Source organism: Sphingomonas sp. PAMC 26605 (assembly GCF_000241485.1).
Classification (GTDB): domain Bacteria; phylum Pseudomonadota; class Alphaproteobacteria; order Sphingomonadales; family Sphingomonadaceae; genus Sphingomonas.
Map to the genome: position 1 here is coordinate 1,151,151 of NZ_JH584241.1, position 54,869 is coordinate 1,206,019.

General features: G+C 66.1%; 58 protein-coding genes and 1 riboswitch (2 of these 59 cut by a window edge). Of the genes, 29 read left to right on the forward strand and 29 right to left on the reverse strand.

Annotated elements, in window-relative coordinates:
• From RH90_RS05245 to RH90_RS05285, 9 genes are all read right to left on the reverse strand, one after another.
• On the reverse strand, positions 1–125 hold the start of the coding sequence (locus RH90_RS05245; protein ID WP_010184319.1) for a DUF1491 family protein. The gene continues 217 nt to the left of window position 1, outside the view; only the first 125 of its 342 coding nucleotides appear in the window; it begins with the start codon at positions 123–125; its stop codon lies off the left edge, out of view.
• Entirely contained in the window at positions 122–592 is a 471-nt protein-coding gene (locus tag RH90_RS05250) for a PaaI family thioesterase (RefSeq protein WP_010184320.1), read from the reverse strand. The genes RH90_RS05245 and RH90_RS05250 overlap by 4 nt, the downstream gene beginning before the upstream one ends.
• On the reverse strand, positions 582–1,049 hold the full coding sequence (locus RH90_RS05255) for a PTS sugar transporter subunit IIA (protein WP_010184321.1): 468 nt from the start codon (positions 1,047–1,049) through the stop codon (positions 582–584). Before RH90_RS05255 ends, RH90_RS05250 begins: the two co-directional genes overlap by 11 nt.
• Positions 1,050–1,164: 115 nt before the next feature.
• On the reverse strand, positions 1,165–1,752 hold the full coding sequence (hpf, locus tag RH90_RS05260; RefSeq protein ID WP_010184322.1) for a ribosome hibernation-promoting factor, HPF/YfiA family: 588 nt from the start codon (positions 1,750–1,752) through the stop codon (positions 1,165–1,167).
• 89 nt (positions 1,753–1,841) lie between these two features.
• Entirely contained in the window at positions 1,842–2,534 is a 693-nt protein-coding gene (gene dnaQ, locus RH90_RS05265) for a DNA polymerase III subunit epsilon (RefSeq protein WP_010184324.1), read from the reverse strand.
• Positions 2,535–2,538: 4 nt separating this feature from the next.
• The gene (gene coaE / locus RH90_RS05270) at positions 2,539–3,153 is read right to left on the reverse strand and encodes a dephospho-CoA kinase (RefSeq protein ID WP_010184326.1); all 615 of its coding nucleotides are present in this window, start codon (positions 3,151–3,153) and stop codon (positions 2,539–2,541) included.
• Positions 3,150–3,962 carry a shikimate dehydrogenase family protein gene (locus tag RH90_RS05275; protein WP_010184327.1) on the reverse strand — a complete coding sequence of 271 codons (813 nt, stop codon included), beginning with the start codon at positions 3,960–3,962 and terminating at the stop codon, positions 3,150–3,152. The genes coaE and RH90_RS05275 overlap by 4 nt, the downstream gene beginning before the upstream one ends.
• Positions 3,959–4,555, reverse strand: a complete 597-nt coding sequence (locus RH90_RS05280; RefSeq protein ID WP_010184328.1) for a Maf family protein — start codon at positions 4,553–4,555, stop codon at positions 3,959–3,961. Before RH90_RS05280 ends, RH90_RS05275 begins: the two co-directional genes overlap by 4 nt.
• On the reverse strand, positions 4,552–5,376 hold the full coding sequence (locus RH90_RS05285) for a pyruvate, water dikinase regulatory protein (RefSeq protein ID WP_442852462.1): 825 nt from the start codon (positions 5,374–5,376) through the stop codon (positions 4,552–4,554). The genes RH90_RS05280 and RH90_RS05285 overlap by 4 nt, the downstream gene beginning before the upstream one ends.
• 318 nt (positions 5,377–5,694) lie before the next feature.
• Between RH90_RS05285 and hemE the strand changes: the two genes are divergently transcribed.
• The 3 genes from hemE (at position 5,695) to rho (ending at position 8,615) form a co-directional block, all read left to right on the forward strand.
• Positions 5,695–6,726: a uroporphyrinogen decarboxylase gene (gene hemE / locus RH90_RS05290; RefSeq protein ID WP_010184331.1), complete on the forward strand. Its 1,032-nt coding sequence runs from the start codon at positions 5,695–5,697 to the stop codon at positions 6,724–6,726.
• Positions 6,723–7,178 carry a CopD family protein gene (locus tag RH90_RS05295; RefSeq protein WP_010184332.1) on the forward strand — a complete coding sequence of 152 codons (456 nt, stop codon included), beginning with the start codon at positions 6,723–6,725 and terminating at the stop codon, positions 7,176–7,178. The genes hemE and RH90_RS05295 overlap by 4 nt, the downstream gene beginning before the upstream one ends.
• 180 nt (positions 7,179–7,358) lie before the next feature.
• The gene (rho, locus tag RH90_RS05300) at positions 7,359–8,615 is read left to right on the forward strand and encodes a transcription termination factor Rho (protein WP_010184333.1); all 1,257 of its coding nucleotides are present in this window, start codon (positions 7,359–7,361) and stop codon (positions 8,613–8,615) included.
• Positions 8,616–8,724: 109 nt separating this feature from the next.
• Here the strand turns inward: rho and RH90_RS05305 are convergent, their stop codons facing one another.
• A complete protein-coding gene (locus tag RH90_RS05305; protein WP_010184334.1) occupies positions 8,725–9,204 on the reverse strand; it encodes a methylated-DNA--[protein]-cysteine S-methyltransferase in 480 nt (159 codons plus the stop codon).
• Positions 9,205–9,253: 49 nt separating this feature from the next.
• Here RH90_RS05305 and RH90_RS05310 point away from each other — a divergent pair, with 49 nt between their 5' ends.
• The 6 genes from RH90_RS05310 (at position 9,254) to RH90_RS05335 (ending at position 14,972) form a co-directional block, all read left to right on the forward strand.
• Positions 9,254–9,478 (forward strand): DUF6489 family protein, encoded by a 225-nt coding sequence (locus tag RH90_RS05310; protein ID WP_010184335.1) that lies wholly within the window; start codon positions 9,254–9,256, stop codon positions 9,476–9,478.
• Between the two features lie 3 nt (positions 9,479–9,481).
• Complete coding sequence (gene mnmE / locus RH90_RS05315; RefSeq protein WP_010184337.1) at positions 9,482–10,768, forward strand: tRNA uridine-5-carboxymethylaminomethyl(34) synthesis GTPase MnmE; 1,287 nt, start codon at positions 9,482–9,484, stop codon at positions 10,766–10,768.
• Positions 10,769–10,829: 61 nt separating this feature from the next.
• Positions 10,830–12,674, forward strand: a complete 1,845-nt coding sequence (gene mnmG, locus RH90_RS05320; protein WP_010184338.1) for a tRNA uridine-5-carboxymethylaminomethyl(34) synthesis enzyme MnmG — start codon at positions 10,830–10,832, stop codon at positions 12,672–12,674.
• Positions 12,671–13,285, forward strand: a complete 615-nt coding sequence (gene rsmG, locus RH90_RS05325) for a 16S rRNA (guanine(527)-N(7))-methyltransferase RsmG (protein WP_010184340.1) — start codon at positions 12,671–12,673, stop codon at positions 13,283–13,285. Before mnmG ends, rsmG begins: the two co-directional genes overlap by 4 nt.
• The gene (locus tag RH90_RS05330; protein WP_010184341.1) at positions 13,282–14,076 is read left to right on the forward strand and encodes a ParA family protein; all 795 of its coding nucleotides are present in this window, start codon (positions 13,282–13,284) and stop codon (positions 14,074–14,076) included. Before rsmG ends, RH90_RS05330 begins: the two co-directional genes overlap by 4 nt.
• Positions 14,073–14,972: a ParB/RepB/Spo0J family partition protein gene (locus RH90_RS05335; protein WP_029625058.1), complete on the forward strand. Its 900-nt coding sequence runs from the start codon at positions 14,073–14,075 to the stop codon at positions 14,970–14,972. Before RH90_RS05330 ends, RH90_RS05335 begins: the two co-directional genes overlap by 4 nt.
• A 53-nt stretch (positions 14,973–15,025) precedes the next feature.
• On the opposite strand, the gene thiC is transcribed toward RH90_RS05335, so the two are convergent.
• The 6 genes from thiC to RH90_RS05365 all read right to left on the reverse strand — a co-directional run bounded on the left by thiC (position 15,026) and on the right by RH90_RS05365 (position 21,511).
• Positions 15,026–16,933, reverse strand: coding sequence for a phosphomethylpyrimidine synthase ThiC (gene thiC, locus RH90_RS05340; RefSeq protein ID WP_010184344.1), 1,908 nt, complete (start codon positions 16,931–16,933; stop codon positions 15,026–15,028).
• A gap of 40 nt (positions 16,934–16,973) precedes the next feature.
• Positions 16,974–17,082, reverse strand: a riboswitch (TPP riboswitch).
• Between the two features lie 30 nt (positions 17,083–17,112).
• On the reverse strand, positions 17,113–18,150 hold the full coding sequence (locus tag RH90_RS05345; RefSeq protein ID WP_010184346.1) for a ferritin-like domain-containing protein: 1,038 nt from the start codon (positions 18,148–18,150) through the stop codon (positions 17,113–17,115).
• Positions 18,151–18,192: 42 nt separating this feature from the next.
• Positions 18,193–19,218 (reverse strand): ferritin-like domain-containing protein, encoded by a 1,026-nt coding sequence (locus tag RH90_RS05350; protein WP_010184348.1) that lies wholly within the window; start codon positions 19,216–19,218, stop codon positions 18,193–18,195.
• A 189-nt stretch (positions 19,219–19,407) separates the two neighbouring features.
• Entirely contained in the window at positions 19,408–20,283 is an 876-nt protein-coding gene (locus RH90_RS05355; RefSeq protein WP_010184349.1) for a MipA/OmpV family protein, read from the reverse strand.
• 69 nt (positions 20,284–20,352) lie between these two features.
• Positions 20,353–20,790, reverse strand: a complete 438-nt coding sequence (locus tag RH90_RS05360) for a DUF2141 domain-containing protein (RefSeq protein WP_010184350.1) — start codon at positions 20,788–20,790, stop codon at positions 20,353–20,355.
• Positions 20,714–21,511 (reverse strand): sterol desaturase family protein, encoded by a 798-nt coding sequence (locus RH90_RS05365; RefSeq protein WP_029625059.1) that lies wholly within the window; start codon positions 21,509–21,511, stop codon positions 20,714–20,716. The genes RH90_RS05360 and RH90_RS05365 overlap by 77 nt, the downstream gene beginning before the upstream one ends.
• A gap of 123 nt (positions 21,512–21,634) precedes the next feature.
• On the opposite strand from RH90_RS05365, the gene crtY reads away from it, so the two are divergent.
• The 4 genes from crtY to RH90_RS05385 all read left to right on the forward strand — a co-directional run bounded on the left by crtY (position 21,635) and on the right by RH90_RS05385 (position 26,010).
• Positions 21,635–22,837 carry a lycopene beta-cyclase CrtY gene (crtY, locus tag RH90_RS05370; RefSeq protein WP_010184352.1) on the forward strand — a complete coding sequence of 401 codons (1,203 nt, stop codon included), beginning with the start codon at positions 21,635–21,637 and terminating at the stop codon, positions 22,835–22,837.
• Positions 22,834–24,339, forward strand: a complete 1,506-nt coding sequence (locus tag RH90_RS05375) for a phytoene desaturase (protein ID WP_010184354.1) — start codon at positions 22,834–22,836, stop codon at positions 24,337–24,339. Before crtY ends, RH90_RS05375 begins: the two co-directional genes overlap by 4 nt.
• 124 nt (positions 24,340–24,463) lie before the next feature.
• A complete protein-coding gene (locus RH90_RS05380) occupies positions 24,464–25,045 on the forward strand; it encodes a TIGR00730 family Rossman fold protein (RefSeq protein ID WP_010184355.1) in 582 nt (193 codons plus the stop codon).
• The gene (locus RH90_RS05385; RefSeq protein ID WP_010184358.1) at positions 25,042–26,010 is read left to right on the forward strand and encodes a phytoene/squalene synthase family protein; all 969 of its coding nucleotides are present in this window, start codon (positions 25,042–25,044) and stop codon (positions 26,008–26,010) included. Before RH90_RS05380 ends, RH90_RS05385 begins: the two co-directional genes overlap by 4 nt.
• 336 nt (positions 26,011–26,346) lie before the next feature.
• On the opposite strand, the gene RH90_RS05390 is transcribed toward RH90_RS05385, so the two are convergent.
• Entirely contained in the window at positions 26,347–26,577 is a 231-nt protein-coding gene (locus RH90_RS05390; protein ID WP_010184359.1) for a hypothetical protein, read from the reverse strand.
• Positions 26,578–26,670: 93 nt separating this feature from the next.
• Here RH90_RS05390 and RH90_RS05395 point away from each other — a divergent pair, with 93 nt between their 5' ends.
• Positions 26,671–28,494, forward strand: a complete 1,824-nt coding sequence (locus RH90_RS05395) for an ABCB family ABC transporter ATP-binding protein/permease (protein WP_010184360.1) — start codon at positions 26,671–26,673, stop codon at positions 28,492–28,494.
• A 3-nt stretch (positions 28,495–28,497) separates the two neighbouring features.
• On the opposite strand, the gene RH90_RS05400 is transcribed toward RH90_RS05395, so the two are convergent.
• The gene (locus tag RH90_RS05400; RefSeq protein WP_010184361.1) at positions 28,498–28,767 is read right to left on the reverse strand and encodes a GNAT family N-acetyltransferase; all 270 of its coding nucleotides are present in this window, start codon (positions 28,765–28,767) and stop codon (positions 28,498–28,500) included.
• 128 nt (positions 28,768–28,895) lie between these two features.
• Here RH90_RS05400 and RH90_RS05405 point away from each other — a divergent pair, with 128 nt between their 5' ends.
• The 8 genes from RH90_RS05405 (at position 28,896) to RH90_RS23340 (ending at position 35,214) form a co-directional block, all read left to right on the forward strand.
• Positions 28,896–29,129: an antitoxin MazE-like protein gene (locus RH90_RS05405; protein WP_232280306.1), complete on the forward strand. Its 234-nt coding sequence runs from the start codon at positions 28,896–28,898 to the stop codon at positions 29,127–29,129.
• Positions 29,126–29,452, forward strand: a complete 327-nt coding sequence (locus RH90_RS05410; protein ID WP_029625060.1) for a type II toxin-antitoxin system PemK/MazF family toxin — start codon at positions 29,126–29,128, stop codon at positions 29,450–29,452. Before RH90_RS05405 ends, RH90_RS05410 begins: the two co-directional genes overlap by 4 nt.
• A complete protein-coding gene (gene recQ, locus RH90_RS05415) occupies positions 29,453–31,219 on the forward strand; it encodes a DNA helicase RecQ (protein ID WP_010184364.1) in 1,767 nt (588 codons plus the stop codon). It abuts the gene before it with no gap.
• A gap of 391 nt (positions 31,220–31,610) precedes the next feature.
• Positions 31,611–32,045 (forward strand): TIGR01244 family sulfur transferase, encoded by a 435-nt coding sequence (locus RH90_RS05420; protein WP_010184365.1) that lies wholly within the window; start codon positions 31,611–31,613, stop codon positions 32,043–32,045.
• A 6-nt stretch (positions 32,046–32,051) separates the two neighbouring features.
• Complete coding sequence (locus RH90_RS05425; RefSeq protein WP_010184366.1) at positions 32,052–32,453, forward strand: hypothetical protein; 402 nt, start codon at positions 32,052–32,054, stop codon at positions 32,451–32,453.
• 70 nt (positions 32,454–32,523) lie between these two features.
• A complete protein-coding gene (locus RH90_RS05430; protein WP_010184367.1) occupies positions 32,524–33,417 on the forward strand; it encodes a sterol desaturase family protein in 894 nt (297 codons plus the stop codon).
• A gap of 24 nt (positions 33,418–33,441) precedes the next feature.
• On the forward strand, positions 33,442–35,028 hold the full coding sequence (locus RH90_RS05435) for a GMC family oxidoreductase (RefSeq protein WP_010184368.1): 1,587 nt from the start codon (positions 33,442–33,444) through the stop codon (positions 35,026–35,028).
• 18 nt (positions 35,029–35,046) lie between these two features.
• Positions 35,047–35,214 (forward strand): hypothetical protein, encoded by a 168-nt coding sequence (locus RH90_RS23340; protein ID WP_157134520.1) that lies wholly within the window; start codon positions 35,047–35,049, stop codon positions 35,212–35,214.
• Positions 35,215–35,308: 94 nt separating this feature from the next.
• On the opposite strand, the gene RH90_RS05440 is transcribed toward RH90_RS23340, so the two are convergent.
• From RH90_RS05440 to RH90_RS05460, 5 genes are all read right to left on the reverse strand, one after another.
• Entirely contained in the window at positions 35,309–36,727 is a 1,419-nt protein-coding gene (locus tag RH90_RS05440) for an ammonium transporter (RefSeq protein WP_010184369.1), read from the reverse strand.
• Between the two features lie 74 nt (positions 36,728–36,801).
• Positions 36,802–37,140, reverse strand: coding sequence for a P-II family nitrogen regulator (locus RH90_RS05445; RefSeq protein ID WP_010184370.1), 339 nt, complete (start codon positions 37,138–37,140; stop codon positions 36,802–36,804).
• Between the two features lie 145 nt (positions 37,141–37,285).
• Positions 37,286–37,489 (reverse strand): putative signal transducing protein, encoded by a 204-nt coding sequence (locus RH90_RS05450; RefSeq protein ID WP_010184371.1) that lies wholly within the window; start codon positions 37,487–37,489, stop codon positions 37,286–37,288.
• Positions 37,486–38,064 carry a pyridoxamine 5'-phosphate oxidase family protein gene (locus RH90_RS05455; protein WP_010184372.1) on the reverse strand — a complete coding sequence of 193 codons (579 nt, stop codon included), beginning with the start codon at positions 38,062–38,064 and terminating at the stop codon, positions 37,486–37,488. Before RH90_RS05455 ends, RH90_RS05450 begins: the two co-directional genes overlap by 4 nt.
• A gap of 18 nt (positions 38,065–38,082) precedes the next feature.
• Positions 38,083–39,015, reverse strand: coding sequence for a DUF5996 family protein (locus tag RH90_RS05460; RefSeq protein WP_010184373.1), 933 nt, complete (start codon positions 39,013–39,015; stop codon positions 38,083–38,085).
• Between the two features lie 90 nt (positions 39,016–39,105).
• Between RH90_RS05460 and RH90_RS05465 the strand changes: the two genes are divergently transcribed.
• Positions 39,106–39,396 (forward strand): hypothetical protein, encoded by a 291-nt coding sequence (locus RH90_RS05465; RefSeq protein WP_010184374.1) that lies wholly within the window; start codon positions 39,106–39,108, stop codon positions 39,394–39,396.
• Positions 39,397–39,413: 17 nt separating this feature from the next.
• Complete coding sequence (locus tag RH90_RS05470; RefSeq protein ID WP_157134521.1) at positions 39,414–40,052, forward strand: hypothetical protein; 639 nt, start codon at positions 39,414–39,416, stop codon at positions 40,050–40,052.
• 10 nt (positions 40,053–40,062) lie between these two features.
• On the opposite strand, the gene tldD is transcribed toward RH90_RS05470, so the two are convergent.
• Positions 40,063–41,493, reverse strand: a complete 1,431-nt coding sequence (gene tldD, locus RH90_RS05475; protein WP_010184376.1) for a metalloprotease TldD — start codon at positions 41,491–41,493, stop codon at positions 40,063–40,065.
• A gap of 18 nt (positions 41,494–41,511) precedes the next feature.
• Entirely contained in the window at positions 41,512–41,745 is a 234-nt protein-coding gene (locus RH90_RS05480; protein WP_010184377.1) for a zinc-finger domain-containing protein, read from the reverse strand.
• 80 nt (positions 41,746–41,825) lie between these two features.
• Between RH90_RS05480 and RH90_RS05485 the strand changes: the two genes are divergently transcribed.
• The 5 genes from RH90_RS05485 to RH90_RS05505 all read left to right on the forward strand — a co-directional run bounded on the left by RH90_RS05485 (position 41,826) and on the right by RH90_RS05505 (position 50,089).
• On the forward strand, positions 41,826–42,752 hold the full coding sequence (locus RH90_RS05485; RefSeq protein ID WP_010184378.1) for an ABC transporter ATP-binding protein: 927 nt from the start codon (positions 41,826–41,828) through the stop codon (positions 42,750–42,752).
• A 97-nt stretch (positions 42,753–42,849) separates the two neighbouring features.
• Positions 42,850–44,451: an L-aspartate oxidase gene (gene nadB / locus RH90_RS05490; RefSeq protein ID WP_037492654.1), complete on the forward strand. Its 1,602-nt coding sequence runs from the start codon at positions 42,850–42,852 to the stop codon at positions 44,449–44,451.
• A 145-nt stretch (positions 44,452–44,596) separates the two neighbouring features.
• On the forward strand, positions 44,597–45,703 hold the full coding sequence (locus RH90_RS05495) for a serine hydrolase (RefSeq protein ID WP_010184380.1): 1,107 nt from the start codon (positions 44,597–44,599) through the stop codon (positions 45,701–45,703).
• Positions 45,704–45,773: 70 nt separating this feature from the next.
• Positions 45,774–48,530, forward strand: coding sequence for a DNA polymerase I (gene polA, locus RH90_RS05500; protein WP_010184381.1), 2,757 nt, complete (start codon positions 45,774–45,776; stop codon positions 48,528–48,530).
• Positions 48,531–48,538: 8 nt separating this feature from the next.
• Positions 48,539–50,089: a lipopolysaccharide biosynthesis protein gene (locus RH90_RS05505; RefSeq protein WP_010184382.1), complete on the forward strand. Its 1,551-nt coding sequence runs from the start codon at positions 48,539–48,541 to the stop codon at positions 50,087–50,089.
• On the opposite strand, the gene purH is transcribed toward RH90_RS05505, so the two are convergent.
• The 4 genes from purH to RH90_RS05525 all read right to left on the reverse strand — a co-directional run.
• A complete protein-coding gene (purH, locus tag RH90_RS05510) occupies positions 50,061–51,626 on the reverse strand; it encodes a bifunctional phosphoribosylaminoimidazolecarboxamide formyltransferase/IMP cyclohydrolase (RefSeq protein WP_010184383.1) in 1,566 nt (521 codons plus the stop codon). The genes RH90_RS05505 and purH overlap by 29 nt on opposite strands.
• Before the next feature lie 69 nt (positions 51,627–51,695).
• Positions 51,696–53,489 (reverse strand): heparinase II/III domain-containing protein, encoded by a 1,794-nt coding sequence (locus RH90_RS05515; protein ID WP_029625061.1) that lies wholly within the window; start codon positions 53,487–53,489, stop codon positions 51,696–51,698.
• Entirely contained in the window at positions 53,458–54,120 is a 663-nt protein-coding gene (gene rpe, locus RH90_RS05520) for a ribulose-phosphate 3-epimerase (protein WP_010184386.1), read from the reverse strand. The genes RH90_RS05515 and rpe overlap by 32 nt, the downstream gene beginning before the upstream one ends.
• A gap of 45 nt (positions 54,121–54,165) precedes the next feature.
• Positions 54,166–54,869 carry the 3' portion of an RsmB/NOP family class I SAM-dependent RNA methyltransferase gene (locus RH90_RS05525; RefSeq protein ID WP_029625062.1) on the reverse strand. Its footprint extends 571 nt past the window's final position, so only the last 704 of its 1,275 coding nucleotides appear in the window; its start codon lies beyond the right edge, outside the window; the stop codon is at positions 54,166–54,168.

The following is a 54,869-nucleotide window of genomic DNA, read 5'->3' on the forward strand; positions in this document are numbered from 1 at the left end:
AAAATCAACAGGATAGCCCCGGAATGGACATCGCCCTTGGCGCGTACCATGCCCATTCCGCCAGCATCGTTGACGCGCTTGAGCAGAGCGGAGACGAGCAATCCCGACGGCAAGCTGCCGTTCATACCGGGCGATACCCCGGCAATCCGGCAAGTGCGATCTGGGAGCGCATGAAGGTTCCCGTGCCACGCGCGGCCTCGTCGCCATTGGCGTCGATCAGCCGCGCTTCGGCGACGAACACCCGCCGACGCCCCGAAATCCAGCGCCCTTCGGCTGTCACGGGTCCGGCACGGAGCGGTTTGGTGAGCAGCAGATTGAACGCGGTGGTGAGCAGGAAGCGATCGGTCACTAAGCTGTTCGCGGCATAGAAGGCGGCATCGTCGAGCATCTTGAAATAGCTCGTACCGTGCGCGGCCCCGCCGGCATGGAAGACGCGTTCGTCGATCGTGAACTGGATCCGGGCGACCCCGGCCGCGGGAATCGTTAGCGTCGAGACGAACATCCGGTTGATCGGCGCTGCAGCGTAAAGCGATTCGAGCGCACGGAAATGGGCTTGCTCGCCTGACGGCGCGGGGCCGGCGCTAGGCGGCATCACGCGCCTGATCAGCGGTCAGCAACGCAACAAGCGCGTCGCGCGACCCCGCCCCGCGCAATTTTGCGACGAACGCCTGGTCGCGCAGCGCGCGCGAGACCCGCGCCAGCGCCTTCAAATGCGTCGCGCCGGCATCGGGGGGCGATAACAGCATGAACACGATGTCGACGGGCATGTCATCGACTGAGTCGAAATCGATCGGCTGCGCCAATCGCGCGAACACCCCGCAGACTCGGTCGAGCCCGGCAAGTTTGCCGTGCGGCGTCGCGACACCGCCGCCGAAACCGGTAGATCCCAGCTTTTCGCGCGCGCTGACAACCTCGGCGACCGCGCTCGCTTCGACTCCATACGCATTCGTCGCTGCCGTCGCGAGCTGCTGGAACAGCGCCTTGCGGTTGCCGGCGGTGACGCGTTCAAGCACGGCGTCGGGCGCGAGAATATCGTGCAGATCGGTCATCTTAGTCCTCGGGCTCGCGCAAAGCGGAAGCTTTGTGCGAGCCCATAGCGCCGATCGATCCTCGGCGAAAGCACGAGCCGAATGCTAGGACATCCGCGTCATGCGGAGACAGCCCTTACGCCTGCCGCTGCGGCTCGACCCAGCCGATCGTCCCGTCTCCGCGGCGATAGACCATGTTGTAGGTGCCGGACCCGCTGTTGCGAAACAGCAGCGCCGCGGTGTTGCGCAGATCGAGCATCATCACCGCGTCGGAAACCGTCGCATCGGGGACGTCGACGCGGGTCTCGGCGACGATCAGCGGGAAATCCTCGGCTTCCTCCTCGGCGGTGTTCTCCTGAAACAGCGTATATCCGGCATTGTCGGCGTCGGCCGCCTGCGCCGCGGCGGCGCTCGCTTCGCCAGCGTTGCGATCCTTGAGACGGCGCATGTAGCGGCGGAGCTGCTTTTCGATCTTGGCGGCGGCGGCGTCGAAGGCGAGATGCGCGTCGGCGGCATCGCCGTGCGCCTTGAGGATCAGCCCCTGCATCACGTGCGCGACGATGTCGGCGGTGAAGCGATTGTCGTGCGGCCCCTTGCCGAAGGTGACTTGAGCCGAGATGGCGCGCGCGAAATATTTGGTGGCGATGCCCTGGAGCCGCTCGTCGACATGGGTCCTGAGCGCCTCGCCCGTTTCGACCTGATGGCCGGAAACCCGAATATCCATGAGCATTCTCCTTACAAAGGCCAGCGTCGCTGTGACGATCGCCGGCGGTAGATGACGCCTGCCGGGCGCCTCGACCCCCCAAACTGGAATCACGCCATGGCCGGATCGCTCCCCCATAACGGGTTGACCACGGTCTTGAGAAAAGCCGCATGGCGCGCTCGCTCGTCCTCGGCGACCGCGAAGATACGGGGCGGGCGGACGACGGTCGCGGCGATCTGGATGCTGGGCGCGGTGTCTTCGACGACTTCGCGCACCAGGCCAAGCCCGATCTGGCGGCCACCGGTGAGTTCGACATAGACTTGCGACAGCAATTGCGCGTCGAGCAACGCGCCGTGAACGGTGCGATGGCTGCGGTCGATCCCGTAGCGGTTGCACAGCGCATCGAGGCTATGCTTGGCACCCGGGTGCCGCATCCGCGCCATCGCGACGGTATCGACCATGCGGTGCATCGCTACGGTTGCGCGGCCGCAGCGCTGCAGCTCGCCATTGAGGAAGCCGAAGTCGAAGCTCGCATTGTGCGCGACGAGCGGGCTGTCGCCGATGAAATCGAGCAGATCCTCGACTCGCTGCACGAACAGCGGCTTGTCGGCGAGGAACGCGTCGCTCAGGCCGTGGACGCGCTGCGCCTCGGCCGGCATCGACCGTTCGGGGTGGAAATAAGCGTGGAAGGTGCGCCCGGTCTCGACCTTGTTGACCATCTCGAGACAGCCGATCTCGACCATGCGGTCGCCGTCGGAAAAGCTGAAGCCGGTGGTCTCGGTGTCGAAGACGATTTCGCGCATAGGCCTAGGATAGTGGGGTCTCGCGCGCGTCGAGGCAAGCGATGATGGCGGCGACCGCGCGGCGCGTCGCATCCAGCGACCCGCCTGTCGGCACGACGAAGTCGGCGCGCGCGACTTTCTCCTGATCGGGCAATTGCCTGGCGAGAATCGCATCGAGCTTGGCAGGGGTCATTCCGCTGCGTTTCAGCACGCGCGCGCGCTGGATTTCGGGGGGCGCCGATACGACGACGACCCGATCGACGCGCGACTCGCCGCCGGTCTCGAACAGCAATGGGACGTCGAACAGCACGATCGGCGCATCTGCGTGTCGCGCGAGGAAGGCGGCCCGCTCCTCACCCACTGCGGGATGGACGATCGCCTCGAGTCGCGCCAGCTCGGCGGGATCGCCGAGTACGATCGCGCCGAGCGCGCCGCGATCGACGCCATTTGGCCCGGTCGTGCCGGGAAAGGCGGCTTCGATCGCCGCGACGATCCGGCCGTCCGCCCCTTGCAAGGCGTGGACCGCGGCGTCGGCGTCGAACACCGGCACGCCAGCCTCCGCGAACATCGCGGCGACGGTCGATTTGCCCATCCCGATCGAGCCCGTAAGGCCGAGCGTGATCGGCCGCCTGACGGTCATGCGGTCAACAGGGCGCGGAGCTCGTCGTCGCTGGCCTCGTCGCGCGGCGGGGCGACGCCGAAGAACAGTTCGAACGCGAGCGCGGCCTGACCGATCAGCATGTCGAGTCCGTCGACCGTATCGAGTTCGCGCTCGCGCGCCGCCGCCAGCAGCGGCGTCTCGAGCGGCGCATAGACGACATCATAGATCACCGCATCCTCGGGGAGTGGCGTTAGGTCGAGCGACAGCGGCGGTTGCCCGACCATGCCGAGCGCGCTCGCGTTGACCAGCAGTGCCGCCGGCGGGAGCGTCGCATCGAGCGGCAGCGCCTTGCCCTTCAATCCGAACGACGCGAGCAACCCGGCGGCCTTGAGCACGTTGCGGTTGAGGATCGTCACCGGCCCCACCCCGAGCCGCGCCAGCGCGAACAGCACCGCGCGCGCCGCCCCCCCTGCCCCGATCACCACGACCGGCGCGCCGGTGAGGTCGAGCTGGTTGATCGGCGCATAGAAGCCCGCGGCATCGGTGTTGGTCAGAATCAGCTTCGCGTCCTCGCCGCGAAACACGGTATTGGCCGCACCGATCGTATCGCGCACCCCGCCGGGATCGACGACATGGTTGAAGATTGCGAGCTTGTGCGGGATCGTGACGTTGCACCCGCGCCACGCGGGATCCGCACTGCGCTCGGCAATATAGGCGCCAAGCCCGTCGGGCGTGACCTGGCAGAGCCGGTATTCCGCGTCGAGTTTGAGTCGATCTATCCAGAAACCGTGGATCAGCGGCGATTTGGAATGCGCGATCGGATCGCCGATCACCTCGGCCAGCATCATGACGGCATCACCCCTCTAACGCGCAGATAGTCGAGCACCGGGAGCAATGGCAGGCCGAGCACGGTGAACTGGCTTCCCTCGATCCGGCTGAACAATTGCGCGCCCGGCCCCTCGATCCGATAGCAGCCGACGCAACCGGAGATCTCGGGCCATTCGAGATCGAGATAGCGCTCGATAAAATCGTCCGACAGCGAGCGGACGTGCATCCGCGCGCGATCGACCACGCGCCACACCGGGCGGCCGCCTTCGGCCATCACCGCGGCGCTGACGAGTTCGTGGCGTTTCCCCGACAAGCGCCGCAGATGCGCGCGCGCCTCGTCGCGGTCGCGCGGCTTGTCGAGCATCGACCCGTCCTCGAGCGCGACGATCGAGTCGCTTCCGAGGACGAGCGCCTGGCCCTCGCCCGAGGATATCTTGATCGCCTTCAGTTCGGCGAGTGCGTCCGCCATGTCGCGCGCGGCAAGCCCTTCGCCGAGCAACGCCGCCTTCGCCGACTCCTCGTCGACGCCGGCCGACACAGCGGCGAACGGAACCCCCGCTGCGGTCAGCATCGCGCGCCGCGACGCGCTTTGCGAAGCCAGGATAAGGTTCATGGTTCCCCACTCGTATCGCCGCGACGTTCGCCGACGAGCGCAATGATCGCCGCCGCGGTTTCCTCGATCGAACGCCGGGTCACATCGATCACCGGCCAGCCATTGTCGGCGAACATGCGCCGCGCATAGGCCACTTCGCGCGTCACCGCCTCCTGATCGACATAAGCGGTGGTCGTCAGCTCGTTGAGCGACAGCAATCGGTTGCGACGGACCTGGATAAGCCGGTCGGCGCTCGTGGTGAGCCCAACGACGATCGGATTCTTGAGCGTGAAGAGATTTTCCGGCGGCGGGCTCTCGACCACGATCGGGATGTTGGCGGTCTTGAAGCCGCGATTGGCGAGATAGATCGAGGTCGGCGTCTTCGACGAACGCGACACGCCGGCAAGCAGGATGTCCGCCTCTTCCCAGTCTTCGGACAAGATACCGTCATCATGCGCGATAGTGAACTGAATCGCATCGACCCGCGCGAAATAGGCCGCATCGAGCACGTGTTGCCGCCCCGGGCGCGCCTTCGCCGCCTGGCCGAGCAACCCCGACAGCGCGCCCGTCACGGCGTCGAGCGGCGCGACCGCCGCCAGCCCGAGCGTACGACAGCGCGACTCCAAGGTCCGCCGCGTCTCGCTATTGACCAGCGTGAACAACACCAGCCCCGGATTTTGCGAGATCTCCTGGAGGATCCGTTCGAGATGCGCTTCGGTCCGCACCATCGGCCAGAAGTGGCGGATCGTCTCGACATCGTCATATTGCGCGAGCGCGGCCTTGGCGATGTTCTCGAGCGTTTCCCCCGTCGAATCCGACAAAAGGTGGAGATGCAGGCGCATCAGAAAGCGGTGCGGGGCGAAGCTGTGGACAACATGGGCGTAAGCGCTAGCGCAACTTTGCCCGTCCGCAAAGTCGAGCGACCGCGGTGCATAACCCATCGGCTATCCACAATCGCGCAAACAGCGCTGGGTTCCTCCCACAGCCTGTGGATAATGGGGGCGGATCCGCCGACTCAAGGCGTGCGCGTCGATCGCGCCACGTCAATCTGTTGGCATTTTCGGGATGGCGGCATAAGCCCCGCTATCAACGTGCCAACAACCGCTTCAACCTTTTAAGATTCTAGATTCTTATGGAAGTAGGGCGAGGAAAGACCGATCGTGCTCACACAGAACAAGCCGTTGCTCGCCACGCTCAAGGGTGAGCGTGCGCCCACCCCGCCGATCTGGCTGATGCGTCAGGCCGGGCGGTATCTCCCCGAATATCGCGCGCTTCGGGCCGAGAAAGGCGGCTTCCTCGCTTTGGTCAATGACAGCGAAGCGGCGGCCGAGGTGACGATCCAGCCGATCCGCCGCTTCGGCTTCGACGGAGCGATTCTGTTCTCGGATATCCTGATGGTCCCGTCGGCGCTGGGACAGGGACTGAGCTTCGGTGTTGGCGAAGGACCGGCGCTGACCCCTCCACTGGTCGATCATGCGCTGTCCGGCCTCCACGGGGCGCCTGAGCGGCTCGATCCGGTGTATGCGACCGTGCGCCTGGTCGCAGCGCAGCTTCCACCGCAGACCACCTTTCTCGGCTTTGCCGGGAGCCCGTGGACCGTCGCCACCTATATGGTCGCGGGACATGGCAGCAAGGACCAGGGCGAGACGCGGCGTTTCGCGTACGGCGACCCTGCGGCGTTCGGTGAGATCATCACCGCGATCGCCGATTGCACCGTCGAGTATCTCTCGCGGCAGATCGAGGCCGGGGTCGAGGCGGTGCAATTGTTCGACAGCTGGTCGGGCAGCCTCAGCCCCGCGCAATTCGAACGCTGGGTGATCGCCCCCAATGCGGCGATCGTAGCGGCGCTGCGGGCGCGCCATCCCGGCGTGCCGATCATCGGCTTTCCCAAGGGTGCCGGCGAAAAGCTTCCGGCCTATGCGCGGGAAACCGGCGTCGATGCGCTCGGGCTCGACGAGACGATCGATCCCGAATGGGCCGCCGCGACCTTGCCGGCGGATTTGCCCGTGCAAGGCAATCTCGACCCGCTCGTGTTGATCGCCGGCGGCGCGGCGATGGAACAGGCCGCCACGCGGATCCTGCGCGCGTTTGCCGATCGTCCGCATATCTTCAATCTCGGTCATGGCATCCTGCAGGACACCCCCATCCCCCATGTCGAGCAGCTGCTCGATTTCGTCCGGAGCGCGCGATGATCGGAATGCTCGGGAACGCCTACCCTTGGGTCAAGGCAGCGCATCTGATCTTCGTGATCTTTTGGATGGCGGGGCTGTTCATGCTGCCGCGTTACTTGGTTTATCACCAGGAGGCCGCGATCGGGTCGCCCGAGGCCGCGCAATGGGTCGAGCGCGAGAGCAAGATCCGCAACATCATCCTGACGCCCGCAATGGTCATGGTGTGGGTGCTTGGCCTGACGCTCGGTGCCAATCTCGGGCTCTTCTCGGGTGCGAGCGGGCTCGGTTGGCTGCATCTCAAGCTGCTGCTGGTGGTGATCCTCAGCGGCTATCACGGCTGGGCGGTGGGCTATGCCAAGAAGCTCGCGGCGGGCCGACCGACGCTGACCGGGCGACATTTGCGGCTGATCAACGAAGTGCCTGCGGTGCTGGTGACGTTCATCGTCATCCTCGCGATCGTCCAGCCCTTCTGATCGCGCCTTTCCGGTAAAACCCCAGCCTTGACGCGGCCGCTGGCGGACCGTATCTCGAAACCCGTGTCGCGATGCGGCGGGTCCACCCGTTCGGTTGCGGCATCTTTCCTCCAGCATCGTCGCGTAGCTGTTCGCCGACCGAAGCTCCCCCCTCGCATTCCTATGCCCCGGACGCCCTCCATGCATCTCAAAGACCTTAAGAACAAAAAGCCGGCCGACCTGGTCGCGATGGCCGAGGGGCTCGGCATCGAGAGCGCCTCGACGCTGCGCAAGCAGGATCTGATGTTCGCGATTCTCAAGGTCCAGGCCGAAGAGGGTGAGGAGATCATGGGGCTCGGCACGATCGAAGTGCTGCCCGACGGCTTCGGCTTCCTGCGCAGCCCGGAGGCCAATTATCTTGCCGGCCCCGACGATATCTACATCTCGCCCAACCAGGTCCGTAAGTTCGGCCTGCGCACCGGTGACACGGTCGAGGGCGAAATCCGCGGGCCGAAGGATGGCGAACGCTATTTCGCACTGACCAAGCTGACCGCGGTCAATTTCGACAATCCCGACGCCGTCCGTCATCGCGTCAATTTCGACAATCTCACCCCGCTTTACCCCGAGCAGAAGCTGACGCTCGATCCCGCCGACCCGACGGTCAAGGACAAGAGCGCGCGCGTGATCGACATCATCTCGCCGCAGGGCAAGGGTCAGCGCACGCTGATCGTCGCGCCGCCGCGCGTCGGCAAGACGGTGATGCTGCAGAACATCGCCAAGGCGATCACCGACAACCACCCCGAAGTGTTCCTGATCGTCCTGCTAATCGACGAGCGCCCCGAGGAAGTCACCGACATGCAGCGCTCGGTCAAGGGCGAGGTGGTCAGCTCGACCTTCGACGAACCCGCGACGCGCCACGTCCAGGTCGCCGAAATGGTGATCGAAAAGGCCAAACGCCTGGTGGAGCATAAGAAGGACGTCGTGATCCTGCTCGACTCGATCACGCGTCTCGGTCGTGCCTACAACACCGTCGTACCGTCGTCGGGCAAGGTGCTGACCGGCGGTGTCGATGCCAATGCGCTGCAGCGCCCGAAGCGATTCTTCGGTGCGGCGCGCAACATCGAGGAAGGCGGTTCTCTATCGATCATCGCGACCGCGCTGATCGATACCGGCAGCCGCATGGACGAAGTGATCTTCGAGGAATTCAAGGGCACGGGTAACTCGGAAATCGTGCTCGATCGCAAGGTTGCCGACAAGCGCATCTTCCCCGCGCTCGACGTCGGCAAGTCCGGCACGCGCAAGGAAGAGCTGCTGGTCGATCAGAGCAAGCTGTCGAAGATGTGGGTGCTGCGCCGCATCCTCATGCAGATGGGCACGATCGACTCGATGGAGTTCCTGCTCGACAAGATGAAGAATTCGAAGACCAATGAGGATTTCTTCGACAGCATGAATCAATAGCTGGATGCGGCCGGCGGCAGACTGCCGCCGGACTCGCACCGGCTCGGCCGGCGGGCGGCTGCGTCCGACCGACGGCATGGGCTTCGCCCATGCCCGCCCGCACGAATCGCTACAGCAGCAGATCGCGCCGCCCGCGTCGCTCGAACGCCAGCAGCCAGTCCTTGGTAACCGGCCCGTCGCCCGCAGAATAGGCGCCAAGGCTTCCCGAGGCGTTGAGCACGCGGTGACAGGGCACCACGATTGGGAACGGGTTGCGCGCGCACGCCTGTCCGATCGCGCGCGCGCTCGACCCGGCGCGCTTCGCGAGCGCGCCATAACTGAGCGTTTCGGCATAGGGGATCGCGATCATCGCATCGCGCAACACCTGGCCCCGCTCGGACACGGCCGGTGATAGCGGCAGGTCGAAGGTCTTCAGCGTCCCCGCGAACCATGCACGCAACTGTTCCTCCGCGGCGCGCACCGATCGGGCGTGTCCGGCAAGAGCGTCGTCTTGCCCGCCGATCGTAATCGAATAGAGCGCGTCGTCATCACCCGTGAGGGTGATCACGCCCACGGGCGTTGCGATCCGGGTCGTATCGCGCGCATACATGTTGCGACTATGCAGCCCGGTCGGTGCCGGCTCAAGGGGAGACGCCATCATGAAGATCAATGTCGAGATCGATTGTACGCCGCAAGAAGCGCGCGCTTTCATGGGACTTCCCGATCTGACCCCGCTTCACCAAAAGTATCTGACGATGATGACCGATTCGATGGACGGCATGGTGTCGCCCGATCTGATCGAGAACATGATGCGCAGTTGGGCACCGGTGAGCGATGCCAGTATGGGCCTGTGGCGAACGATGTTCGAACGCGCGGCGAAATAGCCCGTGGCCGACGATACGATCTTCGCCTGTTCGAGCGGGCCACCTCCCGCTGCGATCGCGCTTATGCGGATCAGCGGCCCCGCGGCGCTCGACGTAGCGGGAAAGCTTGCTGGTGCTTTGCCCGCTGCGCGGCGCGCGGCCGTGCGCGCCTTGCGCGATCCAGCAGACGGGCATTTGCTCGATCGGGCGCTCGTTCTGGTTTTTCCCGCGCCCCATACCGCAACGGGCGAGGATCTGGTCGAACTCCATCTGCACGGCGGTCGTGCCGTCGTCGCGGCGGTTAGCGCGACGCTGGCGGCTTTCGCGGGCGTTCGCCAAGCCGAGCCAGGAGAGTTTACCCGACGTGCGCTGAGCAATGGCGTCATCGATCTTACGGCCGCAGAAGGACTGGGTGATCTGCTTAACGCCGAAACCGAGACACAGCGTCGCGCGGCTTTGCGGATCGCCGAGGGGGGCTTGCGCACCATTATCGAAGCCTGGACCGATCGCCTGGTCGATGTCGCCGCGCGCATCGAAGCACAGCTGGACTTTTCCGATGAGGACGAAGTACCCGCGGCCGCTGTCGCGGACATTGTCGATGAGATCGGCGAAGTCCGCGGTGCAATGGCGGAATTGCTTGCCGCTCCCCCGGTTGAGCGCTTGCATGACGGTGTCCGTGTCGTGATCGCCGGGCCCCCCAACAGCGGTAAGTCGACGTTGCTCAATGCCCTTACCGGTCGGGATTTGGCGATCGTCTCGCCGCTGTCGGGTACGACGCGCGACCGAATCGACGCATCGGTGACGCGGGGTGGGATCGCCTTTGTCCTTACCGACACTGCCGGGCTGACCGATGCGCCTAACGATATGGTCGAGCAGATCGGAGTGGCGCGCGCCGAGGCCGCGATCAGCGCGGCTGACGTCGTCTTGTGGCTCGGGGATACAGCGCCGTCCGATCCAGGCCATATCGCTATTCACGCCCGAGCCGATCTCCCCGAGCGCGCGATGCTTCCGCCCTTCTGTGACCTCTCGGTATCTGCCGAAACCGGCGCAGGAATCACGGATCTCTGGAATATGATCGCTGATCGCGCAGCAAATCTTTTGCCGATCGCCGATGCGATTGCGACGAACGAGCGGCAGCGAGCTTTGCTTCGCGCTAGCTTTCAGCATCTCGCGCCTGATGCCCCCGATGACTTGATCGTCATCGCCGAGCACGTGCGCGGCGCAATTCGCTCGCTCAACGCGGTCACGGGTCGGGTCGGCACGGAAGATGTGCTCGACGCGATTTTCTCGCGGTTCTGCATCGGCAAGTGATGTTCCACGTGGAACACGATCGGCTTTGACAGATTCGCCCGCGGCATCTAGCGCCACGCTTATGAAAACGTTCGACGTCATCGTCGTCGGTGGCGGCCATGCCGGCACCGAGGCCGCGGCCGCAGCGGCGCGTCGCGGCGCCTCGACCGCGCTGATCACCTTCGACGCCCGAACCCTGGGAGCGATGTCGTGCAATCCCGCCATCGGGGGGTTGGGCAAAGGGCATCTCGTCCGGGAAGTCGACGCGTTCGACGGCTTGATGGCGCGCGCTACCGACGCAGCTGGTATTCACTACCGCATGCTCAACCGCAGCAAGGGCGCGGCGGTGCAAGGCCCGCGTGTCCAGGCGGATCGCCGCCGGTACGCCGCAGCGATCCAATCGATGCTCGCAGCCCAGCCCGGTTTGACCATCGTCGCGAGCGAAGTCGTCGCCCTGATTATCGGTACCGATGGATCCGTCGCGGGGGTGAGGCTTAGCGACGCCACGGCATTGCAAGCGCGCGCGGTGATCCTCGCGACAGGTACGTTCCTTGGCGGCCGGATGTTCTGTGGTGAAGAGCGGTCGGACGGTGGCCGCGTCGGGGAAGCGGGCGCCTCTTTGCTTGCGGCACAGTTGCGCGCAGCCGAGCTACCAATGGCGCGGCTTAAGACCGGAACGCCGCCACGGCTCGATGGGCGGAGCATCGACTGGGCGAGCCTCGAGCCGCAGGGTAGCGATACCGACCCTTGGACGATGTCGCCGCTTTCGCGGCATCGCCCCCTCCCCCAGCTGCATTGCGCGGTCACCCGTACGACGCCCCGCACGCATGATATCATCCGCGCGGGACTCGATCGGTCGCCGTTGTTCGGCGGCGCTATCGCAGGGGTCGGTCCACGCTATTGCCCTTCGATCGAGGACAAGATTCATCGCTTCGGTGATCGTGACGGCCACCAGATTTTTCTCGAACCCGAGGGGCTCGACGACGCGACGATCTATCCCAATGGCATCTCGACCTCGCTTCCGGTCGATATACAGGCGGCGATGCTTCGGACGATCCCCGGTCTCGAGGCGGTCAAAATGCTGACCCCGGGATACGCCGTCGAATATGACCATATCGACCCTCGCGCGCTGCTGCCGACGCTTGAGGTGCGCGCGCTACGCGGTCTTTTCTTTTGCGGCCAGATCAATGGAACGACCGGTTACGAAGAAGCGGCCGGCCAGGGGCTTGTCGCGGGGCTCAACGCCGCAGCGCGGGCGCTCGATCGTGCTCCGCTCGTGCTCGATCGAGCATCCTCGTATCTCGGCGTGATGATCGACGATCTTGTGTTGCAGGGCATCACCGAACCCTATCGGATGCTGACCGCGCGAGCCGAGTATCGGTTGCGACTACGCGCCGATAATGCCGAGACCCGTTTGAGCCCGACCGCGGCAGCGCTCGGCTGCCTGTCCCAGTCGCGCATCGCGCGGCTTGAGCAGCGCGGTAATCACCGCGCGGAAATTGAACACCGGCTCCAGCGTCCGGTCGCGAGCGATGAGATCGCGGCGAGCGGCGCCATGGTCGGCGCAGCCCCCGAGCAACGCTCAGCTGCGGCATGGCTGCGCGTTTCGGGGGTTACGCTTGCGATGGTCGCGCCCGACCTCATCGACCGGTTCGACAGTGATCTGCTCGCGGAAACGGTCGAGGATGCTCGGTATGCGCCGTATCTGGCGCGACAGGAATCGGAAATTGCCGAGATGCGCGCACAAGACACGATGGTCATACCAGCGACGCTGGACCTGGCGAGCATTCCCGGCCTGTCGACGGAAATGATCGAGCGGCTTACGACAGCCCGTCCGACGACGCTTGCAGCCGCTGGCAGGATCCGCGGCATCACCCCGGCAGCCCTTACCGCGATCCTCTTGCAAATCCGGAGGAAAGCGGCGTGAGCGAAGACGAGGCGCAAGACTGGATCGCACGCCATTTTGGCACCGAGGCGAAAGTCGGATTACAGCAACTGATCGACATCGTTGTTACCGAGAGCGCTCGACAAAATTTGATCGCCCCATCGACGCTGTCGGCGATGTGGGTCAGGCACGTTGTTGATTCCGCGCAATTGGTCACGCTGGCGGCAGAGTCGGATGGGGTATGGCTCGATATCGGGAGTGGTGCCGGCTTTCCCGGTCTGGTCGTCGCGACGCTGACCGATCGGCCGGTGATTCTGCTCGAGCCGCGTCGCCGCCGTGCCGAGTTCCTTTTGGTTGCAGCCGATGCGTTGGGCGTTAGCGATCGTGTGACGGTGCACTGCGCTCGCATCGAGGACGTCAAGATCACCGCCAATGTGATTTCGGCGCGGGCCGTCGCATCGCTGGACAGTCTTTTCACCTGGGGGTTGCAATGCGCATCTTCCGCAACGCGCTGGGTTCTGCCAAAAGGTCGAACGGCGCTTGCGGATATAGCCGCGGCGCAGGAGCATTGGGACGGAGTGTTTCACGTGGAACACAGCATCACCGACCCCGATTCGCTGATCGTAGTTGCATCAGGGGTGACACGCCGATGAACGTCATTGCCGTCGCGAATCAGAAGGGCGGGGTCGGCAAGACGACGACCGCGATCAACCTCGGTACGGCGCTTGCTGCAACGGGGCTGCGGGTGTTGTTGCTTGACCTCGATCCGCAAGGAAATTGTTCGACCGGGCTGGGCATTGCGCGCGCCGATCGCCACCATTCGACCTACGACATCCTGTTGGGCGAGACTTCGATCGAGACGGCCGCGATCGGCACCTGCGTCCCCAAGCTCGATATCGTTCCGGCGACCGTTGACCTTTCGGGCGCCGAAATCGAACTCGTCGAATATGAGGAGCGCACGCATCGCCTGTCGCGGGCCTTGGCGCGATCGGATCACCGCTGGGACGTCGTGCTGATCGATTGCCCGCCCTCGCTCGGTTTGCTGACGCTCAATGCGATGGTCGCGTCGAACTCGCTGCTCGTGCCGCTGCAGTGCGAATTCTTCGCGCTCGAGGGCCTCAGCCAACTATTGAGCACGGTCGAGCGGATCCGCGAGCGCTTCAACCCGGCCCTTTCGATCATGGGCGTTGCGCTGACGATGCACGATCGCCGCAATCGGCTAACCGATCAAGTATCGAACGATGTCCGCGCGGTGCTCGGCCGGGTCGTTTTCGACACCGTCATTCCGCGTAACGTCCGCCTGTCCGAGGCGCCGAGCCACGGCCTGCCCGCGTTGATCTACGATTATCGCTGTCCGGGGTCGGAAGCCTATATCGCGCTCGCACGCGAGCTGATCGCCCGACTGCCGGCGATGGATACACCCCAACCTGCTAGGGCTGCATGACCGACCCGACGACCCCAATGACGCGCCCCAAGCCCCGCTCGGGGTTGGGACGCGGCCTTAACGCGCTGATGGGCGATCTGGCACGCGAAGAGCCCGTCGGCGAAGGCAAGGAAAATGCCTCGCCGGGTGTCCGATCGCTCCCGGTAGGATCGCTGACGCCGCATCCGGGGCAGCCGCGGCGGCATTTCGACGAAGCGGCGCTCGAGGAACTCGCGCAGTCGATCGCTCTACGTGGCGTATTGCAGCCGATCGTCGTGCGCCCGCACGGCACTGGCTATCAGATCGTCGCGGGCGAGCGGCGTTGGCGCGCGGCGCAGCGTGCGCGGTTGCACGAAGTGCCGGTCATCGTTCGCGCGTTCGACGATACCGAAACGCTCGAAGTCGCTTTGGTCGAGAATATCCAGCGGCAAGATCTCAACGCGATCGAAGAGGCCGAGGCGTATCATCGTCTGATCGAGGATTTTGGGCACACACAGGAGGCGTTGGGCAAGCTCGTCAACAAGTCGCGCAGCCATATCGCCAATTTGCTGCGGCTGCTCGAACTGCCGAGCCCGGTTCAGGAGCGCGTCGTCACCGGCGCCCTCACCATGGGCCATGCGCGGGCACTGATTGGCGCCCCCGATGTCGAGACACTCGCCGACCAGGTCGTCGCGCGCGGGCTGTCGGTCCGCGACACCGAGCGGATGGCACGCGCCGCCAAGCCGGCGCCGCGCGGACAGCGCGACAGCGACGGCCGCGATCCCGATCTGGCGGCGCTCGAGCATCAACTGGCCGATCTGCTGGGGCTCTCGGTCCGCGTCGCGCACAGCGCCAAGGGCGGAACGCTGACGCTCTCCTACTCGACGCTCGATCAGCTCGACATGGTGTGCCAGCGATTGACCGGCGAACGTATCTGAGGACGGCGGCGGCAGGTCCTTCGATCTGCCGCGGCGGTCTGGTCTCTACAGGCTCAGTCTGACGCGGGCAGGTAAATTTCGCTGCCGCGCTGCTTGAACGCAGCGCTCATCGCCGCCATCCCCGCTTCCGGATCGTCCCCGCCTGCGAAGGCAGTACGCTCGGCATCGGCGGCCGGTGTCGCTGCCAGGAACGCCCCGGTGGGCTGGTTCTGCTTCGCGGCAAAGTCGCGCACCTCTTGCGTGATCTTCATCGAGCAAAATTTCGGCCCGCACATCGAGCAGAAATGCGCGGTCTTTGCCCCCTCGGCGGGAAGCGTCGCGTCGTGGTACTGCTCGGCGGTATCGGGATCGAGCGACAGGTTGAATTGGTCGCGCCAGCGGAAATCGAAGCGCGCGCGACTGACCGCGTCGTCGCGCATGCGCGCCGCGGGATGCCCCTTGGCGAGATCGGCAGCGTGCGCCGCGAGCTTGTAGGTCACCACCCCGACCTTGACGTCGTCGCGGTCGGGCAAGCCGAGATGCTCCTTGGGCGTAACGTAGCAGAGCATCGCGGTGCCATACCAGCCGATCATCGCCGCGCCGATCCCACTGGTGATATGGTCGTAGCCCGGGGCGATGTCGGTGGTCAGCGGCCCGAGCGTGTAGAAGGGCGCCTCGCCACACACTTCGAGCTGCTTGTCCATATTCTGCTTGATCTTGTGCATTGGGACATGTCCCGGCCCTTCGATCATTACCTGGACGTCGCTCGCCCAGGCGCGATGGGTGAGTTCACCCAGCGTATAGAGCTCGCTGAACTGCGCCTCGTCATTGGCGTCGGCGATCGAGCCGGGGCGCAGGCCATCGCCCAGTGAATAGGCGATGTCATACGCTTGCATGATCTCGGTGATCTCGTCGAAACGCTCGTAGAGAAAGCTCTCCTTGTGGTGCGCGAGGCACCATTTCGCCATGATCGATCCGCCGCGGCTGACGATCCCGGTGACGCGCTTCGCCGTCATCGGGATATAGGCGAGGCGCACGCCGGCGTGGATCGTGAAATAGTCGACGCCCTGCTCGGCCTGTTCGACCAGCGTGTCGCGGAAGATCTCCCAGGTCAGATCTTCGGCGACGCCGCCGACCTTTTCGAGCGCCTGATAGATCGGAACGGTGCCGATCGGCACGGGGCTGTTGCGCAGGATCCATTCGCGCGTGTCGTGGATGTTGCGCCCGGTCGACAGGTCCATCACCGTATCGGCGCCCCAGCGGATCGACCATACCAGCTTGTCGACCTCGGCCGCGACGTCGCTCGCGACCGCGCTGTTGCCGATATTGGCGTTGATCTTGACGAGGAAATTCCGCCCGATTGCCATCGGCTCGGACTCGGGATGGTTGATGTTGCTCGGGATGATCGCCCTGCCCCGCGCGACTTCGTCGCGGACGAATTCGGGGGTGACGTAATCGGGGATCGCGGCGCCGAAATCCTCGCCGTCGCGGATCCGTTTCTCCTTGGCGACCGCCCGGCCGAGATTCTCGCGGATCGCGACATATTCCATTTCGGGGGTGATGATTCCGCGCCGCGCGTAATGCATTTGGCTGACGTTCGCGCCACGCTTGGCGCGAAGCGGTCGCCGGACGACATTGGGATATTGCGGCACGCTCGCCGAGCGATCGGGCCCGGTTAGGCCGTTGTCCTCGGGCCGCAGCTCGCGGGCGGCATAGTCCACCACATCGCCGCGGGCGAGGATCCAGTCGCGCCGTAGCGTCGGCAGGCCGGCATTGATGTCGATCCGCGCCTTGGGGTCGGTATAAGGGCCCGACGTGTCATAGACGCGCAGCGGCGGCTCGCCACTCGACGGCTCGAGCACGATCTCGCGCATCGCGACGCCTGGTCCCGGAATCGATGCAGATGGGACGTAGATCTTGCGCGATCCGCGGATCGAGCCGGTCGTCACGCCGATTTCGGTACGGGCGGGAATGTCTGCCATGGTCTTCGCTCCAAGATCGCACGGAGCAAAGACGGTTTCCCGGTGGACACCGCTCCCTCCCTACGCCCGTACTAACGGGATCAGGTTGATACGGGTCGTGGCATCAGCCACCTCTCAGCTGCTCAAGCGCAGCCCCCCGGGGAATAAGGTCAGTCTAGGCGCTGGCGCGCCGCGTGCAACTAGTTTGCGGCGCTGGTGCGGATGGTGCCGTTGAGGCCGTTGGGGAAGAAGCCCCCGCCGACGACGGCGTTCTTGTTGAGATACACGATGTTGAGCACCTGACCTGCGGTACGGCCATAGATCAGACCGTTGGCGTCGGCGGGTACGAGGTTCGAGGTGACCGCGTCACCGGTGATGCCCTGATCGTCGTCGGTCGATCCGTCGAGGCTGTCGCGCGCGTCGCTGATCAGGCCGGCGTTGACGCGCAGGCTCGGCGTGGTGAGGCCTTTCGAATAGAGCACCGTACGGATCAGGCCGGCGTGATAGGCTTCGGTCGCGAGGATCCCGGCCGCGGCATCGAGCAGCAGCGTTGTGTTGATCGTCTGCGCAGCGCCCTTGTACGCGGTCACGCCGACGTCTTCGAAGATGAACGCGCCGAGCAGGAAATTCTCGTCGCTGGCATAAGGGTCGAACGTGCCGTTGACGCTGTCGACGGCGCCGTTGGTCGTGGCGATCCCCGCGGCGCGCGCGGCGAGCGAGAAGGCGCCGTTGGCGCCGCCATCGATGTTGATCGACGGCATCGCCACCGCTGCAGCGCCGAGCGCCGAGCGCAGGAACGCGACATGCGCCACTTCGTCGGCGGCGATCTCGATCGCATATTGCTGAACGATCGGATCGGTGAAGCTGACCTTGCGGCCGCCCGTCACGGTGCCCTGCACGCTCTGGTTGCCGTCGCCCTTGGCGATCAGTGCGTTGGGCAGGCCGGCGCCGGTCACTGCATAGCTGTAGAACTGCGCCTCGAGATATTCGAGGTTGAGCGCGAAGTTGAGCGTGTCCTGATCCTGCAGCGTCCCGGTCGAGCTCGGGCTCGGCGTCGGCGTGCTGGTATCGGTTGCGCCGGCTCCGGCGTCGCTTGACGAGCCGCCGCATGCCGAGAGCAGCGACGCGCCGCCGACGGCGAGCGATGCCACGCCCGCGCTGCGCAGGAAGTTACGGCGCTCGGCGCGACGGCGTTCGCCGGCGTCGAGAACCTGCAGGAGGATGTCGCTATCGATCACTGGGGAAACTCCCGTTCGGGCAAGCTGGAGAAGATGGGCGGATCAGTTCGCGGCGCTGGTCACGATGGCGCCGTTGACACCGTTCGGGAAGAACCCGCCCTTCGCCACCGCCAGGCTATTGAGATAGACGATGTTGAGCACGTTCCCGGTACCGCGACCGTAAGCGATGCCGTCGAGTCCCGTCGGCACGATGTTCGAAGCCGTCAGACCGTTGAGCGCGGCGAGCTGGCTGCCCGCCACCGCAGCGGAAGCAATACCCTGATCGTCATCGACCGTGCCGTCGAGCTTGTCGCGCACGTCAGAGATCGCGCCGGCCGAGGTCCGCAGCGCGGGCGTCGCGAGCCCCTTGCTGTAGAGCACGGTGCGGATGATCGAGGCGTGATACGCCTCGGCCGCGAGGATGCCGGCGGCGGCATCGATATAGGTCTTGGTCGTCAGCAGCGAGGCGGCACCCTTATAGGCGGTGACGCCGACGTCTTCGAACAGGAAGGCGGCGAGCAGGAAGTTCTGGTCGCTCGCGTACGGGTCGAAGGTGCCGTTGACATTGTCGACCGCGCCGCTCGCATTGGTCGCAAGGCCGGCGGCGCGCGCGGCGACGGTGAAGGCGCTCGTCGCGGTGCTGCCGATATCGATCGCGGGTTGCGCGACGGCGACGGTGCCGAGCTGGGCACGCAGGAACGCGACGTGCTGCGTCTCGTCGCCCGCAATTTCGCGCGCATATTGCGCAACGAGCGGGTCGCTGAAGCTGACCTGGCGTCCGCCGGTGACGGCGCCCTGCGTCGTCGTGCTCGCGCTGCCGGGGGTGAGCTGGCTGTTGGGCAGCCCTGTGCCGAACACCGCATAGGAATAGAACTGCGCCTCGAGATATTCGAGGTTGAGCGCGAAGTTGAGAATATCGGTCTCGGAGGTCGACTGTGCCGAAGCGCTGCTGCCGAGCGCGATCGCGGTCGCGCCGACCGCGGCCACCGCTCCGGCGCCAAGCGCGGTCCGGAAGAATTCGCGGCGTTCGTTCCGGCGGTCGGCGCGCGCTTCGAGGCGCTCGATCAGCTGGTCTTCGGTGTCGGTCATTGGGGCGAACCCTTCTGCTGGAAACGCTATTGTATGCCGCCGGGGTGGCACCTCGCGCGCGGCGGCGCAAGACCGGATATCATGGGCTCGGTGCATCCCGTCGACAATCGCCAGACGCGAGCAAGCCCGCCACGGTGACGCACTCGGCGTTCCATGGCGGGCCTGAACATATGCTGAATTGGCGTGGGATTAGAAGGTGTAGGCGAGCCCGACCGCGCCAAGCCACTGGTTCGGCGATCCAGCAGTCCGAACGATCGGGCTGTACGAGAAATCGCCCAGTTCGCGCGAATAGGTGCCGCCGGCGATCACCTTGAAGCCGTGGAGCAGATCACCGGTCAACGAATAGGTCGCGAAACCGCCGACAGAATAGTTTTTCCACCCCGAGCGGGCGGCGTAGGTCGGCAGCCCGCTGGCGAGGCTCTGCGTCGGCGTGATGCTGAAATAGGTATCGGCATAGCCCTGCCCGACATGCTGTGCGGAGGCGAGGATGCCGACCGCGGCCTTGCGGCTGAGCGGGGTCAGATAGGTGAAGCTCGGCTGCCAGATCTCGCTGTTGTGCGCACCCGTCACGCCCTTGCGATAGCTCACCGACACCGACACCTTGTCGTACGGGCTGGTGATCACGCCGGTCTTGCCGATCCCGACATAGCCGCCGAGTTCGAGCGTGGTGGCGCGCTTGCCGAGCGCACGAACCCGGACGTCGTCGATGTTCTTGATGCTCGAGCGATCGAAATTGATGACGCCGACCGGGCCGAACTGCAGATCGATCTTCTGCCCGGGACGGTTGGGGATAAGATCGATGCTGGCGCGGTTGCCGATCACCGAGAAGTTGAAGCCTTTGACCGATCCGATCACCGCGGGGGCCGGCACGAAGCGATAGTCGTTCGAACCGTCATAGTCGGGGAGATAGGCGCCGCCGATACCGACGGTCACGGTATCCTTGTCGAGCTGCGCCGCGAGTTGATCATTGTCGGCGGGTGCGGGCGGGGCACTCTGCGCAAAAGCGGGGCTGGCGCCGGCGAGCAGCAGTGTAGCGGCAGAAACGAGAAGACGATGATTGGTCACGGGGAGCTCCGAAAGCTAAGGATTTGGACCCGTAACGCCCCCGCAACGCTTTGGGTCCGCAAAAGCTGCTTAGAGCAGATAACGCATCTTGATCTGTTGCCGATCGGCATCACTTGTCAGCGTGAAGCGCGCCGCGGCAAAGCGCGGCGGACCGAACGTCACTGCGGGATTTCGCGAAAAACCAAAGCCTTCGCGCGGGATACCGGCGAAGGTGTCGAGCTTGCGATTGTTGTTCTCGTCATGGATGACGGCAACGGCATAATCGCCGCGCGCGAGCCCGTCGAAGCGCAGGCTGGCGGCGGTCGCGGGGATCGAGCGGGTCACGGCCTGCGCGTCGTCGATGCAAGCCGGAAAATTCGTCGGGTCGGCGGTCAGGCAGACGCGCACCGATCCCTTGTGCGACCGTAGATTGACGAGGTCGACCGAGAGTTCACCCGTTGCCACGGCGCCCGGCAGCGTGGCCAGCAGCCCCGCCGCCGCGCCCGCGACGCAGGCGAGCCTGCGCATGCGCCTTGGCAAAATCGCCGACGCCCTTGTCGGTACCGCAAAGCCGATCCCAGAAACGGAAATAAAGGCCATAATTTCCCCGATACAAATCGTGGTGCCGTTGGTGATGGCTGGCCGTGATCAGCCATGCCCCCAGGGGACCCTTCCACATGAACCGGGGAAATATCTCCCACCCCATATGATTGGTCACCCCCATAACCGTCATGATCGCCAGCACCAAGCCAAGGCAGGCGATGTGGATCGGAATAAGGAAGACCAGTAGCGGAATTATCACAGCGCCGGTGACCGCCTCGATCGGGTGAAACGCCATCGCCGCCCAGGCGGTCGGCGGTCGGCTGTCATGATGCACCGCGTGCGCCAGTTTGAAGATCCGCGGCTGATGCATCCAGCGGTGGGTCCAATAGAACCAGCTGTCGTGCGCGACGAGGTAGAGCAGCACCGAGAGCGGCGCATACCATAAGGGCAAAGCGTGGATATCGGTGTAGATCCGTGTCCAGCCGAGCGATTTCCACCCCCAGGCGACGACACCTGCGGGCACGCCATAGATCAGCGCAGAGGCAAGGCTCCACGCAATCTCGCGTCGCATCTGCGCCGACAGGCCGGTGTAGAGGCCCGGATGCCTGGCATGCGTCGCCGCAGCGAACGCGCCCGACACGATCACATAGCGCACGCCGACGATCAGCGACATGGCGAACGCGGAGGCAAGGATCGCGAGGAGCATCGCCACGCTGTAGCCGACGCGGGCGGCCAAGTCAGGGAGATTCGCCGCACACACAGGCTGGCGACCGGTCGGTTCGCCCCCGCCGCGCTTGCACCCTGCCGCATTTCGGCTATCGCCTTGGGCATGCCAGCGATCCTCTCCTGCGACATCGCCATCGTCGGTGGCGGGCTGGCCGGCGGGTTGATCGCCCTGGCGCTCGCGCGTCAGCGGCCCGAGCTCGACGTGCGGATCGTCGAAGGCTCGGATCGCTTCGGCGGCAATCATCTCTGGTCGTTCTTTGACAGCGACATCGCCGATGCCGATCGCTGGATCGTCGCGCCGCTCGTCAGCTATCGCTGGCAAGGCTATGACATCGCGTTCCCCGCGCACCGGCGGACGCTCGACAGCGCTTATTATTCGATCGAATCGGAACGGCTCGACGCGCGGCTTCGCGCCACCTTGCCCGCGCGCGCGCTGATGACCGGGCGCAAGGTGCTCGCAGCCGGGCCGACCGCGGTGGTGTTCGCCGATGGCGACCGGCTCGAGGCCAAGGGTGTTATCGACGCCCGCGGACCGGGCGATCTCGCTCTGCTCGACCTCGGCTGGCAGAAATTCGTCGGGATCGAGTTCGAACTCGGTGCGCCGCATGGCCTCACCCGTCCGATCGTGATGGACGCGACGGTCGAACAGATCGATGGCTATCGCTTCGTCTATACGCTGCCGCTGTCGCCGACGCGGGTGTTCATCGAGGATACGTATTATAGCGACACGCCCGATCTCGGGCGATCACCGCACGGCAGCGGCGGCAATGCCGATCCGATCGGCGAGCGCGTCCGCGCCTATGCGGCCGCGCACGGCTGGCCGACCGACGCCGTCATCCGCGAGGAATCGGGGGTGCTGCCGGTGACGATGGGCGGTGATTTCGCCGCATATTGGCAATCGGGCGGCAACAAGGTGGCCAAGGCCGGGATGCGCGCCGGTCTGTTCCACCCGACAACGGGTTATTCGCTGCCCGATGCGGTGCGGCTCGCCGCGCGGATCGCCCGTGCGCCCGATATCTCGGGCGCAGGGTTGCACGATCTCACGCATGACTATGCCAGAAGCACGTGGCAGGCGCGCGGCTTCTACCGTATGCTCGACAAGATGCTGTTCCGCGCTGCCGAACCCGAGGAACGCTATCGTATTCTCGAACGCTTTTACCGGCTCGACCAGCGCCTGGTGCGGCGTTTCTATGCAGGACGATCGACGATGATGGACAAGGCACGGATCCTGACCGGCAAGCCGCCGGTGCCGATCAGCCGCGCACTGCGCGCGATCGGCGTTTTGCCGGGCGGGGTGAAGGCATGAGTTCGCACCCGCCGCGCGCGACGGCGCGCACCGCGATCGTCATCGGCGCAGGCTTTGGCGGCCTCGCGCTTGCGATCCGGCTGCAATCCGCCGGGATCGAGACGACGCTGCTCGAGGCGCGCGACAAGGCCGGCGGCCGCGCCTATGTGTGGGAAAAGGACGGCTTCGTGTTCGACGCCGGCCCGACGGTGATCACCGATCCGCCGTGCCTGCAAGAGCTCTGGGCGCTGACCGGGCGCGACATGGCGGACGACGTGACGCTTGCGCCCGTCATGCCGTTCTATCGGCTCAACTGGCCCGACGGCACGGTGTTCGATTATTCGAACGACGAACCCGCGCTCAATGCCGAGATCGCCAAGCTCAATCCGGACGATGTCGCGGGCTATGCCAAGTTTCTCGACTATTCGGCCGGCGTCTATGAAGAGGGCTATCGCAAGCTCGGGCATGTCGCCTTCCTCGACTTCGTCTCGATGATCAAGGCCGCGCCCGCGCTCGCCAAATATCAGGCGTGGCGCTCGGTCTATTCGGTCGTCAGCTCCTATGTGAAGGATGAGCATCTCCGCCAGGCGCTGTCGTTCCATACGCTGCTCGTCGGTGGCAATCCGATGAACACGAGCGCGATCTACGCGCTGATCCACAAGCTCGAGAAAGACGGCGGCGTGTGGTTCGCGATGGGCGGCACCAACAAGCTGATCGACGGCATGGTGAAGCATTTCGAGCGGCTCGGCGGCGTGCTGCGGCTGGGCGATGCCGCGGTCGACATCGCGACGCTCGGCGACCGTGCGACCGGCGTCACCACCGCGAGCGGCTGGCATCAGGACGCCGATATGGTCGCGTGCAACGGCGACGTGATGCATATCTATCGCGACCTGCTCAAATCGTCGCGCAGCGCGCAGCGCACCAAGAAGGCGCTTGCACGGAAACGCTATTCGCCGTCGCTGTTCGTCGTGCATTTCGGGATCACGGGGACGTGGCCTGGCATCCCGCACCACACCATTCTGTTCGGGCCGCGCTACAAGGGGCTGCTCAGCGACATTTACGACCACGGCGTGCTGTCCGAGGATTTCTCGCTCTATCTGCACCATCCGACCGTCACCGATCCGTCGATGGCGCCCGAGGGGTGTTCGACCTTCTACGCGCTCGCGCCGGTGCCGCACATGGGCAAATTCCCGGTCGATTGGGACGAGGTCGGGCCGATCCTCGAAAAGCGCATTCTCGACGAGATCGGGCGGCGGCTGATTCCCGACATCCATTCGCGGATCGTCACCAAGTTCCATTACGCGCCGAACGATTTTGCTGCGGACCTCAACGCCCATCTCGGCAGCGCCTTCTCGCTCGAGCCGATCCTGACGCAGAGCGCCTGGTTCCGCGTGCACAATCGCGACGACCATATCCCCAACCTGTATTTCGTCGGCGCGGGCACGCATCCGGGCGCGGGGATTCCCGGCGTGGTGGGCAGCGCCAAGGCGACCGCAGCGCTGATGCTGGAAGGCGAACGATGAGATTGCAGTTTCTCCCCTCCCTGGAAGGGAGGGGCCGGGGGTGGGTCGGCCCGTTGTCGGGCGTGAGCTTGCTCCTTTGGCCGACCCACCCCCAACCCCTCCCTTCCAGGGAGGGGAGTCGGTAATGAAGCGCCTCGCGATTTACTGCGGCTCGGCCACGCCGGCCGATCCCGTCTATATCGATTGCGCACGCCAAGTCGGCCGGACGCTCGCCGAACGCGGCATCGGTGTCGTATACGGCGGCGGCAGGCTCGGGCTGATGGGCGCGGTCGCCGATAGCGCGCTCGCGGCAGGCGGTGAGGTGATCGGCATCATCCCGCAGGCACTCGTCAACGCCGAGGTAGCGCATCGTGGCCTCACCGAACTTCACGTCGTCGAAACGATGCACAAGCGCAAACAGGCGTTCACCGATCTCAGCGACGGGTTCATCAATCTGCCCGGCGGCACCGGCACGATGGACGAATTGTGGGAAGCGCTGAGCTGGGCGCAGATCGGCTATCACGCCAAGCCCGTCGGGCTGCTCAACGTCGTGGGCTATTACGACCATCTGGTCGCTTTCTACCACCATATGGCCGAGGTCGGTTTCCTCCGCCCGCAGCACGCCGGCATCCTGATCGTCGACACCACGCTCGAGGCGCTGCTCGCCAAGATGGACGCGCACGTGCCGATCGAGACGATCACGAAGATGCGCGCCAAGGATCTGTGAGCGCGCACGACCGCCCGAGCCGTGACGCGATCGTCGCGACCGCGCAGGAATCGATCGCGCGCGGATCGAAGAGCTTCGCCGCAGCGAGCCGCCTGTTCGCGCGCCCGACGCGCGAGCGTGCGTGGCTGCTCTACGCGTGGTGCCGCGCGTGCGATGATATCGCCGATGGGCAGGATCACGGCCATAACATGACCGGTGTCACCGACGGCCCGGCGCGGCTCGCGGAGATTTCGGCCAAGACCGAGCAAGCGCTGGCAGGCGTCGAGGTCGGCGATCCGGCGTTCGATGCGCTGCGCCTTTTCGCGGCCGAGACCGCCCTGCCCGCTGCGCTGGCGCGCGACCTGATCACCGGCTTCGCGCTCGATGCCGCGGGCTGGCGCCCGCAAAGCGAGGCCGATCTGTACCAATATTGCTACCATGTCGCGGGCGCGGTGGGGTGCATGATGGCGCTCGCGATGGGCGTGCCACGCACCGACGAAGCGACGCTCGACCGCGCGTGCGATCTCGGGCTGGCGTTCCAGCTCGCCAATATCGCGCGCGATATCGCCGAGGATGCGCGCGCCGGCCGGTGTTACCTGCCGCAGGACTGGCTCGACGACTATGGCCTCACCGCCGATACGCTGCTTGCGCCCGAGAATCGCGAGCGCCTGGCGCAGATCGGTGCTCGGCTGGCCCGGCTCGCGGAGTCCTATGAAGCGAGCGCGCGCTTCGGCACGCCGATGCTGTCGTTTCGCTCTGCCTGGGCGGTGCTCGCCGCGGCCGACATTTACGGCGCGATCGCGCGCGCCATTGCCGCGCTTGGGCCGCGCGCCTGGGATCGACGCGTTTCGACCTCGAGCGCTGCGAAGCTTGGGTTCATCGCCCGCGCCGCTCTCGCCGCGGGTCGCCGTACCACGCTTTATCCTCCGGCACCGCGCGACGCGACGCTGTGGACACGTCCACGCGTCGCGGCCGGGGCCGCTTAACCACCTCCAGGCAACCTCCACCCCTGGACTGCTATGAGCGGGCGATATCGAGGTGAAACGATGACCGCGTTCCGCTCAGTGCGCCAAAGCGCTATCGCGCGGCCGTGCTCCGCGGCATGCCGATACTCGTGCGTCGCTGCGGGAGCGCGCCACGGCGCATGTGGTCGGCGCCGAGGCGTTGGGATCGCTGCTGCGCTAACGAATCCGCCGGGCCCTGCCGATTCGGAACCGCGCCGCGGTACACGAGCCACGCAGCTGACATTCGCGTCTCGGGATGTTGCCGAGTGATCAAGGGTAAGCCTATTCCGATGGCGCAATAGCGCTGGCGGGGGGCGCTCAGCCGCGTTTCGCGACAGGCTTGGCTTGTGCCAAGCGTGCGCCGTTCGCGCGGCACGAGGCCGTAACGACCGGAAAATCGATATCGCTGTTGCGCGCCAAAACGGTGGGCATCGCGCGCTGACATTCGCCGATCGACGTATATTGGACCTGCTCGACACGCGCCTGCTGGCAGGCGCTGCTGCCGTCGCCACATCCCATGATCGCCATGACGTAGAAAAGCGGGTCCATAACCGTCTCCGTTCACAGCAAAAACCGACGAACTGCCCGGCTTGTTCCATCAACCGCTTCCGGTCGTGCTTGACCGCGCCTACATGGGAGGCAATGCCCCCCGATACCGCCACCTCCTCCACCACGCCCGAACGGCCGATGCTCCCCACGCTCAGGCGTTTCCTGCCCTATCTGTGGCCGGCGGATGCGCCGATCCTGCGGCTGCGGATCGTCGGGGCGATGCTGCTCGTCATCGTCTCCAAGGTGACGCAGGTCTATCTCAGCGCCTATACGCTCAAATGGGCGGTCGACCGGATGGCGCAGGGGCAGCGCGGCGCGATGTGGATCGTGATCGCGCTGGTGCTCGGCTATGCCGGTGCGCGCTTCTCGACGACGGTGTTCGACAATCTGCGCAACGCGGTGTTCGAACGCGTCGGGCAGGACGCGACGCGACGGCTCGCCGCGAGCGTGTTCCGCCACCTCCACCAACTCTCGCTGCGCTTTCATCTCGAGCGGCGCACCGGGGCGGTGACCAAGGTGGTCGAGCGCGGCACCAAGAGCATCGATACGATGCTCTATTTCATGCTGTTCAACATCGCGCCGACCGTGCTCGAGCTGGTGCTCGTGCTCAACATCTTCCGCTCGAGCTTCGGCTGGGGACTCGTCGCGGCGACGGTGGCGATGGTTGCGGTCTATATCTGGTTCACGCGGATGGTGACCGACTGGCGCGCCGCCTTGCGCACCCGGATGAACGACCTCGACACGGGTGCTGTCAGCCACGCGGTCGATTCGCTGCTCAATTTCGAGACGGTCAAATATTTCGGCGCCGAGGAGCGCGAGGGCAAGCGCTACGACGCGGCGATGGCGGCCTATGCCAATGCCGCGGTGACCTCGGAGAATTCGCTGGCGTGGCTCAACGTCGGGCAGGCGCTGATCACCAATCTGATGCTCGGCGGCGGGATGGCGTTCGTCGCCTGGGGCTGGGGCCGCGGGCAGTTCTCGGCGGGCGACGTGGTGTTCGTCTCGACGCTGCTGTCGCAGCTGTTCCGGCCGCTCGACCTGCTCGGCATGGTGTATCGCACGATCCGCCAGGGCGTGATCGACATGGGCGCGATGTTCGACCTGGTCGATACGCCGTCCGAAGTGGTCGATATGCCCGGCGCGGCGCCGCTCACCGTGACGCGCGGGCATGTCCGCTTCGAGGATGTGCGCTTCGGCTACGATGCCGGGATGCCGATCCTCAAGGGGATCGATCTGGACATTCCGGCGGGCAAGACGCTCGCCGTGGTCGGCCCCTCGGGGGCCGGCAAGAGCACGCTCGCGCGCCTGCTCTACCGCTTCTACGACCTCACGGGTGGGCGGATCACGATCGACGGGCAGGATATCGCCGAGGTAACGCAGGCAAGCCTGCGCGCGGCGATCGGCATCGTGCCGCAGGACACCGTGCTGTTCAACGACACGATCGGCTACAATATCGCCTATGGCCGCGAGGGCGCCGGCCGGCCCGAGATCGAAGCGGCCGCGCGCGGCGCGGCGATCGCCGGCTTCATCGAGCGCCAGCCGCAGGGCTATGACACGCGCGTCGGCGAGCGCGGGCTGAAACTTTCGGGTGGCGAGAAGCAGCGCGTCGCGATCGCGCGGACCCTGCTCAAGAACCCGCCAGTGCTGATCCTCGACGAAGCGACGTCGGCGCTCGACAGCCGCACCGAGGGCGAGATCCTCGACACGCTCCAAGCGATCGAGCGCGGGCGCACCACGATCGTGATCGCGCATCGCCTCTCGACCGTGGTCCATGCCGACGAGATCGTCGTGCTCGAGGCGGGACAGGTGATCGAGCGCGGCAGCCACGCCGCTTTGCTGCGCCGGAACGGCCTCTATGCCGAGATGTGGAACCGCCAGGCGCAGGAACGCGCCGAGGAATCGATCGCGGCGGAGTGAGGCCTAGAGCAGGTCGCGATACTCGGGATGCTTGTCGATATAGGCCGCGACGAACGGGCATTGCGGGATGACCTTCAAGCCACGGTCGCGCGCGCTGTCGAGCGCGGCGCGCACCAGCTTGGTCGCGACGCCGTGGCCCGCGACCGCTTTGGGCACAAGCGTATGCGTGAAGACGATCGTGTCGCCCTCCATTTGATACGCCGCGACCGCGCGATGGCGGCCGACGGCGAGTTCGAATTCCTGTTCGGCCTTGTTGTCGCGGACTGTTTCCATGGGAGCCACGCTTGCACCGGGAGCGGCGGGGTGCGCAAGAACAAGGGGTAAACATCTTGCGGATTTCGGCGTATATCGTTACATGTAACGGCATCGAAGGAGGTGCCGCGATGGGCATGGAACGACCGATGACCAGCGCCGAACGCGTCGCCAAGCGGCGTGCGGCGTTGCGGGCGCAAGGGTTGCGTCCAAAGACTTTCTGGCTACCCGATACATCGACTCCGGAGTTCCGGGCGCGTGCGGAAGCGTCCACTGCGTGGCTGTGGGAGCGAGCGAGCGAAGAGGAACAGGCCATGGCCTTCGTAGAAGCGATGACCGACGATTTGCTAGCCGACCTTGATCGTCGGGAAGCGGAGGGGTGAATCGCGGCGAAGTGTGGAGCGCGGCCACCGGCAGTGGCTTTGGCGGAAAACCGTGCCCGGTCGTGATCGTTCAGGCGACGCTCTTTAGCCATACGCCGAATATTATCGTGGCTCTGTGCAACTCCGCCGGCGCGTCATCGGACGCGGTTCGCCCGCGGGTTTTTCCCGACGCGGATAACGGGTTGCACGAGATATCGGACATTGCGGTCGATCTGCTAGTGACTGTACCGCGTCGCAAGTTCGGCCAGTGCTTTGGTCGTCTCTCACCCGCCGATCTGCACCGGGTCGACCAAGCTCTCCTCCTCATCCTCGGCTTTGCGTAAATGATCGATCCCCTCCCCATCCTGCAATCGACCTTCGGCTTCCCCGCCTTTCGCGGGGTGCAGGGGTCGGTGGTCGAGCGCGTGCTCGCGGGCGAGCGCACGCTCGCGGTGATGCCGACTGGGGCGGGCAAGTCGCTTTGCTATCAGCTGCCCGCGGTGCTGCTCGAAGGCACGTGCGTCGTCGTCTCGCCGCTGATCGCCCTGATGCACGATCAGCTCCGCGCCGCGACCGCGATCGGCATACGCGCGGCGACGCTGACCTCCGTCGATACCGACCAGGCCGAGACGATCGCGCGCTTCCGGCGCGGCGAGCTCGATCTGCTCTATGTCGCGCCCGAACGCGCCTCTGGCGGGGCGTTCCGCGAATTGCTCGCGCGCGCGCCGCTCGGCCTGTTCGCGATCGACGAGGCGCATTGCGTGTCCGAATGGGGGCATGACTTCCGGCCGGACTATCGGTTGCTTCGACCGCTGCTCGATGCCTTTCCCGACGTTCCGCGGCTCGCGCTTACCGCGACCGCCGATGCCGTCACGCGCGCCGACATTCTCGAACAGCTCGGCATCCCACACGAGGGGATGATCGTTGCCGGGTTCGACCGGCCCAACATCCAATATCGCATCAGCCCCAAGGACAATGCGACGCGCCAGATCGCCGATATGATCGCCGAGACGCCAGGCGCGGGCATCGTCTATCTGCAGAGCCGCGCCGGCACCGAGAAAATGGCCGAGGCGCTGAGCAAGACCGGCCGCCCGACGCGCGCCTATCATGCGGGGCTCGACCCGCATGTCCGAGCCAAGAACCAGGCCGATTTCGTGGCTAGCGAAGACATGGTGATGTGCGCGACGGTCGCGTTCGGGATGGGCATCGACAAGCCCGACGTGCGCTTCGTCGCGCACGCGGGCCTGCCGAAATCGATCGAGAGCTATTATCAGGAGACGGGCCGTGCGGGTCGCGACGGCGATCCGGCGGTGGCGCATCTGTTCTGGGGCGCCGAGGATTTCGCGCGCGCGCGCCAGCGGATCGGCGAGGTCGAGCCCGCCCGTCAACCCGGCGAGCGGCAACGGCTCGCGGCGCTCGGCGCGCTCGCCGAGACGGCGGGCTGCCGGCGGAAAATCCTGCTCAAGCATTTCGGCGACGACAGCCCCGACAATTGCGGCAATTGCGACAATTGCCTCAATCCGCCCGCGGCGGTCGATGCGACGGAGGTGGCGAGGAAATTCCTCTCCGCGGTGTTTCGCACGGGGCAGAGTTTTGGCGCGGGCTATATCGAGCAGATCCTGACGGGGCAGTCGAGCGAGCGCAGTCTGATGAACGGGCACGAGGCGCTCGCCGTGTTCGGCATTGCCTCGAGCCCGGAGGAAGCCGCGCTGATCAAGCCGGTCGGGCGCGCCTTGCTGCTCCGCGATGCGCTGCGTGCCAACGATTTCGGGGGGCTCGAATTCGGCCCCGGCGCGCGCGGCATCCTCAAGGAGGGCGACCAGGTCGCCTTGATCGTCCCGCCCAAGCGTGAGCGGCGGCGGCGCGGGAGCGCGGGGAGCGTCCCCAATCCGACCGGGGATCCGCTGTTCGAGGCGCTGCGCACCAAGCGTCGCGAACTCGCGCTCGAGGCGAGCGTGCCGCCCTACGTCATCTTCCACGATTCGGTGCTGCGCGAGATGGCGCTGACGCGGCCGTCGAGCCTGTCGGCGATGGGGCACATCACCGGCGTCGGGGCGCGCAAGCTCGAGGCGTATGGCGAGGCGTTTCTCGGGGTATTGCGGCGGTTCTGAGCGGCGCTTTATCACGCGAAGGTGCGAAGGCGCAAAGGGAAGGACTCGTGGTACGGTCATCTCTCCGTCGCATTGCGGCGCGGCTTCAGGCTCGGGGAGGCAGCGGGAATGAATGCTCCAGGAAAGAGCAAACCCGTTCAAAATGCCGGTCATTCCCGCGAATGCGGGAATCCCGCTTCTCTGGTCAGGTCAGCAGGAGCGGGACCCCCGCTTTCGCGGGGGTGACGGAGGTGGGTTCGTCGAGCCGTGCGATTTCGCCCGATGCGGTGCATTCGCGCTACCCCCCGCATCTCCACGGGAACCAAAACTGCTTCTCTCCGCGCGTCCGCGCCTCCGCGCGAACCAAATCTGCCGCTTCCGCCGCGCCGCCGCGCGGTCTAGAAGCGCACCCATGACCATCCTCCGCACGATCGACCCGACCATCGCCGTCGCCCCGCAAATCTCGCCCGATGCGATCGGCGAGCTTGCCGCCGCCGGCTTCACCGCCATCGTCAACAACCGCCCGGACGGCGAGGACATGGGCCAGCCGACCGGCGCCGAGATCGCCGCCGCCGCGGAGGCCGCCGGTCTGCGCTACGCCGCGATCCCCGTGACGCATGCCGGCTTCTCGCACGCACAGATCGACGCGATGGCGGCGGTGCTTGCCGAGGCGAACGGGCCGGTGCTCGCCTATTGCCGCTCGGGAACGCGCTCTTGCAACCTGTGGGCGCTCGCGGCGGTCAAGGCCGGAGCCCATCCCGATACGGCGATGGCGAAGGCCGCCGCCGCGGGATACGACCTCACCGGGCTTCGCCCGTTGCTCGACGCGCTTTCCACCCCGGCCTGAGCGAGCGTGGACTGGACCCAAATCGGACTGAGCGTCGCCGGCGTGCTCGGCCTGGCGCTGGTCGCGCGCTGGCTGCGGCTCGGCGAAGCGCGTATCTCGAGCGTGGCGCAGGCGCGCGAGACCGCCGAGCAGATGCTCGCGGGCTTCGTTGCGCACGGCGCAGTGATCGGGACCGACGGCAATGCCGCACTGGTCGCGGGCAACGGCGCGATCGCCCTGCTCAAGCGCCACGGCGCCAAGGTCGCGGCCCGGCGCCTGATCGCGCCGTTGCGGCTTAGCCAGGCGATCGAAGGCGTTCGCGTCGAGAGCGGGGAGCGGCACTTCGGCGCAGTGCTGCTGTTTGGCGTGCTCGAAACCGATGTGCGCGCGCTCGAGGATAGCGTCGCCCGCGGGACGACCTATCACTGATCGGCGCCATGACATCGCGCGGGAAATTGCCTCTTTACGGATCCCGCTGACACTGGTGTAAACAGGGCGGATGGACCTGCCCGATCCTGTCCAATACGCCGTGCCCGGCTTCATCGCGCTCGTGCTTGCCGAGATGATCGTCGCGCGAATCAAGGATCGCACCCGCTACGAACCCAGCGACACGCTGGTCTCGCTCGCGCTCGGATTTGGGAGCACCATCGCGGGTGCCCTTTCCGCCGGGCTGGTCTTCGCGCTGTCAGTCTGGGTGTGGCAGTTCCGGCTCTTCGATATCGGCTATGCCTGGTATTGGTTCGGGCTTGCCTTCGTGCTCGACGATCTCTGCTATTACGTCTTCCATCGCTCGGCGCACCGCGTCCGCTGGTTCTGGGCGAGCCATGTCGTCCACCATTCGAGCCAGCATTATAATCTGTCGACCGCACTGCGGCAGACCTGGACCGGCTTCTTCTCGCTCGGCTTCCTCTTCCGCCTGCCACTGCTGCTGATCGGCTTTCCCCCGGCGATGCTCGTCTTCGTCGCGGGGCTCAACCTGATCTACCAATTCTGGATCCACACCGAGATGATCGACCGCATGCCGCGCTGGTTCGAGGCGGTGATGAACACGCCGTCGCACCACCGCGCGCATCATGCGACCAACCCGCGCTATCTCGACACCAATTATGCCGGCGTGTTCATCGTCTGGGATCGCCTGTTCGGCACGTTCGAGCCCGAGCGCGCCGATGACGCCCCGCGCTACGGCATCGTCAAGAATCTCGGCTCGTTCAACCTGTTATGGGCCGCGACGCACGAATGGATCGGCATCGCGCAAGACGTCTGGCGGGCGCCGGGGCTTCGTGCCAAGTTCGGCTATCTGGTGATGCCGCCAGGATGGAGCCACGACGGCAGTCGCGACACGTCCGAGACGATCAAGGCGCGGTGGCGCGCGAGCGGGGACAAGGCGCGCTAAAGCGCCGCGAGCAGGAGAGAGCGCGTGGAAGAAGCCGATGTGGTGGTGATCGGGGGCGGCTCGGGCGGCGCGGCGGCGGCGGGCCGGTTGAGCGAGGGCGGGAAGTTCTCGGTCGCCTTGCTCGAGGCGGGCGGGCGCAACACGGGCTTGCGCACCCGGATCCCCGCTTTCCTCGCGTTTCAGACCGACAAGACCAACTGGAATTATGAGACCGTCCCGCAAGTCGGGCTCGGCGGGCGGCGGGGGCATCAACCGCGCGGCAAGGGGCTCGGCGGGTCGAGTGCGATCAACGCGATGATCTATATCCGCGGCAACAAATGGGATTACGACAATTGGGCGGCGCTCGGCTGCCCCGGCTGGTCGTATGACGACGTGCTGCCGTGGTTCAAGCGCAGCGAACACAATGTCCGCGGCGGCGACGCCTATCATGGCGGCGACGGTCCGCTATGGGTGAGCGAGCAGCACCATGCCAATCCGGGCAGCCGCGATTTCGTCGAGGCCGGCGCATCGCTGCAGATTCCGCGCAACGATGATTTCAACGGCGCGCGGCAGGAGGGGATTGGCCTCTACCAGGTGACGCAGAAGGGTGGCGAACGCTGGACCTCGGCGCGGGCGTATCTCGGCGATGGTCCGGACAATCCTGCGCTGCACGTGGTGACCGGGGTCACCGTCGAACGCGTGCTGTTCGAGGACGGCCGCGCCTGGGGTGTCGCCTATCTGCAGGGTGGCCAATCGAAGGTGATCCGCGCGCGCAAAGCCGTCGTGCTCGCGGCGGGGGTGTTCGGCACGCCGCAAATCCTGATGCTGTCGGGGATCGGCCCGGCCGCGCATCTGCGCGAGCACAATATCGCGGTCCGCGTCGACCGGCCGACGGTCGGCGCCAATCTGCAGGACCATATCGATTATGTCGCGGCGTTCGAGACGCCGGGGAAAAGCTTCGTTGGCAATTCGTTGAAGGGCAAGCTCGCGATGGCGGGCGCGTTGGTCCAATGGTTGCGCAAGCGCGAGGGGATGATGACGACGCCCTTCGCCGAAGCGGGCGCGTTCCTGACCACCGACCCGCAAGCACCCGCGCCAGACGTGCAGCTTCACTTCGTCGTCGCCGCGCTCGAGGATCATGGCCGGACGCAAGTGCCGGGGCATGGCTATTCGTGCCACGTCTGCGTGCTTCGGCCCGAAAGCCACGGCACGGTGCGGCTCGCCTCGGGCGATGCGCGCGCCGCGCCGTTGATCGACCCCGCTTTCCTCACCGATCCGCGCGACATGGCGACGATGATGCGCGGGGTGCGCGCGATGTACCGCATCCTCGAGGCGCCGCCGCTCAGCGACCATCAGGGCCGCGACCGCTATCCGATCGACCTGCGCGACGACGACGCGCTCGAGCGGCTGATCCGCGCGCGCGCCGACACCGTCTATCATCCCGTCGGCACCGCGCGGATGGGATCGGACGACGCGGCAGTGTGCGATCCGCGCTTGCGCGTGCGCGGGGTTGCGGGGCTGTACGTCGCCGACGCCTCGGTCATGCCCAAGCTCGTCTCGGGCAACACCAATGCGCCGTCGATTATGATCGGCGAACGCTGTGCCGATTTTTTGGCCGCAGACCTCGCCTGATCGGCTGCATGCGGCGGCATGGACCGCAAGGATTGGAACAGGATCGGGCTCGCGGCGGCGGTTGTGTTGGTGCCGGGCGGCTTCCTGCTGGGCGCGACGCTTGCCGCACGGCGACTGCGCGCGAACGCCCGCGACAAAGCCGATTTGACGGCACCCGACACGCCCGCGCTGCCGCCGCAAACATAAAAAAGGGCCGGTGCGTTGCCGCACCGGCCTAGGTCGTCCGCAGGAGGAACATCGTGAAGGGGGCGGATCGTTCGGGGCCCGCCCCCCAATCTCTTCAATAATTATAGGCGCGTTCGCCGTGTTCGGTGATGTCGAGGCCTTCATGCTCGACTTCTTCCGAAGGACGGATGCCGACCGTGTATTTGAGGATCAGGAACAGCACCGCCGAGACGCCGCCCGACCAGACCAAGGTGATCGCGACCGCTTCGGCCTGCGTCCACAGCTGGGTCGCCATGTCGTACACGCCGGGCTTGGCGACGGCGGCGGTGTAATCGACCCAGCCCTGGCCGCCGAGCTTGGGATCGGCGACCACGCCGGTGCCGAGCGCGCCGAAGATGCCGCCGATGCAGTGCACGCCGAACACGTCGAGCGAGTCGTCATACTTGCCCCAAGCTTTCACCGTGGTGACGAAGAAGAAGCAGAGCGGCGAGACGAGCAGGCCGAGGATGATCGAGGTCATCGGCGAAGCGAAGCCCGAGGCTGGGGTGATCGCGACGAGCCCGGCGACCGCACCCGTCACCGCGCCGAGCAGCGACGGCTTGCCGTGCTTGATCTGGTCGATCACCGCCCACGACACGCCGGCTGCTGCCGTAGCGACGAAGGTGTTGATGAAGGCCAGAGCCGTCAGGCCGTTCGATTCGAGGTTGGAGCCGGCGTTGAAGCCGAACCAGCCGACCCACAGCAGGCTGGCGCCGATCATCGTCATGGTCAGCGAGTGCGGCGGCATCGGCTCCTTGTTGAAGCCGGCGCGCTTGCCGATCACGAGGCAGCCGACGAGCCCGGCGATGCCCGCGTTGATATGCACCACGGTGCCGCCCGCGAAATCGAGCGCGCCCTTGCCGTAGAGGAAGCCGAAATCAGTCGGGGCGTTGGGGAGGAAATCAGGACCCGCCCAATACCACACCATGTGTGCGATCGGGAAATAGACGATCGTCATCCAGGCGACCATGAACACCATCAGCGGGGTGAACTTCACCCGCTCGGCGAACGCGCCGACGATCAGCGCGGGCGTGATGCACGCAAAGGTCATCTGGAAGCAGACATAGGCATATTCGGGGATGTAGACCCCGTTCGAGAAGGTCGCCGCGAGCGAATTGGCGTCGACCCCCTTGAGGAACAGTTTGCCGAACCCACCGACGAACTGCGAGCCGCCGGTAAAGGCCATCGAATAGCCCCAGCTGACCCACACCAAGGCCGCGATGCAGACGATCATGAAGACCTGCATCAGCACCGACAGCATGTTCTTGGTGCGCACTAGGCCGCCGTAGAACAGCGCGAGGCCGGGCACCGACATCATCAGCACGAGCACCGACGAGGTCAGCATCCAGGCGGTGTCGCCCTTGTTGACCATTGCCGCGGTCGGCACGAACGGCTTGGCGGCGGCCGCGGCAGGCGCCTGCGCCCAGGCCGGGAGCGCGCTCAGCAGCGCTGCGCCGGCGAGCCCGGCCAGACCCAATTTGGTCGATCGATTCATTGCTACCCCCTTCGGTCCGCTCGCGCGGGTAATGTGGTTCGCGGCGCTTACAGCCTGCGTGTCGTTCGCGGCGCTCACAGGGCCGTCTCGTCGGTTTCGCCGGTGCGAATGCGGACTGCCTGCCCGACATCGAGCACGAAAATCTTGCCGTCGCCGATCGCGCCGGTGTTGGCCGAGGCCTGGATCGCCTCGACGACCTTGGCCGACAGGTCGGAGCCGCAGACGACCTCGATCTTGATCTTAGGCACCATGTTGGTGCTGTATTCCGCCCCGCGATAGATTTCGGTCTGGCCCTTCTGGCGGCCGAATCCCTTGACTTCGGTAACGGTCATTCCGGCGACGCCGATCTCGGTCAGCGCTTCGCGCACCTCGTCGAGCTTAAAGGGTTTGATGATGGCAATGACGAGCTTCACGCGCGAACCCCCCTGTTTATTGGTCCTGGGGGATGCCTCGCAAAAGCCATGCCAGACGCGAACGCGCGGTTCCCCGAGCCGCCAGCGAGTCGGAAAAGCTTACCGGACCGTAAATTTTGTGCAGTTGCGAACCGCTGCCTAAGAATCAGGCAGGTTCGGCGAGGATTGCCCGTGCTGCGTCGACATCGTCCGCATCGACCATCACGCGGACGGGAATGAAGAACTGGCTGCCATCGGCAATGCTGGCATTGCCATCGAGCGCGAGTGCCATGATCCCCTCGGACTCGAGCCGTCCGACGACGATATAAGCCTCATTGCGCGCAAACCGGCCGAGTTCGACCAGACTCATCGCCTGTCGGTCATTTCGAGCGGATCGAAAGCGGGCAGGATCGTCTGGACGCGCACCGGCAAGCCATCGATGCTGTGCGTACGCTTGGCGATGACAGCGAGTCGCGCTTCGGGATCCTGCTGTGCATGGAACCTGACGAGCGTGTCGCGTTCACGATCGAGCGCCATGCGCGGGACACCCCAGCCGCAGCTCGTCTGGACGCTGTCGACGGTGATATCGAACACCTTCCGCGCGCCCGCGAGCCGTGGAAACTGCGCCGCCACCGTGTCGAAGCCGGGGTCTCCTGCAACGACGAAGCTCCCCGTGCCGTAGAGCCGCAGGATCAGCGCGGGATTGTCGAACGCGCAGAACATGATCGTGATGCGGCCGTCGGCGACAAGATGCGCTTGCGTCTCGTTGCCCGATCCGCCGAGATCGAGATAAGCGACGCGATTGGCGCCGAGCACGCGGAAGCTGTCCATTCCCTTGGGGCTGAGATTGATCCGCGCGTCTGCGGCGGCGGTGGCGACGAAGAAGACCGGCTGCTTCGCGATGAAGGCGCGGTGCGCATCGTCGATGGCCGAGAAAATTTCCATGCCGCGCGCGTAGCACGTTCAGACGATGCGGGGAATCCGGGGGCGGCCAAGCGCGCATTCGAGCGCGTCGCGATCCCAGCCGCCGAGATCGGCAGCGGCAGCGTAGGTTGACTGGCAGAAGGCCAGCAAGGTCGCAATCGGGTCGGCGGCGGTGCGCACGACATCATAGTCGAGTAGGAACTCACCGAGATCGGCGTTCCAGCCTGCCTCGGCGGGTTCGACATGAGCCTGCGCATAGGCAGCGGGCGACGGATAGGCGTATGCGTAGAACGCCGCATGCGGATAGGCGTCGCTGCCCGGCCAGAAGCCGACGCTGGCCTCCTCGTGGCTATAGGCTTCGCACGTGACCGCATCGGGCAGGCCGGGAAAACCGCCGGGATGGCGCGGCGCCGCACGGCCCGAAAAGCGCGTCGCGGCGAGATCGAAGCTGCCCCAGAAGAAGTGGACCGGCGACGCCTTGCCGAGAAAGCCGGTGCGAAATTCGCCGAACACGCGCGCGACCTGAATCAGCGCACGCCAGAAGACCCGGACGGCGTCGGCGTCGTACGGGCGTTCTGCCGTATCCTCGGCGAAGGGAGGGACGTCGGCCATTTCGCTGGGGACGCCGTCGAACTGCGCGGGAACGTCGAGTTCGGTGAGGCAGGTGATCACGCTCTGGTGGAAATGCGCGATGCTGCCTGGCCCCAGTCCGATCCCGCGGCTGCGCCCGTCGCTGGTCATCAAGACGAGACGATCGTGGAGTAGGTCGAACTCGATCTCGAGAATCCGGTCGCCGAGCGGGATCGCCGAGGTCGTCAGCCCACGTGCCGAGACATAGAGCGAGACGTGCCAGCTATGGTTGAGCCACGGCGTCAGCGCGAGCCGGACCTTGCCGACGATCTGCGTGCGGAGCTGCAGCGCGATCGCGGTTCTGCCCCAGTGCGACCAATCGAGCTCGGGCCAGGCGCTCATGTAATCGCGTTTCCCTTTGGCATAAGGCGAATGACTCGGGAGCCGGGGGTCGCTATATGTACCGCATCGGATAAGAATGAAAGACGGACGATGCAGAGCAAGAATGTCGACCTGTTCGGGTCGTTTCTCAGCAGTTCCGCCGCAGAAGAGAACGCTCCTCCAGCCGTAACGCCGTCGGCGCAGGTCGAGGGCGAGTTGCTGAAATTGCTGTCGGAAGCACAACAGCCCCTCGATCTCAAGACACTCGTGATGGGGACGAGCGGTAGTGCGACCGAGACACTCAGGATTCTCGACGACATGACGCGATTCAAGTTGATCGAAAAGCGGAACGACGGCACGTTCACCATCACGGATCTGGGGAATGACTTGAAGGCGAGCTGATCGGGGGGATTATGTTCGTGAATTACGTGTTCGCCGGACTGATCGGGGCGGCAACGGGTGCAGTTGAGCTGCTCGGTCGATATCGCGATGATCCCTGGTCAACGTTGCGTGCCAAGCCGGCAATCTTCTATCTTCTGGTCAATGGCGCGGCATCGATGCTGGCCTATGATCTGGTGCTCGTGTTCGACGTCCGCTTTGGGCTCGCGTCGGGGGCGTCCCTTCGGCTCGCGACGATCCAGGTTCTGCTTGCCGGCCTGTCGGCGATGGCGTTCTTCCGGACCGCGCTGTTTACCGTGCGCGTGGGCGACGCCGATGTCTCGGTCGGCCCAGGCCTGATTCTGCAAGTCCTGCTCGCGGTTACCGACAGATCGATTGATCGCGGCAGGGCGATGCCGCGCGCGGCCGACGTTCCCGTCATCATGAAGGACGTCGACTTCGCCAAGGCGGCGGAGGCGCTGCCCGCCTTCTGCTTCGGCGTGATGCAGAACATTGACAGCGAGGAACAGACCGCTGCGCGCAAGCAGATCGCGATCATTTCCGGCGCAAGCCTGTCGAGCGGCTTGAAAAGCAGCCTGCTTGGGCTGTTGCTGGTCAATCTCGTGGGGCGGCCGGTGCTGAAATCCGCGGTGACCGCGCTCGGACCCGAAATCCGCTAACGCGGAACTGCTAGACCGCCGTCCCGCCCACCGTGAGCCCTGCGACCAGCAAGGTCGGTTGCCCGACGCCAGCCGGAACGCTCTGACCGCCCTTGCCACACATGCCGACACCCTCGTCGAGCGCGAAATCGTTGCCGATGCCTTCGACGCGGGTGAGGCAGGAGGGCCCGTCGCCGATCAGCGTTGCGCCCTTGATCGGAGCGCCGATCCGGCCGTTCTCGATCTTGTACGCCTCGGTGCAGCTGAACACGAATTTTCCGGACACGATGTCGACCTGCCCGCCGCCGAACGACTTGGCGAAGATGCCGTTCTTGACGCGCGACAACAGCTCGGCGGGGTCATCCTTGCCGCCGCGCATGAAGGTGTTGGTCATCCGCGGCATCGGCGCGTGCGCGAACGATTCGCGGCGGCCGTTACCGGTCGGTGCGACGCCCATCAGCCGGGCGTTGAGCCGGTCTTGGATATAGCCTTTCAATATACCGTCTTCGATCAGCACGTTTTCCTGCGTCGGCGTGCCCTCGTCGTCGATCGACAGCGAGCCGCGCTTGTCGGCGATCGAGCCGTCGTCGACCACGGTGACGCCCGGCGCGGCGACGCGCTCGCCGATCCGCCCCGAAAAGGCGCTGGTGCCCTTGCGGTTGAAATCGCCTTCGAGCCCGTGGCCGATCGCCTCGTGCAGCAGGATGCCGGGCCAGCCCGGCCCGAGCAGCACGGTCATCTCGCCCGCAGGTGCCGCGACCGAATCGAGATTGACGACGGCTTGCGCCAGCGCCTCGTCGATCGCCCGGTTCCACGTCGCGGGGGCCATCAGCTCGTCGTAGAGATAGCGGCCGCCGAGCCCGAACGTCCCCGTCTCGCGCCGGCCGTTCTGCTCGACGACAATCGAGACGTTGAGGCGGACAAGCGGGCGCACGTCGGTGGCGATGAAACCGTCGGCGCGGACGATCTCGACGACGTTCCAGCTGCCCGACAGCGAGACCGAGACCTGCGCGACGCGCGGATCGCGCGCGCGGGCGGCGGCGTCGATCGTCTGGCACAAATTCACCTTGTCGGCGAAGGGGACGAGATCGAGCGGATCGGACGCGGTATAGAGGTGGCGGTTGGTCGCGCGCGGCGGGCCGGCCTTGGGCGCGCTCGACGGATCGATCAGCGCCATCGTCTCGCTCGCGCGCTTGATCGCGGCGGCGCTGAGTTCGTTGGCGTGGGCGAACGCGGTCATCTCGCCCGACACGGCGCGCAGGCCGAAGCCCGAATGCGTATCGTAGCTGGCGGTCTTCAGCCGGCCATCGTCGAAGCCGAACGCCTCGGACTTGCGATATTGCAGATAGAGTTCGCCGTCATCGGCCTTGCCGAGCGCGGCGGCGGTGAGCGCTTGCGCTTCATCGGGCGAGAGCTGGCCGTCATGATACAGGAACGCGCGGGGGTCTGTCGGACTGGTCATCCGACGAATATAGGCAGGTTAACGCCCCGCGCCATCCCCGTGATCGTGCAAAGTCGCCGGATCGACGCCATCGGCGGGTCCGCCGATCAGAACGAAGCGGCGGTCGCAATAGCCGCAATCGACATAGCCGCTCTCGTCGATCTCGAGGAAGACGCGCGGATGGCCGAGGCTTGCGCCGCCGGGAATGTCGGTCGCGCCGTCACAGATGTTGCGGGCGTGCGTTACGCGCAGGATTTCGGGCGGTGCGATCATGGTGCGCGTGTAGCAAGCTGGTGGAGGGCGAGCAACGGGCTTCTCCCCTCCCGCTTGCAATCGCGCGCTATGCGCAAGGCATGACCGAGGCCGCCATCTCCATCGCGAACCTATGCAAGACCTACAAAGGCGGCAAGCGCGCGCTCGACGATGTGTCGTTCGACGTGCCGCGGGGGACAATCTTCGGGCTGCTCGGCCCAAATGGCGCGGGCAAGTCGACGCTGATCAACATCCTGGCTGGCCTCGTCAACAAGACCAGCGGCAATGCCACGATCTGGGGCTTCGACACCGAGAAGCATCCGCGCAACGCGAAGGCGTCGATCGGCATCGTCAACCAGGAGATCCTGTTCGACCCGTTCTTCACGCCGATCGAGACGCTCGAGATCCAGGCGGGGCTCTACGGCGTCCCCAAGGCGAAGCGCCGCTCGATGGAATTGCTCCGCGCGGTGCATCTCGAGGACAAGGCCGACGCCTATGCCCGCACGCTGTCGGGCGGCATGAAACGCCGGCTGATGGTGGCGAAAGCGATGGTCCACACGCCGCCCGTGCTCGTGCTCGACGAGCCGACCGCTGGCGTCGACATCGAGCTGCGCCAGCAGCTCTGGGCCTATGTCCGCCAGCTCAACGAGCAGGGCGTGACGGTGGTGCTGACGACGCACTATCTTGAGGAAGCCGAGCAGCTCTGCGACCGAATTGCGATCATCAACCACGGCAAGGTCATCGCCAACAAGCCGACGCGCGAGCTCGTCGGCATGGCGACCGAGAAACTGGTCGAGGTAACGGTCGACCGCGACGTCGCGGTGCCGCCGAGCGCGGTGTGCTTCCAGAAGATCGAGCTCAAGGGCATGCGGACGCTCGCGATCACCTACGCCAAGGATAAGGTGAACGCCGGCGAGGTGCTCGCCGCGGTGCAGGCCGATGGCTACGGCATCGTCGACGTATCGACTCGCGAGGCCGATCTCGAGGATGTGTTCCTCAATCTGACGCGGGCGTCGAATGCGGCGTGATCGTCGCCCCGGCGGAGGCCGGGGCCGCTGGCGTTTGCGCAAGACGCCAGCCACGCGCATCTAACAGAGCGGCCCCGGCCTCCGCCGGGGCGACGGTATGAGAGAGACGCGCGTGCCCGAAACCAAGACCTCCGACGTCCTCATCATCGGTTCCGGGGCCGCCGGCCTCACCGCCGCGCTCAACCTCGCCGATCGCTTTAAGGTCACCGTGCTCGCCAAGGGCGCGATGAACGAGGGGTCGACCGCTTGGGCGCAAGGCGGGATCGCCGCGGTGCTCGAGGAAGGCGACACCTTCGAGAGCCATATCGAAGACACGATGATCGCCGGCGCCGGGCTCAACGACCGCGCGACGGTCGAGTTCGTCGTGACGCAGGCGCCCGCCGCGATCGCTCGGCTCGAGGAATTGGGCGTGCCGTTCGCGACCGAGGGCAATGCGCTCCATCTAACGCGTGAAGGCGGCCACAGCCATCGCCGCATCGTCCATGTCGCCGACGCGACCGGCTGGGCGGTGCAGGAGGCGCTGCAGCGCGCCGCGACCGACCATCCCAACATCACGCTTGTCCCCGACATGGTCGCGATCGACCTGGCGACGGGCAAGCATGAGGAGCGCTATTCTGGCGCGGGGCATGTCTGGGGCGTCTACGCCGTCAACCGCGCGACCGGGCGGGTCGAGGTCTACACCGCCCGCGCGACGATCCTCGCGACCGGCGGCGCCGGCCGTACCTATCTCTTCTCAACCGCGCCCCGCGGTGCGACCGGCGACGGCATCGCGATGGCGTGGCGCGCGGGCTGCCGCGTCTCGAACATGGAGATGATGCAGTTCCACCCGACCTGCCTCTACAATCTCGAGGTCAAGAACTTCCTGATCACAGAGGCGGTGCGCGGCGAGGGCGGGCATCTGCTGATCCCCGAGACGGGCTATCGTTTCATGCCCGATTTCGACCCGCGATTGGAACTCGCACCGCGCGATGTCGTCGCGCGCGCGATCGATCACGAGATCAAGCGGCTGGGGCTCGACTACGTCCACCTCGACATCAGCCACAAGGGCGAGGCGTTCATCCGCGAGCACTTCCCCAATATCCATGAGAAGCTGCTCGGCCTCGGCATCGACATGACCAAGGAGCCGATCCCGGTGGTGCCCGCGCAGCATTACACCTGCGGCGGCGTGGTGGTCGATCTCGACGGGCGGACCGACCTGCCCGGCCTCTACGCCGCGGGCGAGTGCAGCGAGAGCGGGCTCCACGGCGCGAATCGCCTCGCCTCTAACTCGCTGCTCGAATGCTTCGTCTTCGGCGAGGCGTGCGCCAACCATATCGCCGAGCATTGGGACGATCTCCCCGCCCCGCCCCCGATCCGCCCATGGGACGAAAGCCGTGTCGAGGATTCGGACGAAGAGGTCGTCATCAAGCAGAACTGGACCGAGATCCGGCGCTTCATGTGGAACTATGTCGGGATCGTGCGCACCACCAAGCGGCTCGAGCGCGCGCAGCATCGTATCCGGATGCTGACCGACGAGGTGAACGATTATTACGGGCATTTCCGCGTCACGCCCGACCTGATCGAGCTGCGCAACCTGCTCCAGACCGCCGAGCTGATCGTGCGATCCGCGCTCCACCGGCATGAATCGCGCGGGCTGCACTACACGCTCGACTATCCCGACTTGCTGCCCGAGGCGGTCGACACCATCTTGGTTCCGTAAATCCACGGAGTAGACAGTCGCCGTTCCGATGTCGTTTTGTCCCGTGCCCTAGGCGCTTCGTCGCAAGGGTTCGGGTGAGCGATATCCCCACCACAATCTGGCCTTACCGCCGTGATCGAGTGTGGGTAGAGTGTCGGGACTAACGATGGTGTTGCGTATCCTTCCCTATCGATTCCCTAAGCCTGCCGCCGCGTTGCTCCTTGCCGCCGCTCTGTGCGCGTGCGGACAGGACGCCAACGTCCATCTCGCGCGCGTCGTGCCCGCTCCGCCGGGCTATGCGCCGAGCGCACGCCCGCAGGTGATCCTCACGCCGCGTCCGGTTGCGGCGCCGTCGGCGCTGGCGACCAGCGTCGCGATTCTGGCGCGGCAGTTCGATGGTCGCGTCGGCATCGCGGTGCGCAGCATCGATCGCGGCTGGAGCGTCGATGCCGGCGGCGAGCAGCGCTTGCCGCAGCAGAGCGTCAGCAAGCTGTGGGTGGCGATGACGGTGCTCGATTATCGCGACCGCGGGCGGCTGCGGCTGACCGATCCGGTGACGCTCTACCGCGACGACATCACGCTGTTCCATCAGCCGATCGCGGGATTGATCAAGGGCGACCAGGGCTATCCGACGACGGTCGGTGAATTGCTCCAGCGCGCGCTGACGATGAGCGACAATACCGCCAACGACCGCCTGCTGCGCTACGTCGGCGGCCCCAATTCGGTGCGCGACTTCATGCAGCGTAAAGGGCTCGGCGACATCCGCTTCGGGCCGGGCGAGCGCCTGCTGCAAAGCCAGACCGCGGGCCTCGTGTGGCAACCGTCCTACGCCTTCGGCAACGGCTTCATGATCGCGCGCGACCGGCTACCGCGCGCCGACCGCATCGCCGCGTTCGAGCGTTATGTCGCCGATCCGCCCGACGGCGCCGCGCCGGTGGCGATCGCGGGCGCACTCGCGCGGCTCAAGCGCGGCGACTTGTTGTCGCCCGAATCGACCACCTATCTCATCAGCACGATGGAATCGTCGCACACCGGCAAGCAGCGGATGCGCGGCGCGGTGCCGCCGGGCTGGAGCTTCGGCCACAAGACCGGCACCGGCCAGGATCTCGCCGGGCGCACCGCGGGCTATAACGATGTCGGGCTGCTGACGGCACCCGATGGCAGCAGCTATGCGATCGCGATCATGATCGGCGATACGCCGCGTCCGATCCCGGCGCGTCAGGCGCTGATGCAGGCGGTAGTGGCGAGCGTCGTCGCGAACCATCGCGGCTGACCGCGGATAAGCGCCGAATCGCGTGACGCGGGGGCTTTGTGCTTCCCGAAGCTTGGGCTATCCCCGCCAAATGCCGCATCTCTATCTTGTCGATGGCTCGGGATACATTTTCCGCGCCTATCACCGCCTTCCCCCGCTCACCAACAAGCATGGCGAGCCGGTCGGCGCGGTCTATGGCTATACGACGATGCTGTGGAAGCTCGCCGACGAGGTCCACGCCGCCGATGGTCCCACGCACATGGCGGTGATCCTCGACAAATCGTCGAAGACCTTCCGCAACGAGCTGTACGACCAGTACAAGGCGCACCGCCCGCCGCCGCCCGAAGACCTCGTGCCGCAGTTTCCGATGATCCGCGACGCGACGCGCGCCTTCTCGCTGCCGTGCATTGAGACCGAGGGATTGGAGGCCGACGACATCATCGCCTGCTATTCGCGCGCTGCGCTCGCGCAGGGGTGGGAAGTGACGATCGTCTCGTCCGACAAGGATCTGATGCAGCTGATCGAGCCCGGGCTCGACATGTACGACACGATGAACAACCGGCGGCTGGGCGCGGAGCATGTTGCGGAGAAATTCCACGGCATCACCCCGGCACAGCTCGGCGACGTGCTCGCGCTGATGGGCGACAGCGTCGATAACGTGCCGGGCGTTCCTGGGGTGGGGCCGAAGACCGCCGCCAAGCTGATCCTCGAACATGGTAATCTCGAGTCGGTACTCGGTGCGGCCGAGGGGATGAAGGCGGGCAAGCTGCGCGACAATCTGATCGAGCATGCCGCGATGGCGCGGCTGTCGAAGGAGCTCGTCACGCTCAAATGCGACGTCGCGCTGCCCGAACCGCTCGATGATCTCGAGCTCAAGGGCATTCCCGATGCCCCCTTGCGCGCCTTCCTCGAACATCACGGCTTCCGCTCGCTGCTCGCCAAATTGTCCGCGGTGGCAGATGCGCCGGTGCCGGCACCCAAATCGGTGCCGACCGAGCAGGATCCGCCGTGCGACCATGACGGCTATGAGACCGTCATCGACGAAGCCGCGCTCGACAGCTGGATCGCCGCGGCGCGCCATCAGGGCTTCATCGCGATCGACACCGAGACGACCGGGATCGACGCGACCCGCGCCGAGCTGGTCGGGATCAGCCTCGCGCTCCAGCCCAACCGCGCCTGCTACATTCCGCTGGCGCACGGCGGATCGGGGCTGTTCGCCGAAACGCCGGTGCAGCTCGACCGTGACGCGGCGCTCGCCAAGCTCAAGCCGCTGTTCGAGGACCCGGCGGTGCTCAAGATCGGGCACAACCTCAAATACGACATGATCGTGCTCGGACGGCTGGGGGTGAGCGTCGCGCCGCATGACGACACGATCCTGATGAGCTTCGACCTCGACGCCGGGCTCCACGGCCACAGCATGGACGAACTTGCCGCGACGCACCTCTCGCACAGCTGCATCGCGTTCAAGGACGTGGTCGGCGTCGGCAAGTCGCAGCGCAGCTTCAACGAAGTCGATCTCGATGCCGCCACGCGCTACGCGGCGGAAGATGCCGACGTGACGCTGCGGCTGTGGCGACGCTTCAAGCCGCGGCTCGTCGCCGAGAGCGCGACGCGCGTCTACGAAATGGTCGATCGCCCGCTCGCGCCGGTCATCGCGCAGATGGAGATGCACGGCATCAAGGTCGATCGCGAGAAGCTCAGCAGCTTGTCTACCGACTTCGCGCACCGCATCGGCGCGCTCGAGGTCGAGATCCATGCGTTCGCCGGCGGCGCGTTCACGATCGGCAGCCCCAAGCAATTGGGCGACGTGCTGTTCGAGCGGATGGGGATCAAGGGCGGCCGCAAGGGCAAGTCGGGCGTCTATTCGACCGACGTCACCGAGCTCGAACGGATCGCCGCCGACAAGGATTCGCCGGGCAAGGAAATCGCCGCCAAGGTGCTCGACTGGCGCCAGCTGTCGAAGCTCAAATCGACCTATACCGATGCGCTCCAGGCGCAGATCAACCCGGCGACGGGGCGAGTCCACACCTCCTACTCGCTCACTGGCGCGCAGACCGGGCGGTTGTCCTCGACCGACCCGAACCTGCAGAACATCCCGATCCGCACCGAGATCGGCCGGCAGATCCGCGATGCGTTCGTCGCCGAGCCGGGCAACGTCCTGCTCGCCGCCGATTACTCGCAGATCGAGCTGCGGCTCGCCGCGCACATGGCCGACGTGCCCGCGCTGAAGGCCGCGTTCGCCAATGGCGACGACATCCACAGCCTGACCGCGATGGAGCTGTTCGGCGAAGTCAATCGTGACACGCGTGGGCGCGCGAAGACGATCAATTTCGCGATCCTCTACGGCATCAGCCGCTGGGGTCTGGCCGGGCGGCTCGACGTGACCGCCGACGAGGCGCAGGCGATGATCGATCGCTATTTCGAGCGCTTCCCGGGCATCCGCAATTATATCGCGGCGACCACCGAGTTCGTCCGCGAGAGCGGCTACACCGCGACGCTGTTCGGGCGGAAGACGCACTTCCCGCGGATCAAATCGAAGGTCCAGCACGAACGCCAGGGCGCCGAGCGCGCTGCGATCAACGCGCCGATCCAAGGCACCAGCGCCGACATCATCAAGCGCGCGATGGTGCGGATGGGGCCCGCGCTCGAAGCGGCGGGGCTGGGGCATGTGCGGATGCTGCTGCAGGTCCATGACGAACTCGTGTTCGAACTGCCCGAGGGCGATGTCGAAGCCGCAAAGCCGATCATCGAGCATGTCATGGCGACCGCCGCCGAGCCCGCGATCGTGCTGAGCGTGCCGCTCGGCATCGAGATCGGGACGGGCCCGAGCTGGGGCGCCGCGCATTGACGACGGCGATGGGATTCGAGGCACCAGTAAGCGGGCGTACCACCGAAGAGATCGATGCGCTGGCCAAGGGCGGGCGCACCAACATCATCGGCTTTGTGATGCGGCTCGTCGCGCGGCTGCCGTTCCTGTTTATTGCGGGGCGGCTCTATGGTCCCGACACGCTCGGGACCTTCGCGCGCGCGGTGTTGTTCGTCGAAGTCGCGGCGTTGCTCGCGACCTTCGGGTTGAAGCGTGGGCTGGCGCTTGCGATCTCCGAGAGCGCGCGGCCGCATGTCCAGATCGTGTGGGACTGCCTCGTCGTCGCGGCGATCGCCTCGGGCTGCGCGAGCGGCATATTGCTGCTGATGCCCGACGTGATGTTCCACGGCGGCAACCCCTCGGCGCTCGAACGCCTGCTGCCGTGCATCATCGTCGCGAGCGCCTGGTCGGACATCATGCTCGCCGCGCTCGCCTATCGCCGTAACGTCCAGGCGACGGTCACCGCGCGCGCGGTGATCGAGCCCTGGACGATCTCGATCGCGGCGGGCGTGCTGTATCCGATCGCGCCGCACGACGGGCTGGTGCTCGCCTATATGCTTTCGATGGCGGCGGCACTCGTCGCCTCGGTGATCCCGTTCGTACGCAGCTATGGCCGACCGACCGGCTGGCGGCTGCACCCCGGACGCACCTTCGCGCTGATCCGCCGCAACGCACCGCTCGCGGGCGCCGATGCGCTCGAATGGGGGACGCGCAATGTCGATCGTTCGATCCTGTTCCTGATGTTCGAGCCACGCATCGTCGGCATCTACTGGATGGCACAGCAGGTCGCGTCGATTCCGGGCAAGCTGAAGACGAGCTTCGATCCGATCCTCGGGCCGGTCATCACTTCGAGCCTGGCACGTGGCGACACTGCGGGCGTCGCGAGCCAGGTGCGCCAGGTGGGCTTCTGGATTCTCGCCGCGCAGACCGGACTCGCCTTGATGGGCTCGATTCCGGGTGAAGCGGTGATGGGGACGGTCGGCCCGCAATTCGTCGCGGGGACCGCGGCGCTCGCCTTCCTGCTCCTCGCGGAAGCTGCGGCTTCGACCGGAGCAGTGTGCGAATCGGCGCTCGTCTATATCGCGCGCGTACAGAACGTCGCGATCTCGATCGGGATGCTGCTGTTCCAGGTCGCTTTGAGCTTCGCGCTGATCTTCGCGATGCAGGCGGTCGGCTGGCCGGTCGCGTATCAGGCTGCGGGGCCGGCGGTCGCGCTGTTCGTCTCGGTCGGGATCACGTCGATCATCAAATCGACCTATCTGTCGCGGCTGCTCGGCGCAGGCGTTGCGGGCTGGCGCTGGCCGATGCTGTGGGCGGTGCTTGCCGCGGGAACGGTCGGCGTCGGCTTCACGCTGCTGCCGCACCGCTACGAATGGGCCGAGCTCGCGATCGGCGAGCCCGCGATCGCCGGGGTCTATCTCTTCGTGCTGTATCGCTGGGCGGCGGGCCCCGAGGATCGCGCGCTGTTCCGGCGCAAGGCGGGCGAGACGCCCACCTTGCCCGTCACCGGCCTCAATGCCGGAAGTGGCGCACCCCGGTAAACACCATCGCGAGGCCGGCGGCATCGGCGGCGGCGATCACTTCGTCGTCGCGGATCGAGCCGCCCGGCTGGATCACCGCGGTCGCGCCCGCCTCGACCGCGGCGAGCAGGCCGTCGGCGAAGGGGAAGAACGCGTCCGAGGCGACCGCCGAGCCGATCGTCCGTGGCGTCGGCCAGCCCGCCTTGTCGGCGGCGTCCTTCGCCTTCCACGCGGCGATGCGCGCGGATTCGAGCCGGTTCATCTGCCCCGCGCCGATCCCGGCGGTGCTACCGTCCTTGGCATAGACGATCGCGTTCGACTTGACGTGCTTGGCGATCGTCCAGGCGAAGCGGCAGTCGATCAGCTCCTGCTCGGTCGGCGCGCGCTTGGTGACGACTTTCAATTCGGGGTTGCTGGCATTGTCGCGCGTCTGGACGAGCCAGCCGCCGGTGATCGCCTTGGCGAGCAGACCGGTGCGGGCAGGATCGGGGAGTTCGCCGGTTAGCAGCAGACGTAAGTTCTTCTTGGCGGCGAAGATCGCCTGCGCTTCCTCGTCGGCATCGGGCGCGACGACGACCTCGGTGAAGATCCCCGCGATCGCACGCGCGGTCGCGCCGTCGAGCGGGCGGTTGAGCGCAATGATCCCGCCGAACGCCGAGACGGTGTCGCACGCGAAGGCGGCTTGATACGCTTCGGCGAGCGACGCGCCGGTCGCCACGCCGCACGGATTGGCATGCTTGACGATGACGCAGGTCGGCGCGGCGTCGCGGAATTCGCTGACCAGATCGAGCGCGGCATCGGCGTCGTTGAGATTGTTGTAGCTCAGCGCCTTGCCCTGCACCTGCCGCGCCTGGCCGATGCCGCGCGCAGCGGGGCCGGTCGCGGTGTAGAATGCCGCCGACTGATGCGGGTTCTCGCCATAGCGGAGCTCGGGGCCGCGCTTGAGCGTGATCGGCAGCGTGTCGGGGAAGGCTACGCCCTGGTCGGCGAAGGCGAACCATTGCGCGATCATTCCATCATACGCTGCAGTGGTAGCATAGGCCTTGGCGGCAAGCTTGCGGCGGTCGGCGAGCGTCGTGCTGCCGCCCGCCACCAGCGCATAATCGGCGGGATCGGTGACGATCGCGACGAAGGCGTGGTTCTTCGCCGCCGAGCGCACCATCGACGGGCCGCCGATGTCGATATTCTCGATCACCTCGTCGCGCTCGGCGCCCTTGGCGACGGTCGCCTCGAACGGGTAGAGGTTGACGACGACGAGATCGATCGCGCCGATCCCGTGTTCCTCCATCGACGCGACATGCGCCGCGTCATCGCGCACCGCGAGCAGGCCGCCATGGACGTTGGGGTGGAGCGTTTTCACGCGACCGTCCATCATCTCGGGGAAACCGGTCAGCTCGCTGATATCGCGGACGTCGAGCCCGGCCTCGCGCAGCGCCTTGGCGGTGCCGCCGGTCGAGACCAGTTCGACGCCGTGGCCGGCAAGGCCTCGCGCGAGATCGACGATCCCGGTCTTGTCGGAAACCGAGAGAAGCGCGCGGCGGATGGGGATATCGGTCATGGGGCAGGCTCCGGGGAACATTCGCGCGTCCCCTGCCCGCTCACCCCCCAAGATTCAACCGGGCACGTGTCAACCGGCGCGCTTGAACGCCCAGCTGACGTTGGCCCCGCCCGCGGGCGATTCGCCCGTCACGACAAGCTGCATCGTCGCGCGCGGGCGCCCCTCGGCGTCGATCCACACGCTTTCCTCGACCGCGAGCGTGCCGCCGCGGCAGCGAAACTGCCACAGCCGCCCGCCCGGCAAGCGCAGCAACGCCGCAAGACCATCGGCTGTCGGGGAGACCTGGATACCGAGTCCGAGATGGAAGCGGATCGCAAAGCCGGTCGCGACGAGCTTGCGCCGCTTTGTCGCGGGGAGCAGCATGTCCTCGCCACGCAACTCGGCGCCGTCGCGGGTCAGCGTCATCTGACGGCGGTGGAGGAAGCCGAAGCGGCGCGCATAGCCGTCATGGCTTGCCTCGATCCGGCTGCCGGCATCGCTTTCCTGCCGCGCGAGCTCGACCTCGCCGACGCCGCGGCCGAGCGTGCCGTCGGCATGGATCGCGGTCGAATTGCTGTCGCCGACGATCAGCGTCGAATGCGCCGCGGTGGTGCGCAAGCCCTCGGCCAGCGCTGGCGGGAGCTGGACGATCCCGGTCCGCGCGCCGCCGCAATTGACGACGATGCGGTTCGGCCCCTCGGACAATTCGAACGCCAGCGTCGAGGCGCAGCCGCCCTCGACCAGCCGTGCGATCGGCGGCGGCGCGGCATCGACGATCGCGACGACATTGCCCGCCGCAAGCCGCTGATAGCCCCAGTCGCGCGCCTGGCGCAGCGGACGGGTGCGCACCCCCGAGGCTCCAATGATCTGGTCGAGCGCATCTGCCCCGATCGGCCCGCCGCCCTGCCAGCTGCTGACATCGCGGTCGCCGTGGCAGATGCCGAGCAACGCCGGCATCAGCGAGGCGAGTGCGGTCGCGATGCTCGCGGGAGCCTCGATCTGGCGCGCGTCATACACTTCGCGAAGCGCGGTGAGCAGCATCACCATGTCGACCTGCGCCGAGGGCGAGCGCGCGACATTGCCGCCATCCTCGAAGATCGACACCGCCAGCCCCTTGGCGAGCGCCGCCTCGACCGCGCCGCGGCGTGGATCCCCGCCCGCGATCAGCAGGCCCGCCGCGACCACGCCGCACAGCGCCGCGATGCGCGGCGCGCCCGGCGCGACCTTGTCGGCGCTACGATCGATATGCCGCGCGCCGCGCGCAAGCGTGTTGAGCACGCTGCTGCGATAGACGAGATCGGCCGACGACAGGATCAGCGGGGCGTGCGCCGTCCAGAACAGGATCCGCCGACCCCACAGATCGGCGCGCCACGCGGGCTCGCTGACCTTCTCGGCATGCGCGGCGAGCCATTTGCGCATCAGCGCTTCGGCGATCGGCGTCGCCTGCGCGCGCGTCGCGACGGTCGACAGGTCGCGCAGCCAGGCGAAGCTGTGGAGATAGTCGCTGAAGGCGCGCGAGAAATTGGGCCTGGCGAGATCGAGCGTCTCGATCTCGCGGCTTTCGCCGCGGAACGTGAGCGTGCCCTCGAGCAACGCCTTGCCGCGCTTGACGTCGCCGAGGAACGGGTCGTCGGGGACGGCCGTAAGCTTGAGCGGATGGCGGCCTTTCAGCCGCATGCCGTGAATCGGCGTGCTCCAGGTCAGGCGGTGGAAGCGCTCCGAAAGGCGTTCGGCGAGCGACAATCCCTTGTCTCCTCCCAGCCGGACGAGCCGCTTGCCCTCGTCGATGCTGTCGCGCAGCCTATCCTCTTCCGTCGCTGCGGGCGAGTCCAGCGGGGGCAGATCGCGGCTCCTAACCACGCAGGGCCGCGATATTGGCGGCATAGGCGTCAGGCCCGCCACGGAAGGTCGCGGTTCCCGCGACCAGCGCATCAGCCCCGGCGGCGATCGCACGAGGCGCGGTGGTGTGGTCGATCCCGCCATCGACCTCGAGATCGACGGTGTACCCACCCTTGTCGATCATCTTGCGGATCGCCTCGATCTTGCGCAGCGAACTTTCGATGAACGCCTGCCCGCCGAAGCCGGGATTGACGCTCATTACCAGCACCAGATCGACTTCCTCGAGCAGATAGTCGAGCGCCTTGGCGGGCGTCTGCGGCGTAAGCACGACACCTGCGCGCTTGCCGAGCTGGCGGATGTGCTGAAGGCTGCGATGCGTGTGTGGGCCAGCCTCGACATGGATGCTGATCGTGTCGGCACCGGCCTCGGCGAACGCCTCGAGATAGGCGTCGACCGGCGCGATCATCAGATGGACGTCGAGCGGCTTGGTCGTGTGCGGGCGGATCGCCTTCACCACGCCCGGCCCGATCGAGATGTTGGGAACGAAATGTCCGTCCATCACGTCGACATGGATCCAGTCGGCGCCGGCGAGATCGATCGCGCGGACCTCCTCGCCGAGCTTGGCGAAATCGGCGGAGAGGATCGAGGGCGCGATGCGGACGGGTAGCTGGCTCATGGTCGTTCAGCGTGTAGCATGGTCGCGGGCGCGGGCAAGCAACGCTTAACCTTGCCGGCGCAGGCGCGCGATGAAGAAGCCGTCATTGCCGCCGGGATCGATCATGCTGGGCAAGGTCCGCACCCAGCCGCCGGGATTGGGGGCGATCCCCGCCGGCAATTCGTCCTGCGTCACGGGGACGAGGCTGTAGTCGGGGCGCGCGGCGAGGAACTTGGTGAGCTGCGCCTCGCCCTCGGCGGGTTCGAGCGAGCAGGTCGCGAAGACGAGCGTCCCGCCCGGCCTGACCCAATCGGCGGCGCGCGCGAGCAGCTTCGCCTGTAGCGCGGCGAGCTCGGTGATTTGCGAGGGGCGCACGCGGTGGAGCACGTCGGGGTGGCGGCGGAAGATGCCGGTCGCGCTGCACGGCGCATCGAGGAGGACCGCATCGACCGGCGCCGACGGCGACCAGAGCAGCAGGTCGGCGGTGATCACCGTCGCGGTGAGGTGCGTGCGCTCGAGATTTTCGTGAAGTCGCGCAAGACGACTTTCCGACGAATCGATCGCGGTGACGCTCCAGCCCGCGCTGGCGAGCTGCATCGTCTTGCCGCCCGGCGCGGCGCACAAATCGAGCACGCTGCCCGCGCCCTTGCCGAGCAGCCGCGCGGGGAGCGATGCGGCGATGTCCTGCACCCACCAGCTGCCCTCTTCGAAGCCCGGCAGTTCGGGAACATGCGCCGAGGGCAAGCGGACATGACCCGGCAGCAGCGAGA

What these genes read in the sequence shown, in the direction of transcription:
- RH90_RS23340 (WP_157134520.1), top strand. Translation starts at nt 35,047, where the DNA reads ATGGACCGCAAGGATTGGAACAGGATCGGGCTCGCGGCGGCGGTTGTG.
- RH90_RS05480 (WP_010184377.1), bottom strand. Translation starts at nt 41,745, where the DNA reads ATGATCGCACCGCCCGAAATCCTGCGCGTAACGCACGCCCGCAACATC.
- RH90_RS05400 (WP_010184361.1), bottom strand. Translation starts at nt 28,767, where the DNA reads ATGGAAACAGTCCGCGACAACAAGGCCGAACAGGAATTCGAACTCGCC.
- RH90_RS05295 (WP_010184332.1), top strand. Translation starts at nt 6,723, where the DNA reads ATGATCGGAATGCTCGGGAACGCCTACCCTTGGGTCAAGGCAGCGCAT.
- RH90_RS05285 (WP_442852462.1), bottom strand. Translation starts at nt 5,376, where the DNA reads ATGCGCCTGCATCTCCACCTTTTGTCGGATTCGACGGGGGAAACGCTC.
- RH90_RS05460 (WP_010184373.1), bottom strand. Translation starts at nt 39,015, where the DNA reads ATGAGCGCCTGGCCCGAGCTCGATTGGTCGCACTGGGGCAGAACCGCG.
- RH90_RS05375 (WP_010184354.1), top strand. Translation starts at nt 22,834, where the DNA reads ATGAGTTCGCACCCGCCGCGCGCGACGGCGCGCACCGCGATCGTCATC.
- mnmG (WP_010184338.1), top strand. Translation starts at nt 10,830, where the DNA reads ATGAAAACGTTCGACGTCATCGTCGTCGGTGGCGGCCATGCCGGCACC.
- dnaQ (WP_010184324.1), bottom strand. Translation starts at nt 2,534, where the DNA reads ATGCGCGAAATCGTCTTCGACACCGAGACCACCGGCTTCAGCTTTTCC.
- rho (WP_010184333.1), top strand. Translation starts at nt 7,359, where the DNA reads ATGCATCTCAAAGACCTTAAGAACAAAAAGCCGGCCGACCTGGTCGCG.
- hpf (WP_010184322.1), bottom strand. Translation starts at nt 1,752, where the DNA reads ATGGATATTCGGGTTTCCGGCCATCAGGTCGAAACGGGCGAGGCGCTC.
- RH90_RS05330 (WP_010184341.1), top strand. Translation starts at nt 13,282, where the DNA reads ATGAACGTCATTGCCGTCGCGAATCAGAAGGGCGGGGTCGGCAAGACG.
- RH90_RS05365 (WP_029625059.1), bottom strand. Translation starts at nt 21,511, where the DNA reads ATGCTCCTCGCGATCCTTGCCTCCGCGTTCGCCATGTCGCTGATCGTC.
- thiC (WP_010184344.1), bottom strand. Translation starts at nt 16,933, where the DNA reads ATGGCAGACATTCCCGCCCGTACCGAAATCGGCGTGACGACCGGCTCG.
- RH90_RS05390 (WP_010184359.1), bottom strand. Translation starts at nt 26,577, where the DNA reads ATGGACCCGCTTTTCTACGTCATGGCGATCATGGGATGTGGCGACGGC.
- RH90_RS05465 (WP_010184374.1), top strand. Translation starts at nt 39,106, where the DNA reads ATGCAGAGCAAGAATGTCGACCTGTTCGGGTCGTTTCTCAGCAGTTCC.
- recQ (WP_010184364.1), top strand. Translation starts at nt 29,453, where the DNA reads ATGATCGATCCCCTCCCCATCCTGCAATCGACCTTCGGCTTCCCCGCC.
- RH90_RS05395 (WP_010184360.1), top strand. Translation starts at nt 26,671, where the DNA reads ATGCCCCCCGATACCGCCACCTCCTCCACCACGCCCGAACGGCCGATG.
- RH90_RS05455 (WP_010184372.1), bottom strand. Translation starts at nt 38,064, where the DNA reads ATGGAAATTTTCTCGGCCATCGACGATGCGCACCGCGCCTTCATCGCG.
- RH90_RS05450 (WP_010184371.1), bottom strand. Translation starts at nt 37,489, where the DNA reads ATGAGTCTGGTCGAACTCGGCCGGTTTGCGCGCAATGAGGCTTATATC.
- rpe (WP_010184386.1), bottom strand. Translation starts at nt 54,120, where the DNA reads ATGAGCCAGCTACCCGTCCGCATCGCGCCCTCGATCCTCTCCGCCGAT.
- crtY (WP_010184352.1), top strand. Translation starts at nt 21,635, where the DNA reads ATGCCAGCGATCCTCTCCTGCGACATCGCCATCGTCGGTGGCGGGCTG.
- RH90_RS05335 (WP_029625058.1), top strand. Translation starts at nt 14,073, where the DNA reads ATGACCGACCCGACGACCCCAATGACGCGCCCCAAGCCCCGCTCGGGG.
- RH90_RS05360 (WP_010184350.1), bottom strand. Translation starts at nt 20,790, where the DNA reads ATGCGCAGGCTCGCCTGCGTCGCGGGCGCGGCGGCGGGGCTGCTGGCC.
- RH90_RS05310 (WP_010184335.1), top strand. Translation starts at nt 9,254, where the DNA reads ATGAAGATCAATGTCGAGATCGATTGTACGCCGCAAGAAGCGCGCGCT.
- tldD (WP_010184376.1), bottom strand. Translation starts at nt 41,493, where the DNA reads ATGACCAGTCCGACAGACCCCCGCGCGTTCCTGTATCATGACGGCCAG.
- RH90_RS05505 (WP_010184382.1), top strand. Translation starts at nt 48,539, where the DNA reads ATGGGATTCGAGGCACCAGTAAGCGGGCGTACCACCGAAGAGATCGAT.
- RH90_RS05405 (WP_232280306.1), top strand. Translation starts at nt 28,896, where the DNA reads ATGACCAGCGCCGAACGCGTCGCCAAGCGGCGTGCGGCGTTGCGGGCG.
- RH90_RS05350 (WP_010184348.1), bottom strand. Translation starts at nt 19,218, where the DNA reads ATGACCGACACCGAAGACCAGCTGATCGAGCGCCTCGAAGCGCGCGCC.
- coaE (WP_010184326.1), bottom strand. Translation starts at nt 3,153, where the DNA reads ATGACCGTCAGGCGGCCGATCACGCTCGGCCTTACGGGCTCGATCGGG.
- RH90_RS05485 (WP_010184378.1), top strand. Translation starts at nt 41,826, where the DNA reads ATGACCGAGGCCGCCATCTCCATCGCGAACCTATGCAAGACCTACAAA.
- RH90_RS05380 (WP_010184355.1), top strand. Translation starts at nt 24,464, where the DNA reads ATGAAGCGCCTCGCGATTTACTGCGGCTCGGCCACGCCGGCCGATCCC.
- RH90_RS05255 (WP_010184321.1), bottom strand. Translation starts at nt 1,049, where the DNA reads ATGACCGATCTGCACGATATTCTCGCGCCCGACGCCGTGCTTGAACGC.
- RH90_RS05275 (WP_010184327.1), bottom strand. Translation starts at nt 3,962, where the DNA reads ATGATGCTGGCCGAGGTGATCGGCGATCCGATCGCGCATTCCAAATCG.
- purH (WP_010184383.1), bottom strand. Translation starts at nt 51,626, where the DNA reads ATGACCGATATCCCCATCCGCCGCGCGCTTCTCTCGGTTTCCGACAAG.
- nadB (WP_037492654.1), top strand. Translation starts at nt 42,850, where the DNA reads ATGAGAGAGACGCGCGTGCCCGAAACCAAGACCTCCGACGTCCTCATC.
- polA (WP_010184381.1), top strand. Translation starts at nt 45,774, where the DNA reads ATGCCGCATCTCTATCTTGTCGATGGCTCGGGATACATTTTCCGCGCC.
- RH90_RS05305 (WP_010184334.1), bottom strand. Translation starts at nt 9,204, where the DNA reads ATGTATGCGCGCGATACGACCCGGATCGCAACGCCCGTGGGCGTGATC.
- RH90_RS05250 (WP_010184320.1), bottom strand. Translation starts at nt 592, where the DNA reads ATGCCGCCTAGCGCCGGCCCCGCGCCGTCAGGCGAGCAAGCCCATTTC.
- RH90_RS05420 (WP_010184365.1), top strand. Translation starts at nt 31,611, where the DNA reads ATGACCATCCTCCGCACGATCGACCCGACCATCGCCGTCGCCCCGCAA.
- RH90_RS05495 (WP_010184380.1), top strand. Translation starts at nt 44,597, where the DNA reads ATGGTGTTGCGTATCCTTCCCTATCGATTCCCTAAGCCTGCCGCCGCG.
- RH90_RS05440 (WP_010184369.1), bottom strand. Translation starts at nt 36,727, where the DNA reads ATGAATCGATCGACCAAATTGGGTCTGGCCGGGCTCGCCGGCGCAGCG.
- RH90_RS05430 (WP_010184367.1), top strand. Translation starts at nt 32,524, where the DNA reads ATGGACCTGCCCGATCCTGTCCAATACGCCGTGCCCGGCTTCATCGCG.
- RH90_RS05280 (WP_010184328.1), bottom strand. Translation starts at nt 4,555, where the DNA reads ATGAACCTTATCCTGGCTTCGCAAAGCGCGTCGCGGCGCGCGATGCTG.
- RH90_RS05515 (WP_029625061.1), bottom strand. Translation starts at nt 53,489, where the DNA reads ATGCCGCCAATATCGCGGCCCTGCGTGGTTAGGAGCCGCGATCTGCCC.